Raw genomic sequence first — 57,671 nt, 5'->3', positions numbered from 1 at the left:
CTTCAGGGGTGATGTATAACGCGTGTTTTTCCGGTGTTTTATTCCATTCTCTAAAACATTGCACTAACTGTCGTTGGTTTCTGACGAGCCAATAGCTGGAATTCGAGCCTTTAAATAAGATATAGCCAACGAATTTACCCAGTGGGCTATCCGCTTTATCGATCATCAGTGTCGCATGTGGCATTGCCAAACCCGGAATATGATCAAAAATACTGACATGTGTTGATGCGACAACACATCCGGCAGTATGTTGACCCACCGCTTCCGGCGTCATATTACAGCGCACCTGTATACCTAACAGTCGAATGAAGACCCGGTATACCGATTTTCTTTTAGCATGCGGAAATATCGGAAACACAAGCCCGTAAGCACCTATCAGCAACAGACGAAACAGCAAGAGTATCAATCCGAATGGCATATATAGAACTGTCAACGCAGAAAAATGGTTCCATAATTTCACATCACATAATGTCGAGATAGGGACATCCTGACGTAATGTGGATTGCTCAATATTTTGCATGTACTGTTTCCCGTGCTTCTTGTTTTTGAATGTACTGGTATAGTTTTTGAGCCGTACTTTCGTTTTTGTCTCTGACCTTGAAAAAATTATCCCGGTCATAATCAATCTTGAGATGGTCACCGAATGGGGTGGAAACAATCCGACACTGTTCACGGTCAAGATTGAGGTATTTCAGATTCATCTGAATTGCACGAGTGTGTTTGATGTTTGTGAGTGTGTAAACTGACGTGAACCCCAGTACATCAAAAGCCCAGCATAATGCTGTATGTCCCGCCAAATATGTCCAGGGTGTTCCCCAGTATTTTGGTAAATAACGCATACCGAAGTTAATCCCAAATTGCTTCTCTTCAAATCCTGCGTACCCCATGAAAGGCGCATTGGCACCTTGAGAAACAACCCAGCGAGCCCATCCTTTTTCTTCCTGATTTTGTCTGAATCGTTCGACTTCGTCTTTGATGATATTGATTGTTCTTGCCTGTCCGGAAGAAATAAACTTCATATTTTCTTCATCGGAAGCCAGTGCCGCATACCCCTGTATATCCTCATCATTCCACTTGCGCAGCGTGATGCCATATTTGCTACATATAACGTTATTCATATCTACCTACCGCCAAACTTCAGTTGTTCAATTGTTTATCATCGTCACATTGTTCAATGTGATTCCTAAATGGGGACAATTGTGTCAGTGATGTTCCCCAATCCGATGTTTCTACATCTCGTTCTAATACATTTTTTTTCTGTCCGTCTGCTGGCCCATCTAACCGATAACAGATGGAAAAGTTATGAACTCTGGGTGAGGAGCTGAACTCTCTTCGTCTTAGTATGTTTTTAAACATATTCATTACATCATTATTGTTATAGATATATAAACCCCAACTCATTCAACCAGTCATCCAGTAACGCATGAAAAGCGTAAAAAGTGACGGTTAAACTTAATCGGGTGAATGGTGCTTAGTTAAAATATTCCTTTTTTGAATTATCCATATAAATTTAAGTTATTTGCTCTTGGTTTTAATGTAAATAGTTGCTTATCGTCATAATTATCAGAAGAGGGAGTACTGATCTTGATACAGCTAGTGAATCGCTAGGAGGGGAAAGGCGTAGTGGATAAAATATAAAATAAAATAAAATCATCTAAAAAAATAAAAAAAGTGCTCTTCAGTCTCTAATGTGAGAAAATTTTCTTAATTTTTCTTTTATGAGACACGCATCGAGAAACAGAATTATATAAGAATATTAGCGTTTTCATCTGAGTCAATTGGATATATATGATGCCCAATGGTTTTTAATTAGTAAAAAATATGGATGTGGTGTTTTTCTGACGATTTTCCATTTGTAGATATCGGTTTTGTCAATATTATTGACAGGGTTAATCTGGCTGAATAAAACAGTTGTTATTTATCAGTATGGTATACTTTAAAAAAAGAGGCCAGTATTACATTCACAACGTCCCATCTTATGACACATGTATGATTTTTGGTGTGGTAACTATGGGGTGATCAGGGGATTCAGGAGGAAGGTGTGACAAAAACGTTAGTGATCGTCGATGTTCAAAATGATTTTTCACCGTCTGGTGCTTTGCCGGTACCTGATGGAGATTGTGTTGTTACTGTAATCAATCGGTTAATGTCTTGTTTTGACCATGTTGTTGCAACGCAAGACTGGCACCCTGCCGGCCACGGTAGCTTCGCATCCGTACATCATATGTCTCCCGGTGAGATGATCGAACTGAACGGTATTCAGCAGGTTTTATGGCCCGAGCATTGTATTCAATCATCTTGGGGAGCTGAATTTATTCCCGGATTAGCAACGAACAATATTGAATATATTGTCTATAAAGGCAGCAATCCGGAGATTGATAGTTACAGTGGGTTCTTTGACAATGGAAAACAGCAGGCAACCGGGCTTTTGAATTATTTAAAAGAAATAGATTCAGATGAATTATATATTGTCGGGCTTGCGACGGACTACTGTGTCCTATTTACAGCACTTGATGCCGTTGAACTTGGTTTTAAAACTTATGTTGTTCAAGATGCTTGTCGTGCTGTGAATTTGAATCCTGACGACGAAGATAAAGCACTGGCGAGAATGGCCAACGCAGGGTGTCAGGTTATACAGTCAAGTGATGTGCTGGACGAATGATGGTGTTCATCCGTGGTTGATCGTGGTTGTACAATTAAATGCTTGTGCTTAGAAATGCTTTTTCTTAGGAATGATTGTTCTTAGAAATGATTGTTCTTAGAAATGATGTCACCCAGCGGCACGACGAGGGCAGTAAATCTATCCTGATGGCATGGTGGATATAGTGGCACACGAATGAAGCGCATCCGCATGAAAAGAGCCAGTAACAGGACTGACCCATCCATGGCTTTACTTCCGACGGTACAGTCTTTCGGGCCTGCCAACCCGACCGTGTTGGATGATCGCTTCAAGGAAGCTGGTGGACGTACAATATTCAAGGTATCGGCGAGCGGTTGTTTTACTAATACCAACCAGCTTCCCCAGTGATTCAGCGGTGTGTGTCACATCATCTTCTTGGTAAATGACTTTAATCTTATTCAGTGTGAGTTCATCAATACCTTTGGGGAGGTTATCTTGATGGTATTGCGCTTTCGATTGAAAGTTGAGTAATTCATCGACATGCCTTTGATTGAAATTATCTGCGGCTTTCAAAGAATTGTTGTACTTTAAATAGCGTTCAAGTGAATCTTGGAGCCGGTCATAGGCAATCGGCTTTAGCAGGTAATCGAAAACACCGCAGCGAACGGCCTCACGAACGGTTTCCATATCTGAGGCTGCGGTGACAAATATTACGTCCGGCATGTTTCCACCTGAGATCATCTCTTTCAGTAAATCCAGGCCTCGCCCATCGGGAAGAAAGTTATCCAATATAATTAATTGTGGTTTTAAAAAGCGGAGCATGCTGCGCGCTTCAGCTAGAGAGCGGGCAACACCAACCGGACGAAACCTAGGCATTTGATTCAGGTAGTAAGTGTGAAAATCAGAAATACTGACTTCATCTTCAACAATCAATACATCAAATACATCCATTATTATGTACTCACGTTAGGGATGAAAATAGAAAAAATGGTACCTTTCGGTTCAGCATGATCAATCAATATCGTGCCATTGGCCTGGATGACCAGACGATGGACGAGATATAAACCGATACCATGTCCCGGCTGTTCCTTGCTACTGACGCCTTTGGTAAAAAGTGAATCAGAAATTTCTTCGGGGATACCGGTACCATTATCCGCTACCTCAATGACGAATTCGTCTGAGGCATCGGTTAAAAGCAGTGAGATAGTTTTATTACTGCACTCGTTTTTTAAAGTAGCTTCAAAGGCATTGTCAAGTAGATTCCCCAAAATTGCGGCCAGTTCGTCGGATGGCATACATTGTGGTTCTTTTTTCATCTGACAGAGCGGATCAAAATCCAACTGTAAGCCGAGTTCTTTTGCACGACTATATTTCCCCAGCAGGAGGCCGGCAACAATACGCGAGCAGAAGGTTTGGGTAATATAATCGATCAGTTTTTGTTGATTCTGGGTTTCTTTCTGAATGGCTTGAATGGCCTCATCATAAGCGCCAATTTGTACTAATCCTCCGATAGTCGATAATCGATTGGTATATTCATGGCTGAGCACGCGAAGATTTTCCGTATGCTGGCGAATTTGTGAAATTTGTGATGTCAGGGTATTGATGTCATCTCGTCTACGAAAACTCACGACCCAGCCAATATGTTTTTCGTGATCCCGAATGTTGACCCGGTTAGCAACCAATGTTTCACCGTTGCAGGTGATCAGTTCATCTTGTTGATCATTGATATCTGTCTGACCCTGCGGGTTGCTGCCCATAAAGAATGACGCAGGCGTGACGAATTCAGTAATCGCTCTGCCGAGTAAATACTTGGGTGGGTGGGCAATGCCCAATGTTTTCAGTGCGCGACTATTAACCGACAAAATTTCGCCTTGAGTATTGACAGCGATAATCCCTTCATAAACACTTTGTAAGATTGAACTGTGTAAGCGCAGAGAGAGCGCTATTTCTTCCGGTTCCATATCGAACATTTGCTGTTTGATATGTTTGGTAAACAGCCAAGCACCGAGCATGGATAAAATCAGCAAGGCAAATACGGCGTAAAAAAGCGGATAGGAATAGAATGCCAGCCAGTCACTGATACTATTGACTAAGTAACCAACGGAGATGACTCCGATAATCTCATTGTGCTGATTAATAATTGCCGACTTCCCACGGATCGCAAACCCTAAACTGCCTTTTCTTAAGGACGAATAATATTCTCCGTATTTTAACGCGCGGACATTATCGCCGCCCTGCATCGGAAAACCAACCTTATCTGAGTCAGGGTGTGCCAGTCGAATCCCTTTTTTGTTGCCGACAACAATGAAATCAGCATCGGAGATAGCTTGTAGTTCGTGAACGGTCTCTTGAATGGCTTCAATATTGTGCTGTTCGATGTTTTGAATCAATATTTTATTATGTGCAATCTCTCGGGCTTGGATGACTGCTTTGGTACTAAATTGATGTTCAAGGCTTTCATTGAGCGTGAGATGAAAAAAGACCGTGACCAGTATCAATTGAATAGAAATAACAAAAATGAGCAGAAGTGCAACCCTGAATCGGAATGAAAGCTTCTGACATATATGTGTATGAACGGCTTGAAAGATCGTTTTAAGCATAACGTTATAAAGGCTGATTATTATCAAGGCTGTAGTTATCAGGTGATTATATCGATTCTATGGATGAATAGAATTGACATGTGTGGTTCAAAATCCATTTTTAAGCGTTGAACCCCGCTGTATTTCCATCACAGCGCTCTGCATAACCATTGTGATTGTGAGATAAATACAATTCAGTTCAGTTTGATGAGCCGGCAGGTGATGACTGCGATTCGTGTTGTCATATCATGAATGGTTCCAGAAGCGAAGTATCGCTGGTCAGAGCGCGTCGGATGACGCGCTACAAAGAAAGGAAAATTACATAAATATCCCGAATACCACACTGGCAATGATGAGGACAATCCCACCACCAAGACGAGAGGATATTTGGGCGTAAGAGAGTAAGTTCATCCGGTTAGAGGCCGCCAGTACTTCAAGGTCACCAGAGCCACCACGGTTCGCCATGCACAGACCAGCTGTGATTGAAGATTCAACCGGGTAAAAGCCCATCAACCAACCACCGAGAGCTGCGCCAAAAATTGCACCGAACACAATGAGTGTCGCGATGATGATATTGATGAACGTTAGAGCATTCATCACTTCACCCAGATCAGTGTAAGCAATTCCGACACCAACCATCAAAACCCAGAGCAACTGTTTAGAGAAGAAGGAAGACAGACGTTTTGCACCTTCTTTGATTTCATCAGAGCAAAGACCCGCACCGTTGATGAGGGCAACAATGATGACCATGTAAGCGAATGTATGAATTTTGATATCGCCAAATCCGGGAAGGATATGCTTGGATAGTGAGGATGATAACGTGTAAACGCAGGCGGCAAGCATGAGACCAATCGCTATTTCACGAGGGGTAATGGTTGGTGTTTTGACTTCTTCGCCAACATTGAATTTTGATTTGCGTAGCAGTTCTCCGTTACCCGTTAATGAAGGGATTTTATCTCCTAAACCATTCAGAATTGCTGCTGCAATAATGGCCACGATATTGGCAATGGTAAGAATCGCAATTGCAACTGAGTAGTATTGTTCTTTTGAACCGCCAGTCACGGACTCATAAATTTCAGACAGGGGAATCGCGCCGGCACCATTACCACCGCCCATGATTGGGAGTACGTACAGCATCATAATCCGATCCACCGGAATACCGAAGATCAAACCACCCAAAATGCCAAGAATCGATGCACCTGCGACCGCTGCAAGAATCGTTGGAATGTAGCCAACTAAGGAGCGTAACAGCAGTTTTCTGTTGACTGCCAGAATTGAACCGGTAATCAGCACTGCAATGAATAAGTCGAGGAAGTCGGTTTTTTTCATGACATCAGTCACTGCGGTGATTTCTCTTTGGGTCAGCAGTCCCATATGGACAAACCAAGCAGCGACAAGAAAAATCATCACAGGTGCCCCGCCAATATATTTATTGAATATTGGTAGACGCTTACCGAATTCACCAAATATTGCACCGACGACAAACATAAAACAGAAACCACCGACAATATTGTTAGGCAGTGTATCTGTAATGTGTGCAGTCAAAACCACAAGAAATAGTAGGGCAAAAAGATGGAATGGTATGCCGAATATTTTTATTTGTGACAGAAGCGACTGAGCGCTGGGGGCGTCACTTGTTATTCGTAACGTTTTTTCATTCATAATCAATTTCCGTAGGTTGATGTTCAATTTAACAATTTAGATAAAAAATTGAACTGTAATTGTGAAAAAGTTCATTGAATGAAGTGACGTTAAAAATATCAATGAAGTTAATGATTTTTATTGTGTTTTTTAATTTAAAAACAATGGGATAGGTAGTTTAATTCATTAAATTCATAAAGAGTTTTTAAGCTCGTATATAAAGTGATTCATATCATTATTTTATGAATATAAACACCGCAAACTATGTCGTGATGAATTTAGTTACAGAGGCAGTACGTCATGTTAGACGAGATATCCTTTTCTCGAGTTCCTATTACGAATCGCTGTAAAATAGGCAAAATTAAAACCTTTTTAGCATGTAATGGGCTGGACATTGATGATGATGTAGAATATTTCGTTATCGGGAAACATATCTCTGGGCAGATACTCGCGTGTGGTGGTATAGCCGGGAAAGTTTTAAAGTCGATTGCGATTGAAAAGGCATGTCGCGGTAGTGGATTATCATTGACTCTGATGACTGAATTGACTAACTTCGCTTATGAGTTAGGACGCTACAATTTATTTCTGTTTACCAAACCTCAAAATTTTAATTTATTTCGCCAATCTGGTTTTTTCCCGCTTGCTCAAGTCGATGATGCCATGATTCTCATGGAAAATAGTCCGAATCGGTTTCAATCATACTGCCAACAACTCAAACTGATGAAAGTTGCCGGAGAGCGTATCGGTGGCATGATTATGAATGCCAATCCATTCACATTAGGGCATCAATATCTGGTTGAAAAGGCCTGTGCCGAGTGTGATTGGGTCCATCTATTTGTTGTTCGGGAAGAAGGGAAGGATTTTTCTTATTTTGAGCGACTCAATATGATTCGAGCCGGTACGCAACACCTGAAAAATATAACGGTCCATCCGGGCTCGGACTACATGATCTCCAAAGCAACATTCCCGACGTACTTTATCAAAGATCAGAAGAAAATTAATTATTGTCATGCGGCACTGGATTTACAGCTGTTTCGTGACGGCATCGTTCCTGCTTTAGGGATCACCCACCGATATGTCGGTACGGAACCGCTTTGTCCGGTCACCAACCATTATAACGAGTCAATGCACTACTGGCTGGCATCATCAATAGCCCGGCCAAATACCGTTGAAATTGTAGAAGTACCTAGAAAGGCCATTGATGGTGAACCTGTGTCAGCGTCCCGAGTACGGCGATTATTATCTCAGCAACAATACGAGCAGGTTGCGAAACTGGTACCGAGAACCACTTACAAAATCCTATTTGGTGATGACGTTCGGTGCAATAGACCAAAATCTGTTGCGGCTTGAACGGCATCCCATATGAAAATTTAAACTTAGAAAGGCCAATCCCATGGAAATTAAACAACCAGCGTTTGCAGGAACTCTGGAGTCCAGTGATCTTCAGGTTCGCATTGCCCCCAATCATGAAGGTGGCATCGTTATTCATCTCGATAGTACGGTTCAGCACCAATTCGGTGAAATCATCAAACATGTTGTTCTCGATTCTCTACAGCAACTGAAAGTAACCGATGCCATCTTAACGATTGAAGATAAAGGAGCTTTGGATTGTGTAATTCAGGCTCGGGTTCAGGCGGCAGTGATGCGTGCTTGTGGTGTCGAACAGATTGATTGGAGTCTATTGTCATGAGCCGATTACGCAGAAGTATGTTATTTGTGCCGGGTGCGAATGCCGCAATGTTGAGTAATACCTTTATCTACAAGCCGGATGCAATTATGTTCGACCTTGAAGATTCGGTCTCATTACGGGAAAAAGATACCGCGCGCATGTTGGTGTATCGTGCATTACAACATCCGTTATATCAGGATATTGAAACCGTTGTCCGGGTCAATCCGATCGACTCCAGATTTGGTATCAATGATTTAAATGCCGTGGTGAGAGGGGGAGCCGATGTAGTTCGTCTTCCTAAAACGGATACAGCTCACGATGTGACGCTGATGGCGAGTCAAATTGAACAAATCGAGAAAGCTTGCGGCCGTGCCGTTGGGAGTACCAAACTCTTGGCTGCAATTGAAAGTGCCCAAGGGATCAACAATGCAGTCGAGATCGCGCACTGCTCCTCCCGGCTGATTGGGATTGCGCTGGGCGCGGAAGATTACGTCCGTGATCTGAGAACAAACCGCTCACCGGAAGGGACAGAGTTATTATTTGCCCGGTGTAGCATTCTTCAGGCTGCGCGAGCTGCCGGTATTATGGCATTTGATACGGTTTATTCGGATGCAAACAATGAAGCAGGGTTTCTCCGCGAGGCTGAACACATCAAACAGCTTGGATTTGATGGCAAATCACTGATTAACCCACGTCAAATCGATCTCCTTCACAATGTCTACGCACCGACCCAGAAAGAGGTCGATTATGCTTATGCCGTCATTGAAGCGGCTGAAGAAGCAGAGCAGCAAGGGCTAGGGGTAGTGTCTCTTAACGGTAAAATGGTCGATAGCCCAATCATTGAACGTGCACGCTGGACATTGCAACGTGCTGAATCCGGTATCAAACAATAGAAGGCAGTGTGTTATGAGTGTCAGTACGTTAAATAATCCCATTTCGCTTGATGAGCTGGAAGTCCATTCGCTAACGCCGTATACAAGAGCCAACGCAATCACACCACATCTGGCTGAAGAACGATTTAAAAAAGGAAGAAAACTGAAAGGTTCACTTGAGCAGGCGATTAAAGAACTCGGTTTGGCTGATGGTATGACGATTTCTTTTCATCATGCATTTCGTGGCGGTGATAAAACTATCAATGCGGTGATGGACGTGATTGCCAGAATGGGGTTCAAAGACTTAACTTTAGCTTCCAGCTCTCTGACTTCGATTCATTCACCATTAATTGAACATATCCGCAATGGTGTGGTGCGTAAAATTTATACCTCCGGATTACGCGGTGAACTTGCTGAAGCGATTTCCCGAGGATTACTGGACGAGCCTGTTCATATTCATTCGCATGGCGGACGGGTTCACTTAATTCAAAATGGTGAAATTCATATCGATGTTGCATTTATCGGCGTGCCATGTAGTGATGAATTTGGGAATGCCAACGGTATTCAAGGCAAGTCACGTTGTGGTTCTTTAGGTTATGCACAGGTTGATGCGCAATATGCGGATCGTGTTGTCATTCTGACGGAATCAATCGTTGATTATCCAAACACACCAGCCTCAATTCGTCAGGACTGTGTCGATGCCGTTGTTCAGGTTACAGAAGTCGGTGACCCGGATAAAATCGGAGGCGATACAACTCGAATGACCACCAATCCGCGTGAATTGTTGATTGCAAAACATGCGGCTGAAGTCATCGAACACTCCGGTTATTTTCAGTCGGGTTTCTCTTTACAAACGGGTTCCGGCGGTGCTTCTCTCGCGGTGACGCGTTTCCTGAAAGATAAGATGATCAAGCATAACATCGTGGCATCTTTCGGTCTGGGCGGTATTACTGCCACGATGGTTGATTTACATGAACAAGGTTTGATTGAAACGTTACTGGATGTTCAGTGTTTTGATTCGGTGGCCGCTGACTCTTTGTCCCGTAACCCGAACCATCATGAAATCTCAGCCAATGAATACGCTAACCCTTCCTCAAAAGGGGCCGTCGTTGATCGACTGGATGTGGTGATTCTCAGCGCTTTAGAAATCGATATGCAATTTAATGTCAATGTGATTACGGGCTCTGATGGGGTGATCCGTGGTGCCTCCGGTGGGCATTGTGATACTGCTGCGGCTGCGAATTTGACGATTGTTGTCGCACCATTGGTTCGGGGGCGGATTCCGACGGTTGTACAGCGGGTGACGAATGTCGTGACTCCGGGTGCATCGGTTGACGTGTTAGTCACTGATCATGGCATCGCTGTGAATCCAAGACGTGAAGACCTGATCGAGCGGCTGAATGCGATTTCAATTCCGGTTTATTCTATCGATGCACTGCAGGCACGAGCTGAATTGATTACCGGTAAGCCTGAGCCGATTCAATTTACCGACAGAACAATTGCCTTTGTGCGTTATCGGGATGGTTCTGTCATTGATGTGATTAAAGAGGTTACTCAATGACATACATAACAGAAGAAACACCAGTCCATTTATGCGAGCTACTCGCCTGTAAAGAACAACGAGCAAAAACTCAGCTATCATGGTTGAAAGCTTACGGCGTTCCTTTGGTTTCGTTTAGCATCAATATGCCGGGGCCCGTCAAGCTGAATTCGATCAGTGAGCAAATTTTTGCTCAGGGGTTAGCGGCACTCGAAGCGACTTGTCATGAGCAGGGATGGACACTCATCGCCCAGCAGATTCATCATGAAAAAACTGGTCCCGAGGGCATATTTGCAGTGCAGGGGGTGAGTGCATCGATACTCAAAAAACAGATGATACACATTGAGAAAACGCATCCGGTAGGACGATTGATGGACTTGGATGTAATTGATCAGCAAGGTAAAAGTATTAGCCGTAAAGCTTATCAGATGGGGCGAAGGAAGTGCTTGATCTGTCAGGAAGATGCGGTCATCTGTGCTCGTTCCCGTCGGCATCCGCTTCAGGAGCTTTTGGCGAAGATAGAGGAAATGGCTCATGCAGACGAGTGCCGTGATTGATTTGCTGTTTGACAGACATCAGCATCGACTAGATGCTGAAAATATCGGTATGTTACCTTGTCACATTCAAAACCAGTTCCCTTTCGATCAATTCGTGGGTCATCTAGCTTATCATGCCATGATGCTGGAAGTTCATCTGACACCCAAACCGGGGCTGGTTGATACCGTCAATCAAGGTGCTCATGATGATATGGATCTGGCGTTGTTTGTTCACAGTGCGACAGTGCTTGCACCATATATGGCCGGTTTTGTTCGAGTCGGCTGGTTGCATCACCATCAACCGCTGTCGTCTCTTTTAACTGAATTGCGTCCGATTGGTATTGATGCTGAAGTTGCAATGTTTCAAGCAACCTCGGGTGTCAATACCCATAAAGGAATGATCTTTTCCATGGGGATCATTTGTGGCGTCGCTGGTTGGCTGCAAGCCAATCAGCGGAATATCAATGCGAATGCAATTAGTGAAGCTGTGATTCAGTGCTGTCAACATCTCGTTTGGGATGAACTTCAGGAAATTGGACGTCGGGAGCCGATAACGCAAGGAGAAAAACTCTACCAGCAATATGGGGTGACAGGGGCGAGAGGTGAGGCTGCGTCGGGCTTTAGGACGATCATGGTCCATGCGTTACCTGCCTATCAATCAGCTATTGCGCAAGAATTCTCGACCGAGCAAGCTTTGTGGCAGACGCTGTTGGTTCTGATTGCTCACAATCAGGATACCAATTTACTCTCCCGTGGGGGAATGGCCGGGTTGCTGTATGTTCAGCAATATGCATTCAGTCTACTGACATCAGGGGGAATTTCTCATCCGGATATTGAAATGGCATTAAATCAGTTCGACCGCTGTCTGATAGAACGACATCTCAGTCCGGGCGGGAGCGCTGACCTATTGGCCGTCACTTGGTTGATTGCGGAATTGGAGAATATTTTTTCCCGATAGATTAAGGATATGTTGATCTTCCGTCATTAATTTTTATTCGGTCTGAAAGTAAGTTCAGATAAATTTGGTCATACTCTTTCTTTGGTAGAAGATGCCCGTTACTACCGAAGTTTTCATGTGGGGGGAGAACATGAATCATCGCTGGCATATACGTTGCGTGATGTGGTGATAAAGCGCATTTCGTATTGGGGTTTTATGACTGATACAAAACGCGCTTCATGTTAATGAGATATAGAATCGTTTATTGCTTGCCTAAATCAAAATATTTCACCAAATCATCCAATTGCTGGGACACATTGTGCAGATGAGTGCTGGCATCCGTCAATTGCTCAGAAAGCTTGGTTGTTTCATCGGTGAGCATACTAATATCTTCGATATTTTCGCCTAATTCTGCCACAACGGAGGACTGTTCTTCGGTCGCTGAGGCATTTTGGGTGTTCTGATCATTCAATTGGTGGATATGGTGACTGATCACCTGTAATGAGTCACTGGTGGCTGTGGCATGTTCCACCACAAGCTGACTTTTATCTTTCCCGAGTTGCATCGCGGAGACGGCGCGAGATGATTCATGGCGTAATTTTTCAATGACTTCTTGAATTTCATCGGTCGATGCGGCTGAGCGAGTGGCAAGATTACGAACTTCATCAGCAACAACAGCAAATCCGCGACCTTGTTCACCCGCTCTGGCAGCTTCAATCGCAGCATTGAGCGCGAGCAGATTGGTCTGTTCCGAAATCCCGCGAATCGTATCCAGTATGGTGCTGATATCATCAACTTGATGGCTGAGTGACTGGACAACATCACTTGATTGATTCAAGGTTTCAGTCAGTGCCTGAATCTCTTGTTGTGTCCGTATCACTATCTGGTTACTCTCTGATGTCTGTTGAGTTGCCTGATGTGCTGTTTCAGCAGCGTTTGCAGCATTTGAAGCAATTTCACTGACGGTACTGCCCATTTCAGTAATTGCCGTGGCGACCTGAATAATCCGCTCACTCTGACGAGTACAGTTGTTATGAGTCAGATTGGATTGATTCGCTACATTTTGTGCGGTTTCTGCCAGCTCTCTGGCATTACTGGAAACGTCCTGCATTGAACGATGGACTTTCTCGATAAAGCGGTTAAAACTTTCGGCAATTTGGCTAATCTCATCCTGACCCGAGAGGGTAATTCGGGTATGAAGCGCGAGATTGTTGGCTGCATAAGTGATTGAATTTTTAAGAGAGTCAACTCGTTTTCTGAGTTGGATCACGATCCATGTTGATACCGCGATAGAGGCTATCAAACCGAGACTGATCGCAATTATCATCACCAACTGAGCTTGGTTGTATGTATCAATACTTATCTGGTTATGTTTTCTGGCTTGTTCCAACAGGGTATCCAGTAATTTGTTCGATGCTTTACGCGTGACATTGTAATAGCCGGCATAGCGAGATTTATAGATTTCTCTGGCACCTTCCAGATCATTTTTACTCAAAGCATCCAATAAGGGGTTGATGGCTTGAGTGATCATCTCTTCATAGTCTTTTTGTAGCTTGAGCGCATTGCGCTTCATATCCGAATCAACCTGAGTATCTACAGCAAGCTGCATCGCTTGGCGCATTTCGGGGATATCTTCCTCATACGCTTCTTTTACGCGGGTCTGAATCCCTTTTTTATCTCTCAGAGATGTATCTTGCATCAGCATCATGTCGATCCCGACTCGCATTCTCGGAATCCGAGACGCAGCCTCAGCCATTGCCCGTAAAGGTTCAGCCGTATTGACATAGAGCTGTTCGGATTGATACTGAATATTTGCCATTTTTTGCAGGCTATTGATACCGACCAAAATGAGTGCAAGACAAGGAATTGCCACAGCAATGACCAGTCGTAATTTTAAGGTGAGACGATTCTGAAACATTCGCATTTCCTACTAGGTAAAATCAAGTGGTGAAAAGTTAATACCCTAAATGAGTCATATTCATTTGGTTCAGTATTGTTTTCACAAAACATGAATCATTGGGATACGTCAATTTCCGACTGTTATCAATACGGCTGGTTTTTTTATATAGTTTATAACAGATACCAGCCTTTATCTAATTAGTTGTTTAATAAAAAGAAAAGTTAAAATTCACTAGCGATGAATAAAATTTTCCCTTATTTTTAATTAGGTTATAAAGATCAGTTAGTCAATACCAGAATATTTGTCTTTGTTTGCATTTATGTTGAAAAGTATGGAGTGATATCTCATTTTGGGTTTGTGATGGGGGCGTTTGGTTAGAAAAAGAGCCCGTTTTGCGCCATTGAAAAATGGTGGATTAATGGGGGATGGAGAGGAAGAATAGGAGCCGTGGTATTCCTATTCTTCATTTTCATTATTGTTATCGGTTTTTACACAACCTTACAAGCTAATCCTTTGAGATAGAACCCTTCCGGATAGGCTGAGTCGATGGGATGATCTGCCGCCTGACTGAAACGTTCAACAAACTTGACACTCCGCCCGGCATCCAGAGCCGCATCAGCAATAATTTTCTGAAACAGCATCTGATCCATAAGGCCTGAGCAGGAGTAGGTGAGTAATGTACCTCCCGGTCTGAGAATCTGCATCGCCAACATGTTAATGTCTTTATATCCTCGACAAGCACCGTTCAGTTGAGCTTTCGACTCGGCAAACTTTGGTGGATCCATAATGACGACATCAAACCGGGTTCCCTGATCGCGGTACTCGCGTAATAATTTGAAGACGTCGGCGTTGAGAAAGACTGCACTCTTTTTAGACAGATCGAACTCATTTAACTGGGCATTGGCTTTTGCAGCGTCCAAGGCGGGTTGGGAAACATCAGCATTGATTACTCGTTTAGCACCACCTTTCAGCGCATAGAGACCGAATCCACCGGTATAGGAGAAGCAATTCAGCACTTCTTTATCCTGAACATATTTCATGGCGTGTAAGCGACTATCCCGTTGATCCAGATAGAAGCCAGTTTTATGACCATTGATGATATCAACGCTGATTTTTATGCCATTTTCCTCAATGATAATCGGCGCTGTCGGTATATCACCGTGTAAAACACCGACTTGTTCTTGTAACCCTTCTTTTTTACGTACGGCAACGTCTGAACGCTCATAAATATGACATTCAGGGAAGCAAGTTCGAAGGGCTTCGACCAGCAAGGGTTTTGAGAATTCAGCTGCGGCACTTAACACCTGACAAACCAGATAGTCGCCATATCGGTCAATCGTAATACCCGGCAGACCATCAGATTCAGCAGCAATGAGACGATAGCCGGTTAACTGACCTTGCCGAATGACGGGTTCTCTGAGCTGTTGTGCCTGACGGATACGTTGGATGAAAAAAGCGGTATCAATCTCGGTTGGTTCGAAGCTCCAGACGCGAGCCCGAATCTGTGATTGTGGCGAAAAACCAGCTTTTGCCAGCCACTGTCCGTCGTGGCTATAGACATCAACCGTTTGGCCTGAAACGGGATCACCCTGCACGTGATTGATAGCTCGGGAGAAAATCCAAGGATGGCGGCGAAGGAGAGATTTGTCACGCCCTTTGGCGAGATAGATAGCGGCTGTCATAGATGTATTCTGTAACTTGAAAAAACGGTATTGTCGGTGATGTAAGAGGGAAAAGCAATTGGTTGAAGGGATTATGGCTTTGGGCTGAAAGGCGTTTTTGAATAGGGCATCATTGTTCAGAGTGAGCGTGGCATCCCTCACATTCGACAGAAATTTAGATATACTATCGCTATGAGCGAATCTTATTGTTTCATGAGCTTTCTGATGCGAAAGAGGAGGAGCTGAATATGTCACAAAAGAGAGAAATCTTTACCGTGAAAGGTGTTGTCCAAGGGGTTGGTTTTCGTTACTACACCTCGCATCAGGCGTTGAAATTAGGATTGACCGGTTATGCTAAAAATTTGCATAACGGTGATGTGGAAGTTGTGGCCTGTGGCGAAGCGGATCAACTGGAATTATTTTATCACTGGCTCCATCAAGGCTCACCGGCAGCGCGTGTTGAAGCGGTTGTGCGGACTGACTTTCACAGTGAAAAATCGTTTCGGGGATTTTCAATTCATTGATGGGCAATTTCGTGGTTGAGGATCTGAGTTTAAACGGAAGATACATGCGTTTAAAATCAATAGACTTATCCTCAACCTTTTGATGAACGAACCTTGAATGTAGGTGGTATCCAATCTTCACCGACCTGAGGTCGTGATTGTGTCACAGGCATTTCGCTGGTTTTGGGAGTCCAGCCAGTTTGGTTGCCTGCTTGGCTGGTCCTTTACGGAACAGCTTAAATAGATACTTGCTACTGCCTTTTTCCGGACCATGGGCTTTTCCCATGGATTTGACCAACATGCGGATGGCAGGAGAAGTGTTGTATTCTTTGTAGAACGCCCTGACAAAATGAATGACTTCCAGATGCGCTTCAGTTAATTCAATGCCTTCTGCTTCAGCCAATAGTGGGATCATACCTTCTTGCCATTGTGTATGATCAAGTAAATAACCTTCGCTGTCGGTTTCAATCATTTGACCATTATATTCGAACATAACTCTGTGTTGCCTCATCAATTAGAACGCGGTAAGGGTAGCGGAGTGCTTGTGATGAAACAATCATTGTTAACGAAAATATGTGTGGAAAACATAAAAAAAGCCCAGAATATGGGCTTTTTCTTTTGCTCTCTTGTTCAGAGCATTGCTATGAGAACGCTTCCGGTCCCAGAACAATTAATCATCGTTCATGAAACCCAGAAGACTCAGCAAGCTGATAAACAAGTTATAGATTGAAACATACAGCGTAATCGTTGCAGAGATGTAATTAGTTTCTCCGCCACGGACAATTTGCTGAGTGGTCAGCAAAATCACACCGGTCGAAAACAAGACGAACAGTCCACTCATTGCCAGATACAGGGCAGGAAGTTGCAGGAAGATATTTGCAACAAACCCGACGAGCAGCACGACAAAACCGGCTAACAGCATTCCGGACAGGAATGAGAGATCACGTTTGGTGGTCAGTGCATAAGCGGAAGCAGCCATAAAGGTGAGGGCTGTTCCTCCGAGCGCTGTTAATACCACGTCTCCGAGACCGGCACTGATATATGCGTTCAGGATCGGGCCTAACGTATAACCGAGGAAACCGGTAAACAGGAAGGTGAAAACTAACCCCATACTGTTATCACGGTTCTTCTCGGTGAGGAACAGTAAGCCATAAAAGCCGACCAACATAATGATCAACCCCGGAGACGGAAGGTTCATCGCCATGGAAACGCCAGCGACGACAGCAGACCACAACAGTGTCATCCCTAATAGCGCATAGGTGTTTCTTAACACTTTGTTTGTTTGAAGTGCACTATCTAAAGTCGATGTGCGTGAATACATAGGACGGTTCATACGCTTCCTCGTATAATGATTGTCTATTACTACTTAAGACTATATGTGGGGGTAAAAGTTCTTATCTTCAACCCTTCATGACTACTATGACCTTATCTTAGTCAAAAATGAACTGCAATACCGTGACGAAGTTGTAACACAATTTTTCGAATGAGAAACAAGCGTTAACCTTTGCATCGTTTGCTCATGAAAACAAGGCATATATGACATGCCTTGTTCATGAACGACGAGCTTTCTGAGTAATTAATGTTGCAGAATCTGTGCGAGGAAGTTTTGGGTGCGATCCGACTGTGGATTTGCAAAGAAATCTTGCGGATTATTTTCTTCGATAATTTCACCTGCATCCATAAAAATGACTCGGTCTGCCACTTCTTTGGCAAATCCCATCTCGTGAGTGACACATAGCATGGTCATGCCTTCTTCTGCCAGCTCAACCATGACATCCAATACTTCTCTGACCATCTCCGGATCCAAAGCGGATGTCGGTTCATCAAATAGCATAATATGAGGATTCATACACAGTGAGCGGGCAATGGCCACACGCTGTTGCTGTCCTCCGGACAGCTGGCCCGGATATTTCTTCGCCTGATTGGGGATCTTAACGCGTTCCAGATATTTCATCGCAATAGCTTCGGCTTCTTCTTTTGGCATTTTCTTTACCCAGATTGGTGCCAGCGTACAGTTTTCTAACACCGTTAAGTGAGGGAACAGATTAAAATGCTGAAAGCACATACCGACCTGACGGCGAACGGCTTCGATATCTTTTAAATCTTCAGTCAGTTCATGACCGGCAACGATGATTTGACCTTTCTGATGTTCTTCGAGTCGGTTAATGCAACGTATCATGGTCGATTTACCGGAGCCGGAAGGACCACAGATGACGATTCGTTCACCCTTGGTCACATTCAGATTAATGTTCTTTAATACATGGAATTCGCCGTACCATTTGTTCATGTCCTTAATTTGGATCACGGCTTCTTTATTTTGAGTATTTTGTAGCGTCATAATACGTTCCTTGAAATTTTTATCGTTTGTGACCGGTATGCAGTTTGTTCTCTAGCCAAATCGAATATCTCGACATGCCAAAACAAAATACCCAGAACACTAACGCGACAAATGCATAACTTTCAGTGGAAAAACCAAGCCAATTCGGGTCGGTATTTGCAGCCTGACCGATACCAAGCACATCAAACATCCCGATGATGAGTACCAGACTGGTATCTTTAAATAGATCGATGAAGGTATTCACAATCGAAGGAATGGTAATTTTCAAAGCTTGCGGCAAAATGATCAATCCCATTTTTTTGGAGTAGCTGAGCCCTAGTGAGTCTGCGGCTTCATACTGTCCTTTGGAGATGGCTTGTAAGCCGCCCCGAATTACTTCGGCAATATAAGCAGCGCTGAACAGCATCACACCAATGAGAGCCCGGACTAACTTATCACTTTCTGCACCGGCAGACATGAATAGCGGGAGCATGACGGAGGCCATAAACAACACGGTGATCAGAGGGACGCCACGCCAGACTTCGATGTAAACGGTACAGAAACTGCGGATGACCGGCATATGAGAACGTCGTCCGAGAGCAAGCAACACCCCAATAGGTAACGATGCGACGATCCCGACCAAAGCCAGCACGAGTGTGATCAGAAGACCACCCCATTTATAGGTTTCAACCACGGGCAAACCAAACCATTCACCATGCAGCAGTCCGGTCATTAATAGTGGGTAAATGGTTAAGGTGAACAGTGCTAACCAGCCACGTTTCGGCGTCTTCGGATAAGCCAGCAGGACAACTAAAATCGCCAACGTGGCATAGAAAAGTTGTGGCCGCCATAGTTCACTCTCCGGGTAAAACCCAAACATAAACTGATCGAAACGGACGTAAATCAACACCCAACATGCGCCTTGCTTTGAACAAGCTTCACGGCTTTCTCCGATCCAATCGGCTTTAATCAGAGCCCAGTCGATGAGATGGTACAAACCGGTAAATGCAAAATAAGCAATAATGAGCGTCAATACTGAGTTGAATATATTGCTGAATAAATGCTTGCGCATCCAGACGATCAAGCCGCTGGTATTCGACGGTGGCGGCAGATCCGGTTGAAATTGATGTACTGTCATCTTACCTCTCCACCAAAGCAACTTTACGGTTATATGTGTTCATTAAAAATGAAGTCACCAGACTGATGGTCAGATAGACTGCCATCGTCATCGAGATCACTTCGATCGCTTGTCCCGTCTGGTTCAGGGTCGTTCCGGCAAACACATTGATAAGGTCTGGGTAACCGATCGCAACTGCGAGCGAAGAGTTCTTCGTTAAGTTGAGATACTGGCTGGTTAACGGCGGAATAATAATGCGCATGGCCTGAGGAATAATGACCAATTTAAGTGTTCTCCGGCGGGACAGGCCTAATGACATGGCTGCTTCGGTCTGACCATGACTGACGGCATTAATCCCGGAGCGCACGATTTCTGCAATAAATGCAGCCGTATAGATACTGAGTGCAACGAGCAGAGCAACAAACTCAGGAATGACTTCAATGCCCCCCTGAAAATTAAACCGTTGCAGAACCGGGTATTCCGCTGAAATTGGCATTCCCATCCAGAAGTAGGCAATAGTAGGCAGGCCGATAATCAGCCCGATCGCAATACGCAGGGTTGGTGTTTGTTGCCCTGTCACTTTTTGACGGTTATTGGCCCAGATCTTCACACAGATAGTTGCGATAACGCCGAGAATAAATACCGTAAATACCAGACCACTTCCTGATGTAAAAATGGGTTTGGGGATAAATAAACCACTGACGTTAATAAAGATCGAATCTCCGATGGAAAGGCTTTGTCTTTTTCCGGGTAAGGCCTGTAAGACTGAGAAGTACCAGAAAAGAATTTGCAGCAACAACGGAATATTCCGGAAGGTTTCGACGTAGATTGCAGCAAAGCGGCTTACGAGCCAGTTCGATGACAGACGGGCTATCCCGAGAATAAATCCGAGTACCGTCGCAAAAAAGATCCCAATAATCGATACATACAATGTATTCAGTAGTCCGACAACAAAGGTCCTGCCATATGTATCTGTTTCGTTATAGTCAATTAGAGACTGGCTTATTCCAAACCCTGCCGGTTGATTCAGAAAATTAAACCCGGTAGTAATGCCGCGAGACTCCAGATTTGTCAGTGCATTATTTACAATCGAGTAGATAAAGAAGATCAGTGCTAAGATAGCAATTATCTGAAAGACAACTGATCGAAACGTGGGATTATAGAATAAGTGTGTCACTTTTTTTGGGCCAGACGTGTTGCCTGTTGAGGACACAGCGTTATTTTCAGGCTTCATACAACAATAACCTCAAGTCCATTTCCGACAAAGGGCGGATTGAACCGCCCGTTTTTAATATGATAATTAGCGGATTGGTGGGGCATACATGAAGCCGCCCGCATTCCATAATGCATTGACACCACGGGCAATGTTAAGCGGAGAACCTGAACCGACGGAGCGTTCAAATACTTCGTCATAGTTTCCGACTTGCTTGACGATTTGGTAACCCCAGTCGTCGCGAATACCCAGACCGGAGCCTTTCGGGCCATCCAAACCAAGAATACGTGTAATGTTGGCATCCGTTGACTTCTTCATTTCATCAACATTTTTCGATGTTATGCCGTATTCTTCCGCATTGACTAGCGCAAATAGCGTCCATTTTGCAACGTTAAACCACTTGTCATCATCTTGGCGGACAACAGGTCCCAATGGTTCTTTAGAAATAATTTCCGGCAGCACGACAGCAGAACTTGGGTCTTTGAGGTTGACACGCAGCGCATAAAGTTGAGACTGATCGGATGTCAGCACATCACATCGGCCAGCATCGAAACCTTTAGCAGTTTGAGCTGATGTATCAAAGACAACCGGCTTATAAGACATGCCATTTTTACGGAAGTAGTCGGCAAGGTTCAGCTCAGTGGTTGTACCTGACTGAATACAAACGGAAGCACCATCAAGCTCTTTGGCACTTTTGACGCCGAGATTCTTTTTGACCATGAATCCCTGACCGTCATAGTAAGTAACGCCAACAAAATTGAGACCTAAAGCTGTGTCGCGTTGCAGTGTCCATGTTGTATTGCGGGAGAGGACGTCGATTTCACCGGACTGTAGTGCGGTGAAGCGTTCTTTTGCGGTTAATGGTACAAATTTGACTTTGGTTTTGTCACCGAGAACTGCTGCGGCTAATGCTCGACAATATTCAACATCAATGCCTTCCCATTCTCCTTTCGCATTTGGGTTGGAGAAACCGGGAAGCCCCGTACTAACGCCACAGGTTACAACGCCATTTGAGAGCACTTTATCAAGGGTGCTTTCGGCTGCTGAAGCAGACTGGGCTGCGACCATTGCAGCAGATGCGACAGTAATTGAAGCAAGAATTTTGAGTGTGTTTGCCATGAGTTTGTATCCTTCCAAGTATGAATCACGCAAATGTGCTCAGGTATATCTGACACAAGTAATTCATTTTGTATTTATTTGTTCTGGCGGTTGAAACCGCTATTTGTCCAGAACGCTATTCCATTTTCAGTAACAATCGTCTGTAAGCGTAGGTAAGGATTAGGTTTTTCTCAAATTTCTAATAAAAGGAATTATAATGTAATCACAAACCGAGCCTGCGTTTAGCATGGACAATTGTTATTTAAATGTAAATAGTGCAATCAAGTTCAATCATAGTGCAATTGTGTATATGTATATTTATTAAATGTTTTTTTGGATTTTTATTTCATATTTTTGTTTATATTTGGGTTTTTAACCTGATGTTGGGTGTTAATTTAATCAATAATTCCCAAGTACTCATTTGATTCAATAGTTGTTGCACTTTTTTGGGTCGTGTTATTTGTTATGGTTGTTAATATAAGGTTGTAAATGTTATGCGATATTTTCCGCTGTTTATGGATTTAACCGAAAGGGCCGTTTTAGTCGTTGGAGGGGGAGAAGTTGCAAGCAGAAAAACTGAAGCTTTGGTCAGAGCTGGTGCGCGAGTCACAATCTTGTCTCCGGAGATTTCAGAATCACTCCAGGTGTTGTGGCACGATGATGCGATTCAATGGATTCAGCAACGCTATGATAGTGCGTTTCTGACCCGCAATTACGTTCAGGTTTGGGCAACGACTGATCATACATCGCTGAATCACCAGATTTATGCGGATGCCAAATTGCTCGGATTACTGGTTAATGTGGTTGATGACCAACCTTATTGTGATTTTATTACACCAGCCATGATAGACCGTGGACAAATTCAAGTGGCAATTTCAAGTGGTGGCGCTTCACCTGTGTTGGTACGTAATATTCGTGAGTCAGTTGAAGCGATTTTGGCGCAGAATTTACGTGTTCTTGCTCAGTTTTGTGGCGGTAAGCGGGAGCATCTGAAAGCCAAGCGACCGGATGTCAGTGCCCGTCGTCGTTTCTGGGAGGCTTTTCTGGCAGACCCGATCGTCAAAGAAACGCATGACCCGGTTGTATTGGAGCAAATCTATCAACGTTATATTGCCGCACCGGAGTTGACGACTCGAGAAGTCGTGTGGGTTGTTTGTGATGCGGATGTAGAATTGCTTCCGATGAAAGCAGTGCGTTTTATGCAGCAATCTGAGCAAGTGCTTTACCATCGAAATGTCCCTGCGGAAGGGCTCGATTTATGTCGCCGTGATGCAGAAAGAGCGGTATTTGATAGTCGGGCTCAACTACAAGATTTACTCGCTCAAGCCCGAGAAGAAACTCGTGTCCTTTGTATCATGGTTACTGCAGCTGATTTTCAGGCTGTTGCAGATCTGAAAATAGAAGGGGAACGTCAGTTTGGTAGTGGATTTTATCAGAGTAAATGACAGTTGAAAAAATCTATCGTGACTCGGTTGACCAATCAAAATTTAATGGGCTTGTGGTATACTGCGCCGCTACTAACAGATGAGAGTTATTTCCTATGAGTTTAAAAGAGCAAAGCCAGCAATTGAGTAATCGATTGGACAAATGTAAACATAAGCTGGAAGCAGCCAAATCTCGGAGGGATAATGAGATGATCACCCAGTTTACGGATGAAATTGATGCGTTGACTAAACAGATCAACGCATTGAAAAGTAAGCAAGAATACGATTTAAATAAAGAACGTAAACGATTATCTGATTTACCTTTTTCCCGGGAAATTACTCGCGAGGAACAAGCTAATATCGGTAAGTTGAAGAAATCAGTCAAGGGGCTCGTCGTTGTTCACCCGACAACCAAACTAGGTAAGGCGATGCGTCTTGAGGTAATGACTGGTTTTGCACCTCGTCAGTTTTAATTGAGAGACGGTTTTGTTGGGCGGGAAGATTGCATGATAATATGTCTTGTGATGACAACAATTGACTGACAACACAGGGCTCGTGAATTACGAGCCCTGAATGATCAAATCACTTCATCATCTATCAACCCATCGGGTTTTATTAGTCTCTGAAGTTGTCGAACTGAAATGGTTGACCAAAATCCTCTGAGCGGATAAACGCAATCACACTCTGTAGGTCATCGCGTTTCTTACCTGTGACACGAATTTTATCCCCTTGAATTGAGACCTGTACTTTTAGTTTCTGATCTTTAATGCTTTTGACAATTTTCTTGGCCAAGAGTGTCTCGATTCCCTGCTTGAATAAGACATCCTGATGCCAGAACTTGCCGGACTGACTGGCTTTTTGTGTATCCATTGTGTTCCCGTCAACTTCACGTTTCGCCAGATTCGCCCGCAAAATATCGCGCATCTGTTTTAACTGAAAGTCACCTTCTGCCGACAGTGTGACGACTTCATTTTTTAGTTCAAAACTCGCTTCGACATTTCTGAAGTCGAAGCGTGTTGATAGCTCACGGTTGGCATTATCAACAGCATTTTTTAATTCAACGGTGTCAATTTCTGACACAATATCAAAAGAAGGCATGGGCCTGCTCCTTGTTTTTATCGTTTGTCGTTATTTCTGTCATGTACAGCAGCATTCAGTTCGGTGATCATCAGCTCTGTGTCTGACCAGCTCAGGCATGGATCGGTAATCGACATGCCGTATGTTAGTTGGTCAAGTGCAGCAATCGGCTGATGACCTTCTTCGATAAAACTCTCTGCCATAATTCCCGCAATTTGATCACTGCCGCGACGAATCTGTCGGCAAATATCTTCAGCAACGCTTAACTGACGTTTATGCTGTTTCTGGCAGTTCGCATGGCTGAAGTCGATGACAACCCGGGGAGATAGATGGTGCGATTCTAATTGAGCACAAGCTTGTTGAACAGACTTACTGTCAAAGTTCGGCCCGTTTTCCCCACCTCGAAGAATAACATGCCCATCCGGATTGCCGCTGGTGCGATAAACGGTCATTCGGCCTTGTCGATCCGGCGAGTAAAAATAGTGGGATGCTTTAGCGGCTCTGATTGCATCAACTGCCACTTTTACATTGCCGTTGGTCGCATTTTTGAAACCGACGGGGCAGGACAGTGCCGAAGCCATTTCCCGGTGAATTTGAGACTCTGTCGTCCTAGCCCCGATTGCTCCCCAAGAGATCAGATCAGCAATGTATTGACCGGTAATCATGTCCAGAAATTCAGTGGCGGTTGGTAATCCAAGTTGATTTATCGCCAGTAAAACTTCTCGGGCTTTACTTAATCCTTCTTCGAGTGCATAACGGCCATCCAGATACGGGTCGGTAATTAATCCTTTCCAACCGACGACCGTTCTCGGCTTTTCAAAATAAGTCCGCATCACTATCAATAAATTATCGGCATAACGCTCACGAAGGACATTCAAGCGCTTTGCGTAATCCAGTGCGGCCTCGGGATCATGAATTGAGCATGGACCGGTAATGACTAAGAGCCGTTGATCTCTGCCATGTAAAATGGCTTCAATCTCTTGACGACTTTGTGAAATATGCTGGCCAACGGAAGCACTGACAGGAGACTGTGTTCGCAATTGTTCGGGGGTTGGCATATGCCCTAAAGGTTCTGTTCTTAATTCGTCGGTTTTCATGGGTTGGTTTTATTCCAGTTCGTTAGATGTAAGCTCAATCGGTTCAATTGCGACTATCTTGCTACGGTTGAGTACCACTTTCCAGCGATAGTAGATTGGCTCATCAATATGATTGTCCTGTTTGATAATAAGGTTAAACAGGTGGCGTTTTTCAATTTTTTCACGGCTGACTTGGCCGTTGTTCAAGCGATAAACACGATAAGTATCTTTATCGAAAAGTCGCGTAATTTCACGAAAGTCAAAATAGATGGTTTCACGTGTCTCTTCGTAACCGCTCATAAAGCGTGACGTTGACATTTCCGTTTCAGAGCGGTAGCTAATGACTTGCTCTTCCCGTTGAACAATCCGTTTCTTACGGATACGTTGAATACGATCGGGGAGATTGTTAATCGATTGGTAATTCAACCACTCATATTTTTGTCCAATCTGGTTTCCGGTACTGGGATCGTAGTAACGTCTTTTCCATTTTGGTTTGCCTTTACGGAGCCAGCGCCAGAGCATGTCTTTCAAGTCATCTTTAAATATTTCTCTCAGTGCATAAATGAAAGACATGGCAATAATAAATGAAGCGGTAATTTCTCCCCAGTAATCACGGGCAAAAACCACCATCATTGTAACAAAAAGCATCACGAAACCTGTGGCGATCCCTTTCACGGCTCGGCGGATATTATTGCCTAAGGCGATCGGTGTTTCTTTCAGAATGACAGGGTGCTCAATCAAGCGACGTAATAAACGCATTTTATTACTAATACGTGTAATGTCTTCGGTGGCTTGTGCTGAGTTATAGTGATGTAGTGCCCGATGTGCTTGTTCCTTTTCTGCCAGAATGATCAGACGATCTTTAATGGTTTTGTACTCACTGTCCCGGGTTAAATGCGCCACCAGAGAGAGAAATTTTTGTTCGGTATACCAAGAGAGATAGTTATCGATATTGGTGTAATACCGTTTGAGCGTTTCTTCGTAAGGAATGGTGCGTCTGAGTCTGCGGAGGATGTCCAACGTCAGTTCGACAACATTATCAATCTCGATTTCAGTGACGTTGTCACTATCGTGAAGTAGATTGCCGACTGCATTGTCGAGAGCCATCACATACTGGTAAGCAAATAGACTCAAACTAATTCGATATTGAGTGGATGACAGTCTGCCTCGCTGAGCGAGACGGCTGTGAATCAACGGTAGGAGATGTTTATCACTGTAATAGGCGCGTTTTTGAGTCAGACAATTATAATACAGCTCAGTCTCAGGCATCAGGTCTTGATTGAGTCCGATTTCTCCCGGTACGAACAGATACATTTCCAGACTGGAAAGTTTACTCTTTGACATTGTATGGGATATTTTCAACGTAATCGCATCATGTTTGCTAACCTTGATCAAATCTGTCCTCCGGTAAACGCACCTTGATATCTGAATCACCGCAGAGACGTAACATCCTGACGTTGACTGAGTATATATTTATAAATGGTAGAGAAAGGATATCAGAGATCGCGTATAATCTCTGCAAATTTGAGATGAGACCTATTTGATGATTAATATTGGACAAATCAATCAGCTAGAGATTTTGCGGGAAACGGATTTTGGTGTGTTTCTCGATGCAAAAGATTATGGCACGGTAATGTTGCCGAAGAAACTGATGCGCCAGCCTGCTGAAATCGGTGCATCAGTGGATGTTTTTTTGTATTTCGACTCTGACAGTCAGCTCGCCGCGACAACGGAAACTCCGATTGCTTGTGTTGGTGAGTGGGGCATGATGAAAGTGGTTGGTGTCAATCAAACGGGTGCTTTTGTCAATTGGGGCATTCATGAGAAAGATCTATTGATCCCCTTCAGTGAACAGCGTGGGCGACTCACTGCTGAGCAATCGATTCTGGTTTATGTCTATACGGATAAAGCGTCCGGACGGATTGTCGGGACAACAAAATTCAATAAGTGGCTGGATAAAACGCCGGCACATTACACGCCCAATGAGAAAGTTGATCTACTGGTCGCGGAGCGCTCCGCTTTAGGATACAAAGTGATTATCAATGGCCAGCATTGGGGAATGCTGTTTCAGTCGGATGTCTTTGGCAAAGTTTTTGTCGGTAAGAAACTGAAAGGGTTTGTGAAGCAGATTCGTGATGATGGCAAAATTGATGTGTCCCTGCAAAAACTCGGCGTCGCCAAACTTGATGAGTTGAGTGGTAAAATTGTTGCGCAGCTCCGTCAAAAAGGCGGTTTTCTGCCGCTGGGGGATAAATCGTCACCTGAAGCCATTTTTGAAGTGTTCCGAACCAGTAAAGGGACTTATAAAAAGACGATTGGTCAGCTTTATAAACAGGGAATAATCGATATTGAAGCAAACGGTATCCGATTGATTCAGGATCCTCAGTAAATCATTGAGCGCTGCGATCTTGTCGTAAAAATAAGCCCGAAACCAGTTGTTGGTATCGGGCTTTTTATCTGGGCAGATGTGAGAAAAAGTGAATGTCAGCGACTGTATCTATCGGATAAAACAGCTAGCTCAGATAATGGGGAATTAAAACAAATTACCGTCTCTCACCAGCTCTCTTGGCAGGCCATTTTTAATCCGGTTTCCGACCCATTTCCCCAGCCCGAGAAATATCCCCTGATATTGGATCAGAACCTCGCCCTGACCGGTCTCTGTCTGTTCAGGACGAATATCTTTGCCCATAAACCACTGGCGGGCTTCTTCCAGAGAGAGCGCGATAGCCTGAGTTTCATGTCCCGATGTCAGCGCTGTCACAACCTGATGTTGCCAGCGATAACCTTTTTTATGTGCTTCAGCCAGTTTAATGCCCATCCGAGAGAATTTAAATCGGCCGATCATCGGCTCTAAAGCTTCGGGGAAGAGCCAAACTTCATTATCACGAAGCCAGATCTGGCTCTGTGTCGGTAAATCGATATCCAGTGACTGTTTTAATGCCTGGCTGATCGTCTGATGCTGATTTTGGGTCGCTTTATTAAAAGGAAATTTTCCGAGTCGCTTCGTGACTTGAGGTGCTGGCACAGATGTCACTTTACGGATGCGAGCAACAAAGAAGCCTTCACAATCATAAATTTGCGGAAAAATATGCAAGAAGCCTTCTTCGGTTAATGCCGATTCTGCCTGTGGAAAAAGCGATGCTAAAGACTCAAATGTGACCGCGTCACCGAAAGTTTGCTTCAAATGATGACAGACATGTTGATTTTCTTCGCGGCTTAGGGTGCAGGTTGAATAAACCAATATGCCGCCCGGTTTTAAGGCGTAGAAAGCACTTTCTATCAACGCTTTTTGCGTTTGGGCAATGGCGGCAATCGATGCCGGACTCCAGTTTTTCATCGCATCCGGATCTTTGCGTACGGTGCCTTCTCCGGAACAAGGTGCATCAATTAACACTGCGTCAAACTGTTCGGGAAGCCATTCACCGAAAACCCGGCCGTCAAACGTTGTAAGAGCACTGTTTCTGACACCGCATCGTTCAATGTTTGAATAAAGAGCTTTAGTCCGGCTGGCGGAGAACTCGTTGGCAACGATAATGCCTTCATTATTCATGAGAGCAGCAATCTGAGTGGTTTTTGAGCCCGGTGCAGCAGCCATATCCAATACGGATTCAAAAGCCACTTCCTGCTGATGAAATAATGCACTGACAGGCATCATTGAACTGGCTTCCTGAATATAAAATAAGCCGGTCATATGTTCGAAAGTATTGCCTATCGGTGTGGTGAAATCTTCTGGTTCAACCCAAAATCCCTCTGAACACCAAGGAACCGGGGTCAGGCGCCAGCCATTTTCTTTAGCGCGCTGACAAAAATCAGCGACAGATATTTTCAAGGTATTGACGCGAATACTCTTGCGCAGCGGGCGCTGACAGGCAGCAATAAAATCATCCATCGTCAGTTGTGATGGCAGTATCTGTTCGATCGTCCGCAGAAATTCATCCGGCAAATAAGTATTCGTGTGCAAAATAATTCTCTCAATTTAACGTTCAATTGCAGGGAAGCGCTGCATTATATACACAACTCATAGCAAGATACATATTCAGACGCTTTTTCATCAGATTTCCAACCTGTTTACCGGAGAAATCACGTCCGATTGATGTGGTGACCATGCCATCGGATATGGATGTATTTGCATCAATACAACATGAATGTTAGTTTTTGCTTGTGTTATCAATCATTCAGCGATAAAACGACTCGTTTAAAGCAATTTTCACCGTAATGATTGAACAGATTGCATGATAATGGAAAGATTTATGGCACTTGAACAGTATCGACTTTTAACAAAACAGGCTGTGACATTCATTGGTTCTGAAACCAACCTAGTGGCTAACTTGGCCAATTTATCCGCGCTGCTGAATATGGAAATGACCGACATCAACTGGGTGGGTTTTTATCTACTAGAAGGCGATGAGCTCGTATTGGGGCCATTTCAAGGAAAACCTGCTTGTATTCGAATCCCTGTCGGACGGGGTGTCTGCGGAACAGCGATTGAGACAAACAGTGTTCAACGGATTGATGATGTCCATTCGTTTGATGGCCATATCGCCTGTGATGCCGATAGCCGTTCCGAGCTGGTGATTCCTTTTTCGATTCACGGTCAATTGAGAGGTGTACTGGATATTGACAGTCCGATTACAGGACGATTCTCTGAAGTTGACGAACAAGGTTTGACAGAAATGATGAATCAGGTAGAAAAGCTGTTTAATTCACAGACTAACGAGACATTATTTATAGTCTGACGGTGGTTTTTCCGATTCAGAACACTATAATACCCGAACATTGATATCTTCATGTCTTACGGAATGAAACCGTAATAACCAGGAACCCACATGGAAAACACTGAAAAGTTAAAAAACAGCAAAGAAGTCATTGCATATATTGCTGAATGTTTCCCAAAATGCTTCACACTAGAAGGTGAAGCTCAGCCACTGAAAATTGGTATTTTTCAAGATCTTGTTGAACGTTTGGAAGGTGACCCGAAGGTGAGTAAAACTCAACTTCGGGCAGCATTAAGACAGTACACCTCTTCATGGCGTTATCTGCATGGCGTAAAACCCGGTGCCGAGCGAGTTGACTTAGATGGGAATCCATGTGGTACATTAGAGCAAGAACATGTCGAACATGCTCAGAATACTCTGGCCGAGAGTAAGGCAAAAGTTCAGGCTCGACGCAAAGAAAAGCAGAAACAAGAAAAGAGTAATGCACAGCCTAAAATCAGGAAGCCAAATCCTAAGGCAAAAACTGCAAAACGTGCTCAGGAAAAAACTGTACAAACCCGAGCGTTGAATGCTGATGAACTCAGTGTGGGTCGTCAGGTTAAAGTCAACATGGGTAAAGGCAACATGGCTGCGACCATTGTTGAGATCAATAAGGAAGATGTGCGTGTACAGCTTGGAAATGGCCTGCAAATGGTCATCAAAGCGGAGCACCTAAGCGCATAAAGGAGAGCCTCCTACGCATGAAATGCCGTTCAAAACTGACACTAATTGCTGCTGGCCTTTGGCTGGCAGTTTCTTCTGTTCAAGCCGCTGTACCTTCAATCCGTGAATCGGATTTGCCTGTCCTTACTCCCGAAAGTCAACATTCGCTTGCCACGGAACGGGTTAAGAATAAGTTTGTTCAGTCTCACTATAAACATATTTATTTGGATGATGCTTTTTCCCAAAAAATATTTCAGCGCTATCTTGGTTTACTCGATTACAACCGTAATATTTTTACTCAGAAAGATATCGATGGGTTTAAACAGTGGTCGGTTGAATTGGACGACCAACTCAATTCAGGCAATGATCAAATTGCTTTTGATGTCTACAACATCTCCGTGAAGAAACGCTATGAGCGATTTAAATATGCGCTGTCATTATTGGATCATGAGATAAAATTTGATACCAATGAATCGATTGAATTGGATCGCTCTAAAGAGGCATGGCCGAAGAATCAGCAGGAATTGGATGATTTATGGCGTAAGCGAGTGAAATATGATGCGTTGAATTTGAAACTGACCGGAAAGAAATGGCCAGAAATCCAAGAGACGCTGACGAAACGCTACAATAATGCAATCAAACGCTTGACTCAGACACACAGTGAAGATGTATTTCAACTGTTTATGAATGCTTTTGCACGTCAGATTGACCCGCATACCAGCTATCTTTCCCCACGTAGTGCAGAGCAGTTTAAGTCTGAAATGAATCTGTCGCTGGAAGGGATTGGTGCCGTGTTGCAAATGACGGATGATTATACGGTGATTCGTTCATTGGTTGCTGGCGGACCGGCAGATAAAAGCCATAAACTTTCTGAAGGTGACCGTATTATCGGGGTCGGTCAGGAAGGTAAGGCGATTGTTGATGTTATCGGATGGCGTCTGGATGATGTTGTGCAACTGATCAAAGGGCCGAAAGGCACTGTGGTCAAACTACAAATCCTGCCTGAAGGAAAGAATGCAAAAAGTCACGTTGTCACAATTACACGAGATAAAATTCGTCTGGAAGATCGGGCTGTAAAATCGAAAGTGATTGAACGGGATGGCAAGAAAATTGGGGTGCTTGAAGTCCCTAGTTTTTATGTCGGACTTTCCCGGGATACCGATAAACTGCTGGCTGAATTTAACAAGCAGCATGTCGATGGTGTGATTGTTGATCTCCGTAATAATGGTGGTGGAGCTCTGACTGAAGCGACCGGATTAACGGGACTGTTTATTAAAAAAGGACCGGTGGTTCAGGTCCGTGATAGTCGTGGACAAGTCAACATCAACAGCGATACGGATGGCAAGAGTAGTTATGACGGTCCTTTAACGGTATTGATTAATCGCTATAGTGCTTCGGCTTCTGAAATTTTTGCCGCAGCTATGCAGGATTATGATCGTGCGGTGATTCTCGGTGAAAACTCCTACGGTAAAGGGACTGTTCAGCAACATTACTCGTTGAATAGTATTTACGATTTGTTCAGTGAGCCACTGGGATATATCCAATATACCATTCAGAAGTTTTACCGCATCAATGGGGGAAGTACTCAGGATAAGGGCGTAGCCCCTGATATTGCATTCCCGACAGCCGTTGATCCGAGTGAGACCGGCGAAAGTGTTGAAGATAATGCATTGCCTTGGGATAGCATTAGTCGTGCTGATTACAGTCAAGTTCATCACTATCAGAAGCTGATTCAGGCGCTGAAAAAACGTCATGAACAACGCATTGCCAAAGATATGGAGTTTCAGTTTATCGAGCAAGACATCGCGAAGTATAAACAGGAGAAAGAGGGTGAAAATTGGCTTTCTCTGAATGAAGCTGTCAGACGTCAGGAAATGGAAACTGAGGATGCGTTGAAATTAAAACGGATCAATCTGCGTCAGAAGCAAGCAGGCAAAAAGCTTTACGCCAAGTTAGAAGATGTGCCGAAGGACTATGTGGCTCCGGATGCTTATTTGGATGAAGCTGTCGCAATCACTGTTGATATGGTCAAGATTGGTGCTTAATTTCATCTTTTGATTTTAGCTTAGACAAACGCGCTTTTTACAAGCGCGTTTTCTTTTTTATCAGCTTTTATATTGTCAATCTTAGTCTTTCTTCATCTGTCAGCAAATGATGGAATTGTTCGCTTTATCAGTATATGGATTCTAAGCTTAAAGAAAAAAGTGGGGAGTCTGTCTGATGCGAAATGTGAAATGGTATGTCGCCATCCTCAGCTTCGTGTGTTCCGGTAGTGGGTTTACTACCAGTCACAAGAACGATCTCACTCAGTTCGATTTTCCTTTTTTGGTCGGGGAGTGGTATCTGGTTAATTCAGATCCAGAAGATCCGCATCAGGATTTTATGTCCATCCATCTGACTCTGAGTTCCAGTTATACATTTGCCGTTCAGATTAAAAAGCGTGATAGTTCAGTTGAATATTGGGAAGGAGGATATGCAGCGAGTCAAGATACGTTAATGCTTGGCACTCACAGTATTGAACCACAAATTTATGCCTATCAGACAACCCATAATCGATTGATATTAAATGGCGTTACTTTCTTCAAAGCGCTTTCTCGTTCTTTGGTCGGCTATTGGCAAAGTGATCATCTGTCGGGGACAGAGTTAAACGTGGTCGGTGTGACACAAATCCAGTTGATTCTACAACCTGATTTCTTATTTTTTATTCGTTCTGTTGATGAGCAGGGCAATGAATCCGTTCACCGTGGGGTCTATTATACCGAAAACGATCATCTGGTTTTATTGTACGAGCAGGGAGAACACGATACCCGTTTTCAGGTCAGTGCTGATCAGTTGACTGTCAATTTTGAAAACGGTGCAATGGTTGCTGTGTTAAATCGGGTTCAGTGAATCCGGGATGCTTGTCGGTGAACATGAAATCGTATTGTCGTACAACGAGATAACACCATCATGTCTTTACAGATAATCTCGCTCGGTCATTGAGAATTACACAATAATCGCCTAGAGTAGCCTTATCTATAGACGCGAAAGATGTTCTATATCTCTGACAAAATCATTTCCACATGCTTTGGAAAAGTTTTATATCGTTAATGCAAAAGGATTCAAGATGGCAAGTATGCTTCAAGCCAAATATCGTAAAGATTATCAATCGCCTTCTCATACGATCACTGATCTCAATCTCACGTTTGACCTTCACGAAAATCAAACCCGCGTTGTGGCCGTTTCTCAGGTAAAACAGTTACAAGAAAGCAATCAGTTGATACTCGATGGGGAAGATATGGAGTTGGCGAGTGTTCAAGTCAACCAGCAACCGTGGACCGATTACCAGATTGTTGAAGCTGGTTTAGAATTGAGCAATCTCCCCACTCAGTTTGAATTACAAATAGAGACGCTCATTAATCCGGCAGAAAATACTGCGTTGGAAGGTTTATATTTATCTGATGGTGCGTTCTGCACACAATGTGAAGCTGAAGGGTTCCGCCGAATCACTTATTATCTTGACCGGCCTGATGTGCTGGCTCGTTATACGACAACAATTATTGCACCACAGAGTTATCCTTATCTGCTCAGTAACGGCAACAAAGTTGCACAAGGAACGACTGATGAGGGGAAATCTTGGGTCCGGTGGGAAGACCCGCATCCAAAACCATCATATTTGTTTGCGCTGGTAGCCGGTGATTTTGATGTGCTTCGCGATTCTTATCAAACCGCATCTGGTCGAGATGTTGCGCTTGAAATCTTTGTTGATAAAGGCAACTTAGACCGGGCACACCACGCGATGCGTTCGCTCATCAATGCAATGAAATGGGATGAACAGCGATTCGGGCTGGAATATGACCTTGATATCTACATGGTTGTGGCTGTCGATTTCTTTAATATGGGCGCGATGGAGAATAAAGGGTTAAATGTATTTAACTCTAAGTTCGTGTTAGCCAATGATCAGACTGCAACCGATACCGATTATCTCGGGATTGAGGCGGTGATTGGTCATGAGTATTTCCATAACTGGACGGGGAATCGTGTCACATGCCGGGATTGGTTTCAGCTTAGCCTGAAAGAAGGGTTGACCGTTTTCCGCGATCAAGAGTTCTCTTCAGATTTAGGCTCCCGGGCGGTGAATCGGATTAATAATGTCCGTATTATTCGCGGGCCACAGTTTGCCGAAGATGCTTCACCGATGTCACATCCGATTCGTCCGGATCAAGTGATTGAGATGAATAATTTCTATACCTTGACGGTATATGAGAAAGGCAGCGAAGTCATTCGTATGATTCATACCTTATTGGGTGAGAGTAATTTCCAGAAGGGAATGAAACTCTACTTCGAACGACATGATGGCACGGCTGCTACTTGTGAAGATTTTGTCGCGGCAATGGAAGATGCATCGGGTATTAATTTGCAACAGTTCCGTTTGTGGTATAGCCAATCGGGGACACCGGAACTGCGCGTGAGCGGTGTTTATGATCAAGATGCCCAAACTTTTACCTTATCAGTGAAACAACACACACCACCGACGGCGGATCAAAAAGAAAAGCAGCCACTTCACATTCCTTTCGCTATCGAACTTTATGACGCAGCGGGAAATACCATTGAGTTACGCTGTAACGGTAAAAAAGTATCGGATGTACTGAACATCACCCAAGATGAACAGTCATTTGTGTTTGAATCGATCACCAGTGAGCCGGTTCCTTCACTGCTGAAAGAATTTTCAGCACCGGTGAAACTGGTTTATGACTATCAGGATGAAGCACTGGCATTTTTAATGATACATGCGAGAAATGAATTTGCTCGCTGGGATGCCGGCCAAATGCTGATCGCTAAGTACATCCGCGCTAATATTGAGCGAGTACAACAGGGGCAGTCAGTGACGTTGCCTGCATCGGTGATGGATGCTTTTCGTGGGGTATTACTTGATCCGTCTTTGGAACATGAATTTATTGCTGAAATGTTGGCATTGCCGAACCATAATGAAGTGTCAGGTTGGTTTGAAACCGTTGATGTCGATGCCATCTCGCTGGTGTTGAAAGCGATCAAAAGTGCTTTAGCACAAGAGCTACAAGATGAATTCTCCGCATTTTATCATTCGTTGAAGCAAGATGAGTACACGATTGAGCACTCGGCGATTGGTCAGCGTTCTCTGAGAAATACCTGTTTATCTTATTTAGCATTAACGGAACAAGGTGATGGGTTGGTGAGTCAGCAATATCAAAATGCCAACAATATGACCGATACAATCGCGGCAATGACGGCGGCGAACCAGGCTGAACTTCCTTGTCGTGAAACATTAATGGCTGACTATAGCCGTCAGTGGAAACATGATGGTCTGGTGATGGATAAATGGTTTGCGTTACAAGGAACCAATCCGGCAGAAGATGCATTAGCGGTGATTCAGCAAACGATGAGTCACGAAGCATTCACGCTGAAAAACCCGAATCGTATCCGGAGTTTGATCGGCTCATTCCTGAACCAGAACCCCGCACGTTTTCATGACAAGTCCGGTAGCGGTTACCGTTTTGCCGGTGAAATATTACAGCAACTCAATGCGACCAACCCACAAGTCGCTTCACGTTTGATTGATCCGTTACTGAAATATAAACGTTATGACGAAGTCCGTCAGAAATTGATGAAGCAAGAGTTAGAAGCGTTACTCAATATGGATAACTTAGCAAAAGATTTATATGAAAAAGTCACCAAAGCTCTGGAAGCTTAATTGTATTATCATTGGTTAAGATGAGGAAAGACCGTGGCTTGGCCACGGTCATCGTTTGCTACGGTCATTGTTCGCTGATGAAATATTTTTATTTTTCACTTTATATTCCTTATCAGGAATACCTTGCACATTACTCCGGTTCGGCAAGTCATCTTGTGGTGAAAACGGATAATGGACTCACACTTCAACTTCCCGCAATACATTTTCGTCCTTATCTGACTCAGTTTGGTTTGAAAGGCAGATTCCGTCTCACGACTGATGCACAATATAAATTCCAGCGTCTTGAATTAATTTGACATTTGCGCAACACATTTTCTCTTTTGTGATGCGAATTCGTTAATTTTTATTAAAATTACTTCACAATTCAGTTGTTTCTTTTACAAAAGTATTCTCTTGAACATATAAACTAATAAAAATAACAGGTAATCCAGTAATAGATGAGGTTTCTATGGGCTCCCGCGATACATTACAGCCAGTTTTAGTCGAGAAAGTATATCAACTGATTCAATCGAAGTTCGATTCTGAGCAACATTCGGTCGTCAAGCAGTTGGCACAGCATCTTTTTAATAATGTCTCACAGGATGACCTGATTGATCGAACGGAGTCCGATCTCTATGGTGCGGTGATTAGTCTTTGGCATCATTTGAATGAAGCTAAAGTTACGGAACAATCCGTCAAAGTTTTTAATCCGGTGGTCAGCAAACATGGATGGCAATCAACACATACGATTATTGAAGTCGTTGTTCCCGATACGCCGTTTTTAGTCGATTCGATCAAAATGGTTTTGAACCGTCTTGATCTGGCCTGTCATATCATGTTGCATGGTCCCGCTCAGATTCAGCGTGATGAGAATAATAAAATTATTGCAATCGGTCAGCGTGAGGGGGAGTTGCATTCGATGTTCCACATCGAGGTTGACCGATTAACTGATAGCCAAAAAATAAAACATTTGCGTGATGAAGTGATCCGAGTGATTGCCGATACGGCATTGGTAGTCAGAGACTGGTTACCGATGGTTGAACAACTCAATCGTGTCATTCAGCAGTTGGAAAAACAGAAGAAACAACTGCCGGTTGATGAAGGTCGATTTTCAGAAACCATCGAGTTCTTACGTTGGTTAGCCAATCATAATTTTACCTTCATGGGCTACAAAGAATACGATTTGGTCGATACCTCGGAAGGTGGGGAACTGAGACCGACCGATGATGTCGGACTGGGACTTTTTTCTAATTCAAAGCGGGTGAGAGGTGTCAAGCTCTCAGATTTTTCTGATTCTGCACGTTTGGAAGCAACCAAACCATTCTTGTTGATCATGACCAAAGGTAATGGTCAGTCCCGGATCCATCGCCCGGCTTATACCGACTATATCGGGATCAAAAAGTTTGATAAAAACGGCAAAGTGATCGGGGAACACCGCTTTACCGGTTTATACACTTCAGCGGTGTATAACCAAACTGTCGAAAGTATTCCGCTGATCCGTGACAAAGTTGATCGGATCCTTGCTGCCAGTGGTTATCGCGAGGGGGCTTATTCGTATAAAGCGTTGCACAATATTCTCGAAAACTATCCACGGGATGAACTATTACAGGCCAATGAAGAAGAGTTACTCGAAGTCGGTATGGGCGTGGTTCAGATGCAGGATCGGGATCTGTTACGGCTGTTTGTTCGCAAAGATCCGTTTGGGCGCTTCTTCAGTTGTATGGTTTATGTCGCAAGAGATCGACATACGACAGAACTGAGGAAAAAGACGCAAGCGGTGCTTGCTGATTATTTTGAATCAAAACAACCTGTTGATTATACAGTATATTTCTCAGAGAGTCCGTTAGCTCGAACGCATTATATTGTGCGAGTTGATAACAATAATATGGATGTTGATGTGAAGAGAATAGAGCAGAACCTGATGGAAGCATCCACCAGTTGGGATGATCGCTTGTCTGAAGCCATTGTTGCGAATTTAGGTGAGAGTAAAGGATTACCGCTTTCGAAAGAGTATATGCGATCTTTTCCACGATCTTATAAAGAAGCCATGATGCCGAGTACGGCTGTTGCGGACATCGAACGACTTGAGTCCTTAAGTGAATCGCATAAATTAGACATGCTGTTCTATCGGCCACAAGAAGAAGATCGTCATTCCAAAGTGGTCAAACTGAAACTCTATCATCGGGATGAACCGATCCATTTGTCCGACGTGATGCCGATGCTCGAAAATCTCGGTCTTCGAGTGATTGGTGAGTCTCCTTATGAGGTTGATAAAACCAACGGGCAGACGTACTGGATTCTTGATTTCTCCATGCTACATAAAACTGACATGGCGATTGATATTCGCGAATCAAGAGACCGTTTTCAACAGGCTTTTGCTGCGATTTGGCGAGGAGAACTCGATAATGACGGATTTAACCGTTTGGTATTGAGTGCCTCACTGACGGGAAGAGAAGTTTCTATCCTGAGAGCTTATGCCCGGTATATGCGGCAAGTCGGCTTTCCATTCAGCCAACAATATATTGAAGATACATTGAACCACTATCCTCAGTTGGCTAAGGGGCTCGTCGGTCTGTTTACCGCGCGTTTTAATCCGACTTTGGATGATCAGAAACGTATCCGGGCATTTGAGAAGTTGGTGAATGAACTTTCAGCCCAACTTGAAGATGTTGAAAGTCTTGATGATGACCGGATTTTACGTCGCTACATGGAAATGATTCAGGCCACGCTACGGACCAATTACTTCCAGATAGATGGGCAAGGGCAGCCGAAACCTTGGTTGTCAATGAAACTGAGTCCGCGGGATATCTCTGATATTCCTGCACCCGTACCAGCTTACGAGATTTTTGTTTATGCGCCGGATGTGGAAGGCGTCCATTTACGTGGCGGTAAAGTGGCCCGGGGTGGATTGCGCTGGTCAGATCGGCTGGAAGACTACCGTACCGAAATCCTGGGATTGGTGAAAGCTCAGCAAGTGAAGAATACAGTGATTGTTCCTGTCGGTGCTAAAGGTGGCTTCATCTGTAAGAAACAGTATTTGTTCAGTAGCCGCGATGAAATTTTTGCGGAAGGACAACGGTGTTATCGCCAGTTTATTCAGGGCTTACTGGATATCACGGACAATATTCAAGAAGGTGAAGTTGTACCACCGGTTCATGTAGTTCGACATGATCCTGATGACCCGTATCTGGTTGTTGCGGCAGATAAAGGGACGGCGACATTTTCTGATATTGCCAATTCCGTTTCTGAAGCCTATAGCTTCTGGCTAGGAGATGCATTTGCATCCGGAGGCTCGAATGGTTATGACCATAAAGCGATGGGCATCACCGCCAAAGGTGGCTGGGAATCAGTTAAACGCCATTTCCGCGAGTTAGGGGTTGATTGTCAAACCACTGAATTTACCGCGATTGGGATTGGTGATATGGCCGGTGACGTATTCGGAAACGGTATGTTGTTATCACAACACACACGTTTGCTGGCAGCGTTTAACCATCTGCATATTTTCTTGGATCCCGATCCGGATCCTGCACGAAGCTGGCAGGAGCGGGATCGTTTATTCAAATTACCCAGATCATCATGGGAAGATTATGATCATAAGTTGATCTCAAAAGGTGGTGGGATCTTCTCGCGTAAGGCGAAGTCAATCACATTGTCGCCGGAAGTCCGCACTATGCTGCAAACGGATCAAAAACGGCTGGCTCCGAACGATTTGATCCGCTTAATCCTGAAAATGGAGGTTGATTTGCTATGGAATGGCGGAATCGGTACTTATGTGAAAGCTACGCAAGAAACGGATGCTGATGTCGGTGACCGAGCTAACGATGCTGTGAGAATTAATGGCGTTGATCTACAGGCTAAAATTGTCGGTGAAGGGGGTAACCTCGGAATGACCCAGTTAGGGCGCATCGAATATTCACTGAAGGGCGGACGAATCAACACTGATTTTGTCGATAATGTCGGTGGTGTTGATTGTTCGGACAATGAAGTCAATATCAAGATCTTCCTCAATACATTGGTTGCGCATGGTGAGCTGACCATGAAGAAGCGTAATCAGTTACTGCAATCCATGCAGGATGAAGTGGGAGATATTGTCCTGGCTGATGCTTATCAGCAGGCTGAGTCGATTTCGGTGGCGGAAGTGCAAGGTGTATCTCAGGTCAAAGAGCAGCTCCGTTTTATTCATGCACTTGAAAAGAGTGGCGCTTTGGATCGGACGTTGGAATACCTGCCTGATGATGAAACACTGTTGGAACGTGAAAAACAGGATGTGGGGCTGACTCGTCCCGAGCTTTCCGTCCTGATTGCTTACGCGAAAATGGTTTTGAAAGAACAGCTGGCGGATGAACGTATTGCCAGTGACAGTTATCATGCTGCGCAGTTGATTCAATACTTCCCTTCTGAGTTACGCCGTAACTATGCTGAACTACTTCCGACGCACCCATTGCGGATAGAGATCATCGCAACGGCGTTGGCGAATCAGATGGTCAATGAAATGGGCTGTAATTTTGTCTCTCGTTTGCAGGATGAAACCGGGGCCGGAATCGTTGAGATTACCAATGCTTATTGTGCTGCCCGGGATATTTATAATCTTGATCATATTATGGAGAAAATCCGGGTACTGGATAATCAGGCCACCACAGCTGCACAGTATGAAGTGCTGGAGGTGGTCCGGCGATTTTTAAGACGTTTGTCCCGTTGGATTCTCCGTAATCATATGGGTAAAAAATCGGTCAATGAACTGATAGAACTTTATAAAGATGATGTGCAGAAAATTGCGGCGCATCTGAATGAGGCTTTGGTTGGCAGAGAAATCAGTGATCACGATGCGCTTGCCAACCGCTGGATCGGACAGGGTATTGATGAAGATATGGCACATTATGTTTCCCGGCTCTCCAGTCTCAATTCTGCATTGGACATTTGTGTTGTAGCCAGAGAGAAAGGGATTACGGTTCAGCAAACGGCGAAACTTTATTTCCATCTCGGTGTGCGTTTATCGCTCCACTGGTTCTTAGAGCAAATCAATCATCAGGCGGTTGATAATAACTGGCAGGCCTTGGCCCGGGCTGCATTCAGAGAAGATCTTGACTGGCAACAGCGTCAGTTAACATCTCAGGTACTTTCCTGCGGGTGTCTCGGGGAGTCATTTGATGAGGTCGAGTTATTGGAACAATGGATCGAAGCGAACCAGACAACTCTGCAACGGTGGGAAAACATTCTCAATGAATTTAAAGTCGGTGCTGTCCATGAATTTGCCAAATTCTCAGTGGCACTCAGGGAACTGACATTATTAAATTTGAATTGTGCGGCAAATGAGTAAATAATAATGCCCCGTTTGTACGGGGCTTTTTTCTTTCGGAGGCACAATGCTTTACCGTATCGCCAGAAGTGGCTTTTTCCAATTGGATGCCGAAAAGGCACATGATCTTGCAATTCAAAATTTTAAACGTTTCACCGGCACACCTCTCGATCTCCTTTACCGTCAGCATTTACCGCATCGTCCGGTCGAATGTATGGGCTTAATGTTCAAAAATCCGGTCGGATTGGCGGCAGGGCTGGATAAAAACGGAGAATGTATCGATGCATTTGGTGCGATGGGATTTGGTTTTGTCGAAGTCGGCACTGTCACACCAAAGCCACAACCCGGGAATGATAAACCCCGACTGTTCCGGCTGGTGGAAGCGGAAGGGATCATCAATCGTATGGGATTTAATAACCAAGGTGTTGATCAACTGATCGAAAATGTCAAAAAGGCAAACTATGATGGTGTGCTGGGGATCAATATTGGTAAGAATAAGGACACACCGATAGAAAAAGGGGCTGATGATTACTTGATCTGTATGGAGAAAGTCTATCCATATGCCGGATATATTGCTGTCAATATCTCATCGCCAAATACCCCTGGACTGCGTTCGTTGCAGTACGGAGAAGTGTTGGATGAACTACTGACGTTATTAAAAGCAAAGCAAACAGAATTAGCGAAGCTGCATGATAAATATGTTCCGCTTGCGTTGAAAATTGCACCGGATTTAAGTGATGATGAACTGGAACAGATTTGTCAGTCCTTGCTTCGCAACAATATCGATGGCGTGATTGCAACCAATACGACGTTGGATCGTTCGATTGTGATGGGAATGAAACACGCGAACGAAGCGGGTGGTTTGAGTGGCCGTCCTGTACAACTCAGAAGTACCGAAGTGATCCGCAAGTTACATCAGGAATTGGGTGAACAGATTCCGATCATCGGGGTTGGTGGCATTGATTCCTATGTGTCAGCTAAAGAAAAACTGCTGGCTGGTGCTAAATTGGTGCAGGTCTACACTGGTTTTATTTACCATGGGCCTGGTCTAGTAAAAGAGATCGTCAAAAATTTATAGCATATTGACCATATCGAACTGATTTGGTGCAGATCAGCCTGAAATATTCGAGAGGAAATGAGAATTCATTTCCTCTTTTTTTTTCTCACTTCACTTTTAGAATGGTATTGATTCGTTGGTAAATCTGCTCTATCAGGGCACGAGTATCATAAATGATCCGTATTGAAAAGAGTTGTAATATGCTGAAACCGAGTGACAAATGGAACTGGTATTTTTGTGACAAAGAAGGCCACTTAATGCTCGATTTGGGAAATGAGATGGTTTTTAAAACCCTTTTGCCCAAAAAGCTGCTTGTTACTTGTGCTTTTACTTCTGGTCAGTTCACCGTTGATGATGCCAGTGATTACCAAGTATTTAAAGAGAGTGTGGCGTATCTGGACTTGTCTGAACCAAGAAAAGTTGAATTAATTCTAAACTGTGTCGCAGCGAAAAGATTTCATAAACCGGTTCAACCGAAAAGCTGGTTCTTTGATATCCAGAATACTGAAACCGTCCCACATACCGGGGATATCGTCCAGTTGAAGAACCGGATGAACGCTGGTCGCTTTATTGTTCTGGAAGTGGGTGAATATGCCAGTTTATGCGCCAGCATCGAACTTGAGGCATTTACACTTGCTCCGGGTAAAGAACTCACATATGGTCAGGCTATCAAAGTGATGCATGATCGTATGGAGTACGTGAACCTTGGTTCACAACCTGTAGCCTTAGTTGGCTAGTGATTTCCATTCGTATTTTGTTCCTTTTTTTATTTCCCATCGGCTGAAAGGCCGATTTTTTTTGTCTTAAAATCCCGCAATCAACTGCCATTCCATCAAACTAAGAATCTCAACTGTGAGATTCATCCATAAATTTCGATAAATTTATCACCAATAATGTAGCGAAAAGCACTGCAATCCTGACCTTTTTAATGCAAGAGTTCCTCTTTTGAGCTGTTTTTGTAATTAATTTACATTGTAAATGACCGTCTGGTATAGACCAATTTGGGTGTGAATAAATACTCACTTACTGGGAATGCATTGATATATAAGGAAGCTAAAAATGAAAGTTTTTAGAGCAGAAAAAGAAAAATTCCGTGGTTTGATTTACCCAAATCGATGAATGTCAGGTATAATTGCGGGCCAATTTTCAGAGTAAAGACCATCGATGCATCAGTATTTAGCCACGACTTCAATCGGACTTGAGAATTTATTAGCAGAAGAGTTGAACCGCTTAGGTGTCAGTGACATCCAAGTTGTTCAGGCCGGTGTCCGGTTCCGCGCCTCCAATGAACTTATTTATCGTTGTTGCCTTTGGAGCAGAATCGCTTCACGTTTTATCCGAGTTCTCTCAGAGTTTTCGTGTCAGGATGATATGGATCTTTATCTCTCTGCATCAGCGATTCGGTGGAGTGATTACTTACAGCCATCGGGAACGGTTATTGTTGATTTCAACGGGACCAATCAATCGATCCGTAATAGTCAGTACGGGGCTGTAAAAGTAAAAGATGCGATCGTTGATCATTTTACGAAAAGAAACTTACCTCGACCAACGATCAGTAAAGATCGTCCGGATCTTCGGGTACATGTTCGTTTGAATAAAGAAAAAGCAATCATGGGGATCGACATGGTTGGGGGAAGTCTGCATATTCGGGGTTACCGAACCGAAGCCGGTGCAGCACCTTTAAGAGAAACGCTTGCTGCTGCGATGATCATGCGTAGTGGTTGGCAGGGCGATGTTGCGTTGCTGGATCCAATGTGCGGATCTGGTACGATCGTGATTGAAGCAGCGATGATCGCAGCAGGAGTAGCCCCCGGTATCAATCGGGCTCACTGGGGATTTCAGTCTTTACCTGACTATGAGCCGGAGCTTTGGATACAAGTCAAAACACAAGCCAGTGTTCAGTCGAAAAAAGGACTCAAACAAGTCTCCGTACCGATTTATAGTTATGACTATGATCCGAAGATGCTGAACTTGGCAAAAGAAAACGCACGTCGTGCCGGTGTACATGATTTGATCGAATTTCAATCGATGGATGCTGCAAAGTTACAGTGTCCGGCGTCGTTTCAGTCTGGCTTGGTTATTTCTAATCCGCCTTATGGGGAACGGTTGGGGACAGAGCCTGGTCTCATTGCATTGTATGCTTCGTTAGGTGCTCAACTGAAATCTGAGTTTGGCGGATGTAAGGCCATGTTTCTCTCCAGCTCTGATGAGTTATTAAGTTGCTTGCGGATGCGAGCCGATAAACAATTCAAAATGAGAAACGGTTCGTTACCGTGTCACTTAAAATTCTATTCCATTGCTGAGCGAGATGCGACTCAGCGCCAGATGGCAACTCAGGAAGTTGCTGCCGATTTTGCCAACCGTCTACGCAAAAATATTGCAAAAATTACCCCATGGGCAAAACGAGAACAGCTTGATTGTTATCGTGTCTATGATGCTGATCTTCCGGACTATAATGCTGCGATTGATGTATATGGCGACCATGTTGTTATTCAGGAATATGCGGCACCGAAATCGATTGCACCGGAGAAAGCCAAACGACGTCTGACCGATATGATTCGGGCAACAACACAGGTGATGGATGTCGATGCGAATCATATTGTCCTGAAAGTGAGGGAAAAACAGAAAGGACATGCGCAGTATCAGAGAATGTCTACCAAAGCCAAAACCTCACAAGTGCAGGAATATGGTGTCCGGTTTATTGTTAATTTATATGATTATCTCGATACCGGTCTGTTTCTTGATCACCGTTTAACACGCCGTCGTCTGGGAGAAATGGCAAAAGGGCGGGATTTTCTTAATTTGTTCGCTTATACCGGTACGGCGACGGTCCATGCAGCTTTAGGCGGGGCAAAATCAACCACAACGGTTGATATGTCGAAAACCTATCTGGAGTGGGCGAAAGATAACATGGCTCTGAATAAGCAGATAGGGCGGCAACATCGCTACGAGCAAGGCGATTGTCTGCAATGGCTTGAGCAGGCCAAAGGGCAGTATGATTTAATTTTTATTGACCCACCGACATTCTCGAATTCGAAACGAATGGCGGGTACATTTGATGTTCAACGCGATCATATCCATGTCATGCAACATCTAAAACGTATTCTGCGTAAGGATGGTGTGATTGTGTTCTCCAATAATAAACGGCAGTTTAAGATGGATATGGAAGGCATGACGGCATTGCAGCTCTCTGCGGAGAATATCTCATCACAAACATTGCCTTTAGATTTTAAACGGCATCAGCAAATCCATAACTGTTGGATCATTCGTCATTGCGAAGCAGATCCAGATTAATTGATATCTTGCTTCATTTCCCGATAACATACAGCTCGATAATTTTATTTCGTGAGCAGACTGACCGAAAATCAGTCTGCTTTGTTGGTCATCTATGGTTATGACTGAAAATCAGCACAAATTTCATGTGACGCTGTCACATGAACTATCATCTGGGTAGTGCTGAGCTTTCAGAGATGAGTATGAAAATGGCCGGTTATATTCACAGCATTCAAGATTTGGTTAGAAGCATATGGCATTAATAAGCATTCATAACGGATATCTGGCATTTGGCGACCATCCGTTGCTGGATCATATTGATTTTTCTCTGCAAGAAAATGAGCGGGTCTGTCTGGTTGGCAGAAACGGCGCGGGTAAATCAACATTGATGAAAGTTCTCTGTGGAGAGATTCATCTGGATGACGGCAAAATGACCGTGACGCAGGACGTAGTGGTTTCCCGTCTGGAACAAGATCCGCCCAGAAATCAAGAAGGGACGGTATTTGAGTATGTTGCCGATGGCCTTGCTGCGACGGGTAAGTTGCTTCAAACCTATCAAGAATTATTGACGTTGGTTGAACGTGATCCGAGTGAGAAAAATATTACGCGACTCGCACAAATTCAGGAACAACTGGATCATAGTGGCGGATGGCGTTTTGACGAACGGATTAAAAATGTTTTGGCTTCGTTAAATCTCGATGAGCATACTTTATTGACGGATCTATCCGGTGGTTGGCAACGGAAAGCAGCACTGGCGCGCGCTCTGGTTTGTGAACCTGACGTATTGTTACTTGACGAACCGACCAACCATTTGGATGTCACGACAATTGAGTGGCTGGAAAGCTTTCTGAAAGATTTCAAAGGTTCAATTATCTTTATTTCGCATGACCGGAGTTTTATTCAGTCAATGGCGACTCGGATTGTCGATTTGGATCGCGGACAACTCGCTTCATTCACCGCCAGTTATGAACAATATCTGACTGAAAAAGAAGAGCTGTTACGCGTTGAAGAACTGCAGAATGTTGAATTTGATAAAAAGCTGGCTCAGGAAGAAGTTTGGATTCGTCAAGGGATTAAAGCCCGTAGAACCCGCAATGAAGGGCGGGTAAGAGCATTAAAGAAACTCCGTCAAGAGCGCACAGAGCGTCGTGATGTGCAGGGTAAAGTGAACTTACAACTTGATGATACGGTTCGCTCCGGGAAAATTGTCTTTGAAGCTGAAAATCTTTCGTATGAAATTGACGGTCGATGCATTATTGATAATTTTAGCTTTAATGTTATGCGGGGAGACAAAATTGCCTTGATCGGGCCCAATGGTTGCGGTAAAAGTACTCTGTTAAAATTGTTATTAGGGCAAATTCAGCCGACTCATGGTCGCTTACATTGCGGTACTAAACTGGAAGTTGCCTATTTTGACCAGTATCGGGAGAAATTAGATCCTGAAAAGACGGTTATGGACAATCTGGCTGATGGTAAGCAGGAAGTCATGGTCGGTGGTCGTCCTCGTCATGCTTTAAGTTATCTACAAGATTTTCTATTTTCTCCGAAGCGGGCAAGAACCCCGGTAAAAGCGTTATCTGGCGGAGAAAAAAACCGATTATTGTTAGCCCGAATATTCCTCCGCCCGAATAATCTTTTGGTACTGGATGAGCCGACAAACGATTTAGATATCGAGACACTGGAACTTTTGGAAGATTTACTTGCCAATTATCAGGGGACATTGCTTTTGGTCAGCCATGATCGTCATTTTGTTGATAATACGGTGATGACAAGCTGGATTTTTGAAGGGAATGGCCAGATTGAAGAGTTTGTCGGCGGATATCATGATGCTCAGCAACAGCGCAAGCAAGTATTCGCCGCCAGAAGTGAAGTGATGAAGCGCCAAACGTCAGAGCTGGATTTATCTCCGGCACAAGCTTCGGGGTCTTCAGTAAAAATAAATCCACCTGCGAAGGTTAGTAAAGGTAAAAAGTTATCTTACAAGCAGCAACGTGAACTTGAGTCGCTTCCGGAACAGCTTGAAGCTCTGGAACAAGAGATAGCGACACTTCAGGCACAAGTTAATGACGCTGACTTTTTTTCGCAGGGAGTGGAACAGACTCAACCCATTTTAGAACGATTGGATGCTGCAGAAGCAGAGCTTGAGCAGGCATTTAATCGATGGGAAGAGCTTGAATCATTACAACAGGACAGTAAATAATAATGACACCAATCAAGACAAATATATCGCTCTTAGCCTTTTCTGTATTTGCAGCAACACAGACGCATGCTGCCCTTTATCAAGTAGTTGAAGTAACTCCACCTGTTTCTTCAGATAGTTATCAAAGTGCCTTTGGTGTCGCGATTCAACCTTCCACGGATGATAGTGATTCAGCTACCAATTTCAATAGCTGTTTTCTCGCAAGTTCGATAGGTGGTACGGCTTGTTCTAGTTTTACGCTTGCCGGAGAAACTCGGATTCAGAAAACAATGGCCGGTCAAGCGGTTGACGGGATTAGCTATCGAGAAGAAGCACCATTCGGGATGGATAATTCTTTCTCTTATGCTCAGACGGAGAATGATCTGAAGAATTATTGTTCGAATGAGTTGCTCTACTCAACTTGTGATGCCTGGGGCGAAGTCCATTGGGTGGAGTGGCAACGCGAACTGACCGGAGATACGACTGTTAACGCGACTGCTTTCGTTGAAGGAGGCGATTCTTTTAGTAGCCAAAATACCGTGATCAATAGTTTAACAGACAGTTCTAGTCCAATAGGTATTCAACTTTCGACTGGCGATAACCGCCAGACCGTGACAGCAAAAGCAGATGTGACACCAACGGGAACATTTGATAAATCCCGGGCTTGGAAAACGAACGACACTTTCACCGTTGGTAGTGTGTCAGATAATATTACCAACTCTTTTGGGGACTATTACAGTTCTAATGCTGCGATTTGGGGCAGCGATGGGGTTGTGGTCAAAATTAACTGGGAATCCGGTGTGAGTCAGGAAAAGGATGAGCGACTGGCCCAAGGCAGTATGCGTGATTTTGTTGTCAAGAGTGGGACCATCTACGGGGTTGGTTACAATACTTATGACAGCGACAATAATTTCATGAATGCAACGATCTTTAAAGTTGCAAGTGGTGATTATGCAACAGCATCAAACTGGACTTCGACCGAGATTAATGACGCACAGACCAAATCGGGCGATGATCGAGTCTATAGCAATACCGTTTTGACTGCCGTTAACGATAATCTGGTTGCCATTGGGGAAGCGAAACGAGCGGGAAGCCGGCCATCAGGTGGCGCAGCTGCAAATCGGTTTTTTGTTGTGCCGGATGTCAGTGCTGCATCACCGTCAGCGATATTTATCTCTGACAATATTTCGTTTTCCGATGCAGGTGGCCACGCCAATGCTATCAATAACTTTAATGAAATTGTTGGTCAGGTCGATACGGAATCAAGTCGTGAAAATGATGGTAAGCCTCGACGGAAGCGAGCTTTTATCTATCCGTATGATACAACTGGTAGTAACACCACACGAATGGGTATTTTCGACAACAGCCCTTGGTTACTGGATGATTTGACCAATGGTGGTGATTTTTCTTCCAATAACAACCAGTATCGTATTCTCAATGCATCAGATATTAATGATGCGGGCGTGATTGCTGCTACTGCGATTAAGTGTAGTGGCGGATATGATTCTACAGCTCATAATGCGACATGTGGTAATGGCGAACAGACAGAAACAACGGTTGCGGTGAAATTGATACCGATCGAAAATGCAACCAGCAGTGATATTAGTGCCAGAGGACAGGAATCAAGCACAGTTAAGCGAAGTGGTGGTACTTTGGGTAGCGCAGGTTTGACACTACTGGCTCTGCTTTTGTTCCGTCGGAAGCGATGAGTTTTGTCAATAATCGGAATGAGTCACAGATTTGGATTTGCACGCATTCTGACCTCTTTTTATGCTTGAGTCTGATTCTTAATTGAGCGATTCTTAGAGGTGTGGTCATAAAAAAGCCACATCGTTGTAACAGTTATCAGTTAATGAATCGTTAATGTATGAGGACTTTACTATGAAGAGACAAAAGCGAGATCGTCTGGGAAGAGCACAGTCTCAAGGCTACAAAGCGGGGTTAAATGGTCGTTCTGCTGAAGAGTGCCCTTACCAACAGATGGATGTTCGCTCCTATTGGATGGGCGGTTGGCGTGAAGCCAGAGATGATAAGAATTCAGGTCTCTATAAATAACGAAACATTCCACATACACTGAGAAATAGCCCCTTTAAACAGGGGCTTTATTGTATATGTCTAATGCACTATAACTAATTTTTTATCTAAACAAAAAACGGTCCGTTCACGAACCGCTTATATAAAATAGCAATTAGAAAGTTGATGTATCTTGAAACAGACCAACTTTCAGGTCTTTGGCTACATAAATTTCTTTACCGTCCACTAAAACCCGGCCATCTGCAACCCCCATGACCAGTTTGCGGTTGACGACACGTTTCATGTTAATTTCGTAAGTAACTTTTTTAGCCGTTGGCAGAATCTGACCGGTAAATTTCACTTCACCGACACCTAAAGCTCTGCCTTTACCTTTGCCGCCAACCCAGCCTAGGAAGAAGCCGACCAACTGCCACATCGCATCAAGTCCGAGACATCCGGGCATTACTGGGTCACCAGGGAAATGGCAGTCGAAAAACCATAGTTCAGGAGTAATATCAAGCTCAGCCAGAATCAAACCTTTACCAAATTCACCTTCTGTTTCGGACATCTTGGTGACACGATCCATCATTAACATATTGGGAGCTGGTAATTGTGGATATCCTGGCCCAAAGAGTTCGCCTCTGCTTGATGCCAGAAGGTCGTCACGATTATAAGATTCACGTTTATTTTGCATTATTTATTACTCCAAATATCAACAGCGAGCATGTTAGTGAAGCGGTGTATGTGAAACAACTCCGATCAGTAAAAATTCAGTCTATTTTTGAGCTTTTCCCACAAATTTTCCGGATTTTCTTCACGCTCGAATAATTCAATTCTTTCAGCTATTTTTTCAAGAACACTATTTTTTTCAAAGACGCTATCCTTATCTAGGACAGCGTCTGTATCTTTCCGGCGAAAGGGTTTCCCCATGAGGATAGGAATCGCTTCATTAACGGTTGATACTGGCCAGATGTGGAACTCTCCAGCTTGTATACTACTCACCAGAGTATGGTGAAGTGCCAAATTCCTTAAATTGGTTTTAGGGAGAATAACACCTTGCTTACCTGTTAGTCCTTGATGGCAACAGACATGGTAAAAACCTTCTATTTTCTCATTTAAACCGCCGACAGCCTGAACCCGGCCAAATTGATCCACCGCGCCAGTCACTGCAATCTGTTGATCAATAGCGATATTTGACAATGCACTAACCAGTGAACAGACTTCAGCCAAAGAAGCGCTGTCACCATCGACCTCACTGTATGATTGCTCAAATACGATCGATGCAGAATAGGGCAGTGGCGCATTCAATTCCAGCGCACTACTGACAAATGCCTGCATAATCATCATGCCCTTGGCGTGAAGGTTACCACCTAGCTCAACTTTACGCTCGACGTCACTGATATCCCCGTCACCAAAGTGAACGACACATGAAATACGAGCCGGTTCTCCGTAAGAAACGGGGTGTCCGGCAATATCAATCACAGTTAACCCATTAACCTGACCGACTTGTTTTCCCTGTGTCTCAATCAATACCTGACCATTGATAATATCACTCAGTGCTCGTTCCGGCAGATAACTTTCGCGATAATAGCGTTTATCTAACGCAGATTGAATATGGTCAGACTCAATCGTACTATTGCCAGCTTCAATTGCTGCTTCTTCCAGCAAAGTACGGTGCCAGAATAAACACAGGGGAATATATTGCTGGTCTTCGGTTTGATAACGGACGCCTGCCGTCAACAGTAACTTAACCGCGTCTTCAGACAGAGCCGGATAACGGTAAGTCTGCAACAACCATTTCAAATAAGCGAAATAGTGCGTAAGATTGTCCGACTCAATTCTCATCTCCAGCTCAATCTCTGTGTAAAGAGATAAACCGCTCCGGATATCGTCATCAATATAATCGACCGTTGCCAGCTGTTCGCGATCGCCAGATAAAATTAGTTTAATATCGTAACGTTTCGCCCATTCATACTGGAGTGGTGATCTTTCATCACAATTCAATGCCGAAACTTCTTCACCAAGCAAAACACTTTTCAGAATCGGCCAGCTATCCGCATTTTTGATCAGCCAGTTAGGCGAGATAATCAGGTAGCCCCCATCCGCTTTATCGAGCAGACCGGAAACTTCGCTGACAAGATGCCCGTTATCAGCTTTGATCGTGGTGAAAAGATCTGTTTTTTCCAGAGACTCACTGGTAATCACGGGGACATTTTCTGGAAGTAGGGCCGAGAGACTATTCTGAATGATATGGCGGTAAACTGAATTGTCCGGTGCATGAATAATCAATAAGCGGCTCAGTCCGGTCAGCTCGGTAAAACGACGTAATGTCGATTGGAGTCGAGGCTGGGTTGACATAAAATCAGCAGGTTGAATGGATGGGTATTGTGCGAATTGAGTGCTGTAGTCGTCAAACTGAGGCGTTACAAAGCGCCATATATCATTTGTCATTGCATATTCGATATGAATTAAAAGATGAAAGATTATATAGAAAAAGTCACCTGGAAAACAGATTCCCGTCTCATTGATCGATGATCTATTTGCAGATATTCATATGATGGGTTACGCTGTCACTGCATCTAAGCTTATTCTGCGTAAGACAATAGGTTATCCCAAATGAAATACCAGCAACTTGAAAATCTGGAATGTGGATGGAAATGGCAATACCTCATGCACCGATATAAAGAGGGAGTTCAGATTACTCGCTATATCGATAACAGTGAGATTGAGCATGCCATTGCATTACTCAGTCAGATTGAACATGAGCCCATCCATGTCTTGGAGTGGATCGAACAACATATGTCTCCCGAATTGGATAACAAGCTGAAACAGGCAATTCGGGCAAAACGGAAAAGACATTATAATGCTGAACAGATTCATACCCGAAAAAAGTCAATTGATTTGGATTATCGCGTCTGGGAAAAACTGGCTTTTCGTGCGAATGAATTAGGATGCACCTTATCTGAAGCGATTGAATATTTACTCAGCGAAGCCTCTAAAACTGAAAAAGCGAGTCAGAAAATGAGCTCCCTGAAAGAAGATTTAAATCGATTATTATCCGAATAATCAAGGAATTATCTAATGATGTACGTCATAATCATTGCTGCTGTTGTGATTTTCTGGTTGCTTGTCCTCGATCGGCCCGTGTTGTACGTTCATTTTAAAAAAGGTCAGTTGGTTAAAGTCAAAGGGCATTTGCCAGTGACGTTAAAACACAATCTGACTGAAATTGGCCATCATTCTCCATTTGATGGATATCTGAAAGCCTACCAGCGTCGAGAAGGGATTCGCCTCAAATTTTCTCCATCGGTACCGAAGGGGGTTCAGCAGCAAATTCGCAATGTTTTTCCGTTCAGTGGTCTGAAAAAATCAGGTATCACTCAAAAAAATAAACGCTAGACACGATAAACCAGACCTCTGTTTGCAATTCCTTGATTATGAGCTAGATTTTATATTGCTTAAGTAAAGGAATAAGAACAATGTCATGGTCCTGTCAAAAACATATACGAAGTACATTTACTTCATTTCTGGGGTCATTATCTCGATGGCCTCAATGTCCTTCATTTTGATTAAATTTCAGAATCAAAGAGATACCATTGTTGAAAATCATGCGCAGTTTTTCTTTTCCAGCGCTGAACAATATTCTGAACTTTATGTGAGACTCGTAAAAAACTCGCTCCAGCCGATGCAAAAGAGTGAGGTTGTACATGATTACCTCACTCATTCTCAGCCCAGTCATCAACAGTTTCTTCGTGCGATGATTCAGCAGCTTACGCAGAATTTTCCTGCAATTGAACAACTGGATATTCTGAACAAAAACGGAAACTCATTGATTCGTTTTGTTAAGTCGGTTGCGCTCAACACTCAAATCGAATTTTTATCGCCTGATCAGGAACCGATTTTTCCTCATATACAGCAATTGCGTAAAGCCAAATCGAATGATATTTGGTTTTCTCAGATAACACAGCAATCAAGATTCATCAGGGCGCAAAAGTTAATGCTTCAGGCTGGTTTGCCTATTTTCATGCAAGGACGATTGATCGGTGCGCTTATTGTAAACCTCGATATGACTGAATTTTTGCAGCACCTCTTTTTTCAGCCAGAGTCAGATATTTACTTACTGGATAAACACGGTCAGATTTTATATACGAATCAAAGCTCAAATAATTGGAAGGCTGGTTATCAGCAAGTTCATCATATGTCTCTGCCAACTTCTTTGGCGATGTGGAAAGCCTCCGGATTTTCTACATTTAGTCTATCCCACCTGATCCCTAATCATGATGAGTTGACTCTGGCATACAGAATGAGAGGTGAAAAGTCTTATCACACCGATAGCGATAGGAACCTGTTATTCATTGCTGTAATGGCTGTGACTGCTTTTTCGGTACCGCTCGGGACTTTGATCGTATGGCACTCCGTTCGTCGTAAAATTATGTTAAATCGACTATCTGTAGAAAATCAGACCAGCCTGAATATCATTGATCAATATATACCTGTCATTTTCACTGATAAACAAGGTCGAATTCAGCGCTGCAATGACGCTTTTTTAAAATTAACGGGTTATGCAAAAAATGAGTTACTCGGACAATCTTACGGGATACTCAGCGATCCGCTTGTGGTGAATCAAGTCTCTTTTTCAATGTTTAGAACACTGTTACCCGGCAAACAGTGGCAAGGAGAGCTTCACAGCCAGACACGTGATGGTGAGGAATTGTGGTTACATACATCGATTATACCGAGATTTGATAAACTCCAGAATCTGACGGGATATATGGCTATTTTTACCGATAGGACTGATCGCAAGCAAGTGGAACGAATGGCAGAGAGAGATCCATTAACCGGTATTTATAACAGGATGAAACTCGATGAGTTAATGAGAAAATGTCTCGATCAGTCAGAAAAATCAGGGGGTGAATTTTCCATTATTCTAATCGATATCGATTATTTTAAAGCTATCAATGATGAATATGGGCATTTGGTTGGTGACAATACTTTGATTGAAATAACCCGTCTGCTGCAACAATCTTTGAATAAGCCGAATGAAATTGGCCGTTGGGGTGGTGAGGAGTTTGTTGTCATCTGTCCTCAATCTGACTATTTTACAGCGTTTCATATGGCCAATAAACTTTGCAATATTGTTGCTCAACATCGTTTCAGGCAGACTGGGCAAGTGACCATTAGTTTGGGCGTCAGCTCATCGCTAGGAAAAGACTCGGTCGCTGAGTTATTGAATGAAGCCGATCAAGGATTGTATGAAGCCAAAAATCGCGGACGTTGTCAGGTTGTCGGGCGTTTGAACAGTGAGCAACCTCAATTGTTATCAAACGCACAAGAAACAGATAAGATTCCCAGTACTGAACTGTTGAAATATTAGTGCGCATTATGTACGTTATGTTAAATACAATCAATGCAGTGCATTCTATTTAGTGGTTGCTCCCCTATAGCTTGTTTCTTGTGCTCCGTCAGGTTTGATAAAGATGTCGCTGCTATTGTCTTCAGGGAGGATTCCTAAATGATAAAAACGAGCACGGTCATGACCGCACTCGTTTTATATTTGAATGATTGAATTTTATTCTCCGTAATAACTCTTACGGTATAGATTTTTCACATCTTCAACGGTTGGCTTGCCTGGATTGGTCAGTGAGCATGGATCACCGTAGGCTCGTTCGCTCATCCTTTCCAGTACACGAATGAATTTCTCTTCGCTGAAATCGACCTCATCGCAATCTTTAAAACAGGATGGAATATTTAGAGCTTTGTTCAGCTCTCTGACTGTTTGTGCCAGATTGTCAATGCCGAGAATGCTTTCTGCCAACTGATATTTGGTGGTGTACTGTCTGTTGAAATCAATGATATATGGCAGCAGAATGGCGTTTGACAGACCATGTGAGTACTGTGCCTTCTCGTCCGATTATAATCAACCTCAATGTACTCGAAGACCGTGTATGTTAAAAGCCAGTGAAAAGTGGACGCATCCGGTGCAGAACTGGAACCTGACACTGTCTCAGCTCAGCATCCACTTTGAAGGCCGACTCACTCCATACCTGGATTTATAAAAGTGGGCGTGACACAGAATAATGAACAGTCTCGCTGTGAACAATTAATGTTTACTCATGAACATCGGATCACCATTTCTATCTCCAATTCGATGCAAAACTTCATGCATATCATCAGATGAATCAGCTAGCTGCCAACATACCAACAAACGAATATCGTCTTTATCCGCAACGTATTTCGCCGTTCTGTGAATTGTCGCAGTACCATCAAATGCAATGGCTTCACCATCTACATACTTGTGAACAACAGCACCATCGTCATAATTCATCGCTTCTCGCGCTACTGTTGTTGTTTCTAATCCTCCGATATGATCTTTTAAAGTAAACAGTGGGGTAAGCATTGTTATACTTTGGTTTTTACTTAATCCATGATCAACCATATCTGAGTGCCAACGACCTGTAGGATAACTCCCTTTTACTTCTATTATATTTGCTTGCACAACCCGCATGTTTTTCATGTTAACATCTGTGAGTTGACGGCATAAAGATAGTTCACATCCATCAATAACATCACGAAAAACCTTTATGGCACGTTCTGATTTTGCAAAAAACCAACGCATTCGTATTCCGTCTTTACTAACCACAGAGTCATCATGTAGTTTGATTCCGATATCTTCTCCTGGCTCGAAATTGTTTTCTCTTAAGTTATAGTAGAGTTGACGTAACGGAGACAAAGCATTGTGTGAGAATTTTAGCTTTACAACACCATTCTGCATGAACTCTTGTTTTTTATTTACTCGCATTCCATCACCACCTTTATAATATGTGCCTAGTTACAAGCAAGAACTAGGCACATATTTATTACCTACTTAACGAATGTCGCAGACACAAAGCCGCTTGAGGCTAATACGTCACTAACCATACGACCGCTAACTTCACTTTCCATGCGAGCTGGCTTTACTGCCGCCGCT

48 protein-coding genes (1 of these 48 running past the window's edge) are annotated in these 57,671 nt (G+C 43.7%); 27 read left to right on the top strand and 21 right to left on the bottom strand.

Translation table 11 applies throughout. The annotated features are described in order from the left end of the window. Both AC55NX_RS13880 and AC55NX_RS13875 read right to left on the bottom strand, forming a co-directional pair. Positions 1 to 520: the 5' portion of a lysophospholipid acyltransferase family protein gene (locus AC55NX_RS13880; RefSeq protein WP_496996286.1), read on the bottom strand. It extends 341 nt beyond the left edge of the window; the window shows 520 of its 861 coding nt (coding positions 1-520); its start codon is at positions 518 to 520; its stop codon lies off the left edge, out of view. Next, positions 507 to 1,118, bottom strand: a complete 612-nt coding sequence (locus AC55NX_RS13875; protein WP_496996285.1) for a GNAT family N-acetyltransferase — start codon at positions 1,116 to 1,118, stop codon at positions 507 to 509. Before AC55NX_RS13875 ends, AC55NX_RS13880 begins: the two co-directional genes overlap by 14 nt. A gap of 923 nt (positions 1,119 to 2,041) precedes the next feature. Here AC55NX_RS13875 and pncA point away from each other — a divergent pair. Further along, entirely contained in the window at positions 2,042 to 2,662 is a 621-nt protein-coding gene (gene pncA / locus AC55NX_RS13870; protein ID WP_496996284.1) for a bifunctional nicotinamidase/pyrazinamidase, read from the top strand. A 228-nt stretch (positions 2,663 to 2,890) separates the two neighbouring features. Here the strand turns inward: pncA and AC55NX_RS13865 are convergent, their stop codons facing one another. The 3 genes from AC55NX_RS13865 to citS all read right to left on the bottom strand — a co-directional run bounded on the left by AC55NX_RS13865 (position 2,891) and on the right by citS (position 6,861). Further along, complete coding sequence (locus AC55NX_RS13865; RefSeq protein WP_496996303.1) at positions 2,891 to 3,574, bottom strand: response regulator; 684 nt, start codon at positions 3,572 to 3,574, stop codon at positions 2,891 to 2,893. Next, positions 3,574 to 5,220 carry an ATP-binding protein gene (locus tag AC55NX_RS13860; RefSeq protein WP_496996283.1) on the bottom strand — a complete coding sequence of 549 codons (1,647 nt, stop codon included), beginning with the start codon at positions 5,218 to 5,220 and terminating at the stop codon, positions 3,574 to 3,576. Before AC55NX_RS13860 ends, AC55NX_RS13865 begins: the two co-directional genes overlap by 1 nt. 297 nt (positions 5,221 to 5,517) lie before the next feature. Further along, complete coding sequence (gene citS / locus AC55NX_RS13855) at positions 5,518 to 6,861, bottom strand: citrate/sodium symporter CitS (RefSeq protein ID WP_496996282.1); 1,344 nt, start codon at positions 6,859 to 6,861, stop codon at positions 5,518 to 5,520. A gap of 279 nt (positions 6,862 to 7,140) precedes the next feature. Between citS and citC the strand changes: the two genes are divergently transcribed. The 6 genes from citC to citG are packed head-to-tail and all read left to right on the top strand — an operon-like array spanning position 7,141 to position 12,415. Further along, positions 7,141 to 8,190, top strand: coding sequence for a [citrate (pro-3S)-lyase] ligase (citC, locus tag AC55NX_RS13850; protein WP_496996281.1), 1,050 nt, complete (start codon positions 7,141 to 7,143; stop codon positions 8,188 to 8,190). Between the two features lie 43 nt (positions 8,191 to 8,233). Continuing rightward, entirely contained in the window at positions 8,234 to 8,530 is a 297-nt protein-coding gene (citD, locus tag AC55NX_RS13845) for a citrate lyase acyl carrier protein (protein WP_496996280.1), read from the top strand. Further along, the gene (citE, locus tag AC55NX_RS13840) at positions 8,527 to 9,402 is read left to right on the top strand and encodes a citrate (pro-3S)-lyase subunit beta (protein WP_496996279.1); all 876 of its coding nucleotides are present in this window, start codon (positions 8,527 to 8,529) and stop codon (positions 9,400 to 9,402) included. The genes citD and citE overlap by 4 nt, the downstream gene beginning before the upstream one ends. A gap of 13 nt (positions 9,403 to 9,415) precedes the next feature. After that, the gene (citF, locus tag AC55NX_RS13835; RefSeq protein ID WP_496996278.1) at positions 9,416 to 10,942 is read left to right on the top strand and encodes a citrate lyase subunit alpha; all 1,527 of its coding nucleotides are present in this window, start codon (positions 9,416 to 9,418) and stop codon (positions 10,940 to 10,942) included. Next, positions 10,939 to 11,478 (top strand): citrate lyase holo-[acyl-carrier protein] synthase, encoded by a 540-nt coding sequence (citX, locus tag AC55NX_RS13830; RefSeq protein ID WP_496996277.1) that lies wholly within the window; start codon positions 10,939 to 10,941, stop codon positions 11,476 to 11,478. The genes citF and citX overlap by 4 nt, the downstream gene beginning before the upstream one ends. Then, complete coding sequence (gene citG, locus AC55NX_RS13825) at positions 11,456 to 12,415, top strand: triphosphoribosyl-dephospho-CoA synthase CitG (RefSeq protein ID WP_496996276.1); 960 nt, start codon at positions 11,456 to 11,458, stop codon at positions 12,413 to 12,415. The genes citX and citG overlap by 23 nt, the downstream gene beginning before the upstream one ends. A gap of 241 nt (positions 12,416 to 12,656) precedes the next feature. Here citG and AC55NX_RS13820 read toward each other — a convergent pair whose 3' ends face one another. Next, the gene (locus AC55NX_RS13820) at positions 12,657 to 14,312 is read right to left on the bottom strand and encodes a methyl-accepting chemotaxis protein (protein WP_496996275.1); all 1,656 of its coding nucleotides are present in this window, start codon (positions 14,310 to 14,312) and stop codon (positions 12,657 to 12,659) included. A gap of 470 nt (positions 14,313 to 14,782) precedes the next feature. Then, positions 14,783 to 15,976 (bottom strand): class I SAM-dependent methyltransferase, encoded by a 1,194-nt coding sequence (locus tag AC55NX_RS13815; protein WP_496996274.1) that lies wholly within the window; start codon positions 15,974 to 15,976, stop codon positions 14,783 to 14,785. 227 nt (positions 15,977 to 16,203) lie between these two features. Between AC55NX_RS13815 and yccX the strand changes: the two genes are divergently transcribed. Further along, the gene (gene yccX / locus AC55NX_RS13810; protein WP_496996273.1) at positions 16,204 to 16,479 is read left to right on the top strand and encodes an acylphosphatase; all 276 of its coding nucleotides are present in this window, start codon (positions 16,204 to 16,206) and stop codon (positions 16,477 to 16,479) included. Positions 16,480 to 16,621: 142 nt separating this feature from the next. Here the strand turns inward: yccX and AC55NX_RS13805 are convergent, their stop codons facing one another. The 6 genes from AC55NX_RS13805 to AC55NX_RS13780 form a co-directional block, all read right to left on the bottom strand. After that, positions 16,622 to 16,951: a TusE/DsrC/DsvC family sulfur relay protein gene (locus tag AC55NX_RS13805; RefSeq protein ID WP_496996272.1), complete on the bottom strand. Its 330-nt coding sequence runs from the start codon at positions 16,949 to 16,951 to the stop codon at positions 16,622 to 16,624. A gap of 177 nt (positions 16,952 to 17,128) precedes the next feature. Then, on the bottom strand, positions 17,129 to 17,791 hold the full coding sequence (locus tag AC55NX_RS13800) for a Bax inhibitor-1/YccA family protein (protein ID WP_496996271.1): 663 nt from the start codon (positions 17,789 to 17,791) through the stop codon (positions 17,129 to 17,131). Positions 17,792 to 18,034: 243 nt separating this feature from the next. Continuing rightward, the gene (locus AC55NX_RS13795) at positions 18,035 to 18,796 is read right to left on the bottom strand and encodes an amino acid ABC transporter ATP-binding protein (protein ID WP_496996270.1); all 762 of its coding nucleotides are present in this window, start codon (positions 18,794 to 18,796) and stop codon (positions 18,035 to 18,037) included. Between the two features lie 19 nt (positions 18,797 to 18,815). Continuing rightward, the gene (locus tag AC55NX_RS13790) at positions 18,816 to 19,913 is read right to left on the bottom strand and encodes an amino acid ABC transporter permease (protein WP_496996269.1); all 1,098 of its coding nucleotides are present in this window, start codon (positions 19,911 to 19,913) and stop codon (positions 18,816 to 18,818) included. Between the two features lies 1 nt (position 19,914). Then, positions 19,915 to 21,126, bottom strand: a complete 1,212-nt coding sequence (locus AC55NX_RS13785) for an amino acid ABC transporter permease (RefSeq protein ID WP_496996268.1) — start codon at positions 21,124 to 21,126, stop codon at positions 19,915 to 19,917. Positions 21,127 to 21,192: 66 nt separating this feature from the next. Beyond that, entirely contained in the window at positions 21,193 to 22,224 is a 1,032-nt protein-coding gene (locus AC55NX_RS13780) for an amino acid ABC transporter substrate-binding protein (protein WP_496996267.1), read from the bottom strand. Between the two features lie 473 nt (positions 22,225 to 22,697). On the opposite strand from AC55NX_RS13780, the gene AC55NX_RS13775 reads away from it, so the two are divergent. Further along, positions 22,698 to 23,648: a precorrin-2 dehydrogenase/sirohydrochlorin ferrochelatase family protein gene (locus tag AC55NX_RS13775; RefSeq protein ID WP_496996266.1), complete on the top strand. Its 951-nt coding sequence runs from the start codon at positions 22,698 to 22,700 to the stop codon at positions 23,646 to 23,648. Between the two features lie 95 nt (positions 23,649 to 23,743). After that, positions 23,744 to 24,100 carry a YibL family ribosome-associated protein gene (locus AC55NX_RS13770; RefSeq protein ID WP_059120737.1) on the top strand — a complete coding sequence of 119 codons (357 nt, stop codon included), beginning with the start codon at positions 23,744 to 23,746 and terminating at the stop codon, positions 24,098 to 24,100. A 142-nt stretch (positions 24,101 to 24,242) separates the two neighbouring features. On the opposite strand, the gene AC55NX_RS13765 is transcribed toward AC55NX_RS13770, so the two are convergent. Genes AC55NX_RS13765 through AC55NX_RS13755 form a run of 3 tightly spaced genes read right to left on the bottom strand, consistent with a single transcriptional unit; the run spans position 24,243 to position 27,175 of the window. Further along, a complete protein-coding gene (locus tag AC55NX_RS13765; protein ID WP_496996265.1) occupies positions 24,243 to 24,725 on the bottom strand; it encodes a YajQ family cyclic di-GMP-binding protein in 483 nt (160 codons plus the stop codon). Positions 24,726 to 24,742: 17 nt separating this feature from the next. Further along, the gene (locus AC55NX_RS13760; RefSeq protein ID WP_496996264.1) at positions 24,743 to 25,801 is read right to left on the bottom strand and encodes a 3-deoxy-7-phosphoheptulonate synthase; all 1,059 of its coding nucleotides are present in this window, start codon (positions 25,799 to 25,801) and stop codon (positions 24,743 to 24,745) included. Positions 25,802 to 25,810: 9 nt separating this feature from the next. After that, positions 25,811 to 27,175, bottom strand: a complete 1,365-nt coding sequence (locus AC55NX_RS13755; protein ID WP_496996263.1) for a hypothetical protein — start codon at positions 27,173 to 27,175, stop codon at positions 25,811 to 25,813. Between the two features lie 148 nt (positions 27,176 to 27,323). Here AC55NX_RS13755 and AC55NX_RS13750 point away from each other — a divergent pair, with 148 nt between their 5' ends. After that, positions 27,324 to 28,169: a CvfB family protein gene (locus AC55NX_RS13750; RefSeq protein WP_496996302.1), complete on the top strand. Its 846-nt coding sequence runs from the start codon at positions 27,324 to 27,326 to the stop codon at positions 28,167 to 28,169. 144 nt (positions 28,170 to 28,313) lie between these two features. Here the strand turns inward: AC55NX_RS13750 and rsmF are convergent, their stop codons facing one another. Beyond that, on the bottom strand, positions 28,314 to 29,741 hold the full coding sequence (gene rsmF / locus AC55NX_RS13745; protein ID WP_496996262.1) for a 16S rRNA (cytosine(1407)-C(5))-methyltransferase RsmF: 1,428 nt from the start codon (positions 29,739 to 29,741) through the stop codon (positions 28,314 to 28,316). Between the two features lie 289 nt (positions 29,742 to 30,030). On the opposite strand from rsmF, the gene AC55NX_RS13740 reads away from it, so the two are divergent. The 13 genes from AC55NX_RS13740 (at position 30,031) to rmf (ending at position 50,746) form a co-directional block, all read left to right on the top strand. After that, complete coding sequence (locus tag AC55NX_RS13740; protein WP_496996261.1) at positions 30,031 to 30,516, top strand: GAF domain-containing protein; 486 nt, start codon at positions 30,031 to 30,033, stop codon at positions 30,514 to 30,516. A 90-nt stretch (positions 30,517 to 30,606) separates the two neighbouring features. Continuing rightward, a complete protein-coding gene (proQ, locus tag AC55NX_RS13735; protein ID WP_496996260.1) occupies positions 30,607 to 31,218 on the top strand; it encodes an RNA chaperone ProQ in 612 nt (203 codons plus the stop codon). A 17-nt stretch (positions 31,219 to 31,235) separates the two neighbouring features. Further along, complete coding sequence (gene prc, locus AC55NX_RS13730) at positions 31,236 to 33,242, top strand: carboxy terminal-processing peptidase (protein WP_496996259.1); 2,007 nt, start codon at positions 31,236 to 31,238, stop codon at positions 33,240 to 33,242. Between the two features lie 184 nt (positions 33,243 to 33,426). Continuing rightward, on the top strand, positions 33,427 to 34,086 hold the full coding sequence (locus AC55NX_RS13725; RefSeq protein ID WP_496996301.1) for a hypothetical protein: 660 nt from the start codon (positions 33,427 to 33,429) through the stop codon (positions 34,084 to 34,086). 217 nt (positions 34,087 to 34,303) lie between these two features. Further along, a complete protein-coding gene (gene pepN / locus AC55NX_RS13720) occupies positions 34,304 to 36,907 on the top strand; it encodes an aminopeptidase N (RefSeq protein WP_496996258.1) in 2,604 nt (867 codons plus the stop codon). A gap of 77 nt (positions 36,908 to 36,984) precedes the next feature. Beyond that, complete coding sequence (locus tag AC55NX_RS13715) at positions 36,985 to 37,203, top strand: DUF2835 domain-containing protein (protein ID WP_496996300.1); 219 nt, start codon at positions 36,985 to 36,987, stop codon at positions 37,201 to 37,203. Between the two features lie 152 nt (positions 37,204 to 37,355). Beyond that, a complete protein-coding gene (locus tag AC55NX_RS13710; RefSeq protein ID WP_496996257.1) occupies positions 37,356 to 42,203 on the top strand; it encodes an NAD-glutamate dehydrogenase in 4,848 nt (1,615 codons plus the stop codon). A 46-nt stretch (positions 42,204 to 42,249) separates the two neighbouring features. Beyond that, positions 42,250 to 43,260, top strand: coding sequence for a quinone-dependent dihydroorotate dehydrogenase (pyrD, locus tag AC55NX_RS13705; protein WP_496996256.1), 1,011 nt, complete (start codon positions 42,250 to 42,252; stop codon positions 43,258 to 43,260). 179 nt (positions 43,261 to 43,439) lie between these two features. After that, positions 43,440 to 43,976: a cell division protein ZapC gene (locus tag AC55NX_RS13700; protein ID WP_496996255.1), complete on the top strand. Its 537-nt coding sequence runs from the start codon at positions 43,440 to 43,442 to the stop codon at positions 43,974 to 43,976. A gap of 427 nt (positions 43,977 to 44,403) precedes the next feature. Further along, positions 44,404 to 46,533 (top strand): bifunctional 23S rRNA (guanine(2069)-N(7))-methyltransferase RlmK/23S rRNA (guanine(2445)-N(2))-methyltransferase RlmL, encoded by a 2,130-nt coding sequence (rlmKL, locus tag AC55NX_RS13695; protein WP_496996254.1) that lies wholly within the window; start codon positions 44,404 to 44,406, stop codon positions 46,531 to 46,533. Positions 46,534 to 46,765: 232 nt separating this feature from the next. Beyond that, on the top strand, positions 46,766 to 48,712 hold the full coding sequence (locus AC55NX_RS13690; protein ID WP_496996253.1) for an ABC transporter ATP-binding protein: 1,947 nt from the start codon (positions 46,766 to 46,768) through the stop codon (positions 48,710 to 48,712). A 2-nt stretch (positions 48,713 to 48,714) separates the two neighbouring features. Next, positions 48,715 to 50,400: a DUF3466 family protein gene (locus AC55NX_RS13685; RefSeq protein WP_496996252.1), complete on the top strand. Its 1,686-nt coding sequence runs from the start codon at positions 48,715 to 48,717 to the stop codon at positions 50,398 to 50,400. A gap of 172 nt (positions 50,401 to 50,572) precedes the next feature. Further along, the gene (rmf, locus tag AC55NX_RS13680; protein WP_059122701.1) at positions 50,573 to 50,746 is read left to right on the top strand and encodes a ribosome modulation factor; all 174 of its coding nucleotides are present in this window, start codon (positions 50,573 to 50,575) and stop codon (positions 50,744 to 50,746) included. 133 nt (positions 50,747 to 50,879) lie between these two features. On the opposite strand, the gene fabA is transcribed toward rmf, so the two are convergent. Both fabA and AC55NX_RS13670 read right to left on the bottom strand, forming a co-directional pair. Beyond that, positions 50,880 to 51,398, bottom strand: a complete 519-nt coding sequence (fabA, locus tag AC55NX_RS13675; RefSeq protein WP_496996251.1) for a bifunctional 3-hydroxydecanoyl-ACP dehydratase/trans-2-decenoyl-ACP isomerase — start codon at positions 51,396 to 51,398, stop codon at positions 50,880 to 50,882. Between the two features lie 65 nt (positions 51,399 to 51,463). Then, on the bottom strand, positions 51,464 to 53,155 hold the full coding sequence (locus tag AC55NX_RS13670; protein WP_496996250.1) for a S16 family serine protease: 1,692 nt from the start codon (positions 53,153 to 53,155) through the stop codon (positions 51,464 to 51,466). Between the two features lie 165 nt (positions 53,156 to 53,320). Between AC55NX_RS13670 and matP the strand changes: the two genes are divergently transcribed. The 3 genes from matP (at position 53,321) to AC55NX_RS13655 (ending at position 56,078) form a co-directional block, all read left to right on the top strand. After that, entirely contained in the window at positions 53,321 to 53,770 is a 450-nt protein-coding gene (gene matP, locus AC55NX_RS13665) for a macrodomain Ter protein MatP (protein ID WP_496996249.1), read from the top strand. A 15-nt stretch (positions 53,771 to 53,785) separates the two neighbouring features. Further along, the gene (locus AC55NX_RS13660) at positions 53,786 to 54,103 is read left to right on the top strand and encodes a DUF3634 family protein (RefSeq protein WP_496996248.1); all 318 of its coding nucleotides are present in this window, start codon (positions 53,786 to 53,788) and stop codon (positions 54,101 to 54,103) included. 85 nt (positions 54,104 to 54,188) lie between these two features. After that, positions 54,189 to 56,078, top strand: a complete 1,890-nt coding sequence (locus AC55NX_RS13655; RefSeq protein ID WP_496996247.1) for a sensor domain-containing diguanylate cyclase — start codon at positions 54,189 to 54,191, stop codon at positions 56,076 to 56,078. Between the two features lie 195 nt (positions 56,079 to 56,273). Here the strand turns inward: AC55NX_RS13655 and AC55NX_RS13650 are convergent, their stop codons facing one another. Further along, positions 56,274 to 56,585, bottom strand: coding sequence for a hypothetical protein (locus AC55NX_RS13650; protein ID WP_496996299.1), 312 nt, complete (start codon positions 56,583 to 56,585; stop codon positions 56,274 to 56,276). A gap of 219 nt (positions 56,586 to 56,804) precedes the next feature. Further along, positions 56,805 to 57,503 carry a hypothetical protein gene (locus tag AC55NX_RS13645; RefSeq protein ID WP_496996246.1) on the bottom strand — a complete coding sequence of 233 codons (699 nt, stop codon included), beginning with the start codon at positions 57,501 to 57,503 and terminating at the stop codon, positions 56,805 to 56,807. Positions 57,504 to 57,671: the final 168 nt, after the last annotated feature.

The organism is Vibrio rubrogenes, assembly GCF_059641415.1.
The sequence above is the reverse complement of the archived record's forward strand: the minus strand, read 5'-3'. Positions and strand labels throughout refer to the sequence as shown.

Excerpts from the sequence above, each read along its gene's own strand:
- AC55NX_RS13790 (WP_496996269.1), bottom strand. The coding sequence starts at position 19,913 with ATGACAGTACATCAATTTCAACCGGATCTGCCGCCACCGTCGAATACC.
- AC55NX_RS13860 (WP_496996283.1), bottom strand. The coding sequence starts at position 5,220 with ATGCTTAAAACGATCTTTCAAGCCGTTCATACACATATATGTCAGAAG.
- AC55NX_RS13770 (WP_059120737.1), top strand. The coding sequence starts at position 23,744 with ATGAGTTTAAAAGAGCAAAGCCAGCAATTGAGTAATCGATTGGACAAA.
- citD (WP_496996280.1), top strand. The coding sequence starts at position 8,234 with ATGGAAATTAAACAACCAGCGTTTGCAGGAACTCTGGAGTCCAGTGAT.
- proQ (WP_496996260.1), top strand. The coding sequence starts at position 30,607 with ATGGAAAACACTGAAAAGTTAAAAAACAGCAAAGAAGTCATTGCATAT.
- AC55NX_RS13760 (WP_496996264.1), bottom strand. The coding sequence starts at position 25,801 with ATGAAAACCGACGAATTAAGAACAGAACCTTTAGGGCATATGCCAACC.
- AC55NX_RS13775 (WP_496996266.1), top strand. The coding sequence starts at position 22,698 with ATGCGATATTTTCCGCTGTTTATGGATTTAACCGAAAGGGCCGTTTTA.
- AC55NX_RS13800 (WP_496996271.1), bottom strand. The coding sequence starts at position 17,791 with ATGAACCGTCCTATGTATTCACGCACATCGACTTTAGATAGTGCACTT.
- AC55NX_RS13645 (WP_496996246.1), bottom strand. The coding sequence starts at position 57,503 with ATGCGAGTAAATAAAAAACAAGAGTTCATGCAGAATGGTGTTGTAAAG.
- AC55NX_RS13660 (WP_496996248.1), top strand. The coding sequence starts at position 53,786 with ATGATGTACGTCATAATCATTGCTGCTGTTGTGATTTTCTGGTTGCTT.
- AC55NX_RS13670 (WP_496996250.1), bottom strand. The coding sequence starts at position 53,155 with ATGACAAATGATATATGGCGCTTTGTAACGCCTCAGTTTGACGACTAC.
- rlmKL (WP_496996254.1), top strand. The coding sequence starts at position 44,404 with ATGCATCAGTATTTAGCCACGACTTCAATCGGACTTGAGAATTTATTA.
- citS (WP_496996282.1), bottom strand. The coding sequence starts at position 6,861 with ATGAATGAAAAAACGTTACGAATAACAAGTGACGCCCCCAGCGCTCAG.
- citG (WP_496996276.1), top strand. The coding sequence starts at position 11,456 with ATGCAGACGAGTGCCGTGATTGATTTGCTGTTTGACAGACATCAGCAT.
- AC55NX_RS13815 (WP_496996274.1), bottom strand. The coding sequence starts at position 15,976 with ATGACAGCCGCTATCTATCTCGCCAAAGGGCGTGACAAATCTCTCCTT.
- fabA (WP_496996251.1), bottom strand. The coding sequence starts at position 51,398 with ATGCAAAATAAACGTGAATCTTATAATCGTGACGACCTTCTGGCATCA.
- AC55NX_RS13875 (WP_496996285.1), bottom strand. The coding sequence starts at position 1,118 with ATGAATAACGTTATATGTAGCAAATATGGCATCACGCTGCGCAAGTGG.
- rmf (WP_059122701.1), top strand. The coding sequence starts at position 50,573 with ATGAAGAGACAAAAGCGAGATCGTCTGGGAAGAGCACAGTCTCAAGGC.
- AC55NX_RS13740 (WP_496996261.1), top strand. The coding sequence starts at position 30,031 with ATGGCACTTGAACAGTATCGACTTTTAACAAAACAGGCTGTGACATTC.
- AC55NX_RS13765 (WP_496996265.1), bottom strand. The coding sequence starts at position 24,725 with ATGCCTTCTTTTGATATTGTGTCAGAAATTGACACCGTTGAATTAAAA.
- AC55NX_RS13690 (WP_496996253.1), top strand. The coding sequence starts at position 46,766 with ATGGCATTAATAAGCATTCATAACGGATATCTGGCATTTGGCGACCAT.
- AC55NX_RS13710 (WP_496996257.1), top strand. The coding sequence starts at position 37,356 with ATGGGCTCCCGCGATACATTACAGCCAGTTTTAGTCGAGAAAGTATAT.
- AC55NX_RS13655 (WP_496996247.1), top strand. The coding sequence starts at position 54,189 with ATGGTCCTGTCAAAAACATATACGAAGTACATTTACTTCATTTCTGGG.
- pyrD (WP_496996256.1), top strand. The coding sequence starts at position 42,250 with ATGCTTTACCGTATCGCCAGAAGTGGCTTTTTCCAATTGGATGCCGAA.
- prc (WP_496996259.1), top strand. The coding sequence starts at position 31,236 with ATGAAATGCCGTTCAAAACTGACACTAATTGCTGCTGGCCTTTGGCTG.
- pepN (WP_496996258.1), top strand. The coding sequence starts at position 34,304 with ATGGCAAGTATGCTTCAAGCCAAATATCGTAAAGATTATCAATCGCCT.
- citC (WP_496996281.1), top strand. The coding sequence starts at position 7,141 with ATGTTAGACGAGATATCCTTTTCTCGAGTTCCTATTACGAATCGCTGT.
- citX (WP_496996277.1), top strand. The coding sequence starts at position 10,939 with ATGACATACATAACAGAAGAAACACCAGTCCATTTATGCGAGCTACTC.
- AC55NX_RS13820 (WP_496996275.1), bottom strand. The coding sequence starts at position 14,312 with ATGTTTCAGAATCGTCTCACCTTAAAATTACGACTGGTCATTGCTGTG.
- AC55NX_RS13700 (WP_496996255.1), top strand. The coding sequence starts at position 43,440 with ATGCTGAAACCGAGTGACAAATGGAACTGGTATTTTTGTGACAAAGAA.
- yccX (WP_496996273.1), top strand. The coding sequence starts at position 16,204 with ATGTCACAAAAGAGAGAAATCTTTACCGTGAAAGGTGTTGTCCAAGGG.
- matP (WP_496996249.1), top strand. The coding sequence starts at position 53,321 with ATGAAATACCAGCAACTTGAAAATCTGGAATGTGGATGGAAATGGCAA.
- AC55NX_RS13785 (WP_496996268.1), bottom strand. The coding sequence starts at position 21,126 with ATGAAGCCTGAAAATAACGCTGTGTCCTCAACAGGCAACACGTCTGGC.
- citE (WP_496996279.1), top strand. The coding sequence starts at position 8,527 with ATGAGCCGATTACGCAGAAGTATGTTATTTGTGCCGGGTGCGAATGCC.
- citF (WP_496996278.1), top strand. The coding sequence starts at position 9,416 with ATGAGTGTCAGTACGTTAAATAATCCCATTTCGCTTGATGAGCTGGAA.
- AC55NX_RS13685 (WP_496996252.1), top strand. The coding sequence starts at position 48,715 with ATGACACCAATCAAGACAAATATATCGCTCTTAGCCTTTTCTGTATTT.
- AC55NX_RS13805 (WP_496996272.1), bottom strand. The coding sequence starts at position 16,951 with ATGTTCGAATATAATGGTCAAATGATTGAAACCGACAGCGAAGGTTAT.
- AC55NX_RS13795 (WP_496996270.1), bottom strand. The coding sequence starts at position 18,796 with ATGACGCTACAAAATACTCAAAATAAAGAAGCCGTGATCCAAATTAAG.
- AC55NX_RS13750 (WP_496996302.1), top strand. The coding sequence starts at position 27,324 with ATGATTAATATTGGACAAATCAATCAGCTAGAGATTTTGCGGGAAACG.
- AC55NX_RS13715 (WP_496996300.1), top strand. The coding sequence starts at position 36,985 with ATGAAATATTTTTATTTTTCACTTTATATTCCTTATCAGGAATACCTT.
- AC55NX_RS13780 (WP_496996267.1), bottom strand. The coding sequence starts at position 22,224 with ATGGCAAACACACTCAAAATTCTTGCTTCAATTACTGTCGCATCTGCT.